59 protein-coding genes and 1 riboswitch (2 of these 60 running past the window's edge) are annotated in these 56200 nt (G+C 65.0%); of the genes, 18 read left to right on the top strand and 41 right to left on the bottom strand.

Annotated elements, in window-relative coordinates:
• Together mfd and V6N07_RS06090 are read right to left on the bottom strand one after the other, a co-directional pair.
• Window positions 1-1983, bottom strand: partial view of a transcription-repair coupling factor gene (gene mfd / locus V6N07_RS06095; RefSeq protein WP_371154822.1) — the 5' portion only. 1551 nt of this gene lie to the left of the window's left edge; 1983 of the gene's 3534 nt are visible here — the first part of the coding sequence; it begins with the start codon at window positions 1981-1983; its stop codon lies off the left edge, out of view.
• Between the two features lie 47 nt (window positions 1984-2030).
• Window positions 2031-2555, bottom strand: a complete 525-nt coding sequence (locus V6N07_RS06090; RefSeq protein WP_371154820.1) for a component of SufBCD complex — start codon at window positions 2553-2555, stop codon at window positions 2031-2033.
• A gap of 127 nt (window positions 2556-2682) precedes the next feature.
• On the opposite strand from V6N07_RS06090, the gene hemB reads away from it, so the two are divergent.
• Both hemB and V6N07_RS06080 read left to right on the top strand, forming a co-directional pair.
• Window positions 2683-3693 (top strand): porphobilinogen synthase, encoded by a 1011-nt coding sequence (gene hemB, locus V6N07_RS06085; RefSeq protein ID WP_371154818.1) that lies wholly within the window; start codon window positions 2683-2685, stop codon window positions 3691-3693.
• Entirely contained in the window at window positions 3690-4076 is a 387-nt protein-coding gene (locus tag V6N07_RS06080) for a nuclear transport factor 2 family protein (RefSeq protein WP_371154817.1), read from the top strand. Before hemB ends, V6N07_RS06080 begins: the two co-directional genes overlap by 4 nt.
• A gap of 9 nt (window positions 4077-4085) precedes the next feature.
• Here V6N07_RS06080 and purU read toward each other — a convergent pair whose 3' ends face one another.
• The 26 genes from purU to V6N07_RS05950 all read right to left on the bottom strand — a co-directional run bounded on the left by purU (window position 4086) and on the right by V6N07_RS05950 (window position 30140).
• Window positions 4086-4970: a formyltetrahydrofolate deformylase gene (gene purU / locus V6N07_RS06075; RefSeq protein ID WP_371154815.1), complete on the bottom strand. Its 885-nt coding sequence runs from the start codon at window positions 4968-4970 to the stop codon at window positions 4086-4088.
• A 166-nt stretch (window positions 4971-5136) separates the two neighbouring features.
• Window positions 5137-5787, bottom strand: a complete 651-nt coding sequence (gene msrA, locus V6N07_RS06070) for a peptide-methionine (S)-S-oxide reductase MsrA (RefSeq protein ID WP_371154814.1) — start codon at window positions 5785-5787, stop codon at window positions 5137-5139.
• 37 nt (window positions 5788-5824) lie between these two features.
• Window positions 5825-7051 (bottom strand): MFS transporter, encoded by a 1227-nt coding sequence (locus V6N07_RS06065; protein ID WP_371154812.1) that lies wholly within the window; start codon window positions 7049-7051, stop codon window positions 5825-5827.
• A gap of 106 nt (window positions 7052-7157) precedes the next feature.
• On the bottom strand, window positions 7158-7859 hold the full coding sequence (locus V6N07_RS06060; protein WP_371154811.1) for an anti-sigma factor domain-containing protein: 702 nt from the start codon (window positions 7857-7859) through the stop codon (window positions 7158-7160).
• Window positions 7856-8398 carry a sigma-70 family RNA polymerase sigma factor gene (locus tag V6N07_RS06055; protein ID WP_371154810.1) on the bottom strand — a complete coding sequence of 181 codons (543 nt, stop codon included), beginning with the start codon at window positions 8396-8398 and terminating at the stop codon, window positions 7856-7858. The genes V6N07_RS06060 and V6N07_RS06055 overlap by 4 nt, the downstream gene beginning before the upstream one ends.
• A 268-nt stretch (window positions 8399-8666) precedes the next feature.
• Window positions 8667-10085: a homospermidine synthase gene (locus V6N07_RS06050; RefSeq protein ID WP_371154809.1), complete on the bottom strand. Its 1419-nt coding sequence runs from the start codon at window positions 10083-10085 to the stop codon at window positions 8667-8669.
• A 97-nt stretch (window positions 10086-10182) separates the two neighbouring features.
• Window positions 10183-10929 carry a LuxR C-terminal-related transcriptional regulator gene (locus V6N07_RS06045; protein ID WP_371154808.1) on the bottom strand — a complete coding sequence of 249 codons (747 nt, stop codon included), beginning with the start codon at window positions 10927-10929 and terminating at the stop codon, window positions 10183-10185.
• 135 nt (window positions 10930-11064) lie between these two features.
• Window positions 11065-11685, bottom strand: coding sequence for a 30S ribosomal protein S4 (rpsD, locus tag V6N07_RS06040; RefSeq protein ID WP_371154806.1), 621 nt, complete (start codon window positions 11683-11685; stop codon window positions 11065-11067).
• A gap of 179 nt (window positions 11686-11864) precedes the next feature.
• A complete protein-coding gene (locus V6N07_RS06035) occupies window positions 11865-12767 on the bottom strand; it encodes a Hint domain-containing protein (protein ID WP_371154805.1) in 903 nt (300 codons plus the stop codon).
• Between the two features lie 285 nt (window positions 12768-13052).
• Entirely contained in the window at window positions 13053-13586 is a 534-nt protein-coding gene (locus V6N07_RS06030; RefSeq protein ID WP_371154803.1) for a lipocalin family protein, read from the bottom strand.
• Window positions 13583-14248: a ligase-associated DNA damage response endonuclease PdeM gene (gene pdeM / locus V6N07_RS06025; RefSeq protein ID WP_371154801.1), complete on the bottom strand. Its 666-nt coding sequence runs from the start codon at window positions 14246-14248 to the stop codon at window positions 13583-13585. Before pdeM ends, V6N07_RS06030 begins: the two co-directional genes overlap by 4 nt.
• A 110-nt stretch (window positions 14249-14358) precedes the next feature.
• On the bottom strand, window positions 14359-16761 hold the full coding sequence (locus tag V6N07_RS06020) for a ligase-associated DNA damage response DEXH box helicase (RefSeq protein ID WP_371154800.1): 2403 nt from the start codon (window positions 16759-16761) through the stop codon (window positions 14359-14361).
• 112 nt (window positions 16762-16873) lie between these two features.
• A complete protein-coding gene (locus tag V6N07_RS06015) occupies window positions 16874-17344 on the bottom strand; it encodes a hypothetical protein (protein ID WP_371154799.1) in 471 nt (156 codons plus the stop codon).
• Window positions 17345-17546: 202 nt separating this feature from the next.
• Window positions 17547-18020 (bottom strand): hypothetical protein, encoded by a 474-nt coding sequence (locus tag V6N07_RS06010; RefSeq protein WP_371154797.1) that lies wholly within the window; start codon window positions 18018-18020, stop codon window positions 17547-17549.
• A 98-nt stretch (window positions 18021-18118) separates the two neighbouring features.
• Entirely contained in the window at window positions 18119-19438 is a 1320-nt protein-coding gene (locus V6N07_RS06005) for an ATPase (protein ID WP_371154795.1), read from the bottom strand.
• 72 nt (window positions 19439-19510) lie between these two features.
• Complete coding sequence (locus V6N07_RS06000; protein ID WP_371154793.1) at window positions 19511-20029, bottom strand: prepilin peptidase; 519 nt, start codon at window positions 20027-20029, stop codon at window positions 19511-19513.
• A 12-nt stretch (window positions 20030-20041) separates the two neighbouring features.
• Window positions 20042-20887 carry a tetratricopeptide repeat protein gene (locus V6N07_RS05995; RefSeq protein WP_371154791.1) on the bottom strand — a complete coding sequence of 282 codons (846 nt, stop codon included), beginning with the start codon at window positions 20885-20887 and terminating at the stop codon, window positions 20042-20044.
• A 37-nt stretch (window positions 20888-20924) separates the two neighbouring features.
• Window positions 20925-21503: a tetratricopeptide repeat protein gene (locus V6N07_RS05990; RefSeq protein WP_371154790.1), complete on the bottom strand. Its 579-nt coding sequence runs from the start codon at window positions 21501-21503 to the stop codon at window positions 20925-20927.
• On the bottom strand, window positions 21503-22480 hold the full coding sequence (locus tag V6N07_RS05985; protein WP_371154789.1) for a type II secretion system F family protein: 978 nt from the start codon (window positions 22478-22480) through the stop codon (window positions 21503-21505). Before V6N07_RS05985 ends, V6N07_RS05990 begins: the two co-directional genes overlap by 1 nt.
• A gap of 9 nt (window positions 22481-22489) precedes the next feature.
• The gene (locus V6N07_RS05980; protein ID WP_371154787.1) at window positions 22490-23458 is read right to left on the bottom strand and encodes a type II secretion system F family protein; all 969 of its coding nucleotides are present in this window, start codon (window positions 23456-23458) and stop codon (window positions 22490-22492) included.
• A gap of 3 nt (window positions 23459-23461) precedes the next feature.
• Window positions 23462-24937: a CpaF family protein gene (locus V6N07_RS05975; RefSeq protein WP_371154786.1), complete on the bottom strand. Its 1476-nt coding sequence runs from the start codon at window positions 24935-24937 to the stop codon at window positions 23462-23464.
• A 20-nt stretch (window positions 24938-24957) separates the two neighbouring features.
• Window positions 24958-26331, bottom strand: coding sequence for a CpaE family protein (locus V6N07_RS05970; protein ID WP_371154784.1), 1374 nt, complete (start codon window positions 26329-26331; stop codon window positions 24958-24960).
• A gap of 282 nt (window positions 26332-26613) precedes the next feature.
• Window positions 26614-27237 (bottom strand): OmpA family protein, encoded by a 624-nt coding sequence (locus V6N07_RS05965; RefSeq protein ID WP_371154783.1) that lies wholly within the window; start codon window positions 27235-27237, stop codon window positions 26614-26616.
• A gap of 4 nt (window positions 27238-27241) precedes the next feature.
• A complete protein-coding gene (locus tag V6N07_RS05960; RefSeq protein WP_371154782.1) occupies window positions 27242-28618 on the bottom strand; it encodes a type II and III secretion system protein family protein in 1377 nt (458 codons plus the stop codon).
• A 227-nt stretch (window positions 28619-28845) separates the two neighbouring features.
• The gene (gene cpaB, locus V6N07_RS05955) at window positions 28846-29667 is read right to left on the bottom strand and encodes a Flp pilus assembly protein CpaB (RefSeq protein WP_371154781.1); all 822 of its coding nucleotides are present in this window, start codon (window positions 29665-29667) and stop codon (window positions 28846-28848) included.
• Between the two features lie 284 nt (window positions 29668-29951).
• Window positions 29952-30140: a Flp family type IVb pilin gene (locus V6N07_RS05950; RefSeq protein ID WP_371154780.1), complete on the bottom strand. Its 189-nt coding sequence runs from the start codon at window positions 30138-30140 to the stop codon at window positions 29952-29954.
• 676 nt (window positions 30141-30816) lie between these two features.
• On the opposite strand from V6N07_RS05950, the gene V6N07_RS05945 reads away from it, so the two are divergent.
• Window positions 30817-31674 (top strand): lytic transglycosylase domain-containing protein, encoded by an 858-nt coding sequence (locus V6N07_RS05945; RefSeq protein ID WP_371154779.1) that lies wholly within the window; start codon window positions 30817-30819, stop codon window positions 31672-31674.
• Window positions 31675-31752: 78 nt separating this feature from the next.
• Here V6N07_RS05945 and V6N07_RS05940 read toward each other — a convergent pair whose 3' ends face one another.
• The 5 genes from V6N07_RS05940 to glyA all read right to left on the bottom strand — a co-directional run bounded on the left by V6N07_RS05940 (window position 31753) and on the right by glyA (window position 35937).
• Window positions 31753-32034 carry a GNAT family N-acetyltransferase gene (locus V6N07_RS05940; RefSeq protein WP_371154778.1) on the bottom strand — a complete coding sequence of 94 codons (282 nt, stop codon included), beginning with the start codon at window positions 32032-32034 and terminating at the stop codon, window positions 31753-31755.
• Window positions 32031-32660 carry a 3-oxoacid CoA-transferase subunit B gene (locus tag V6N07_RS05935; protein WP_371155396.1) on the bottom strand — a complete coding sequence of 210 codons (630 nt, stop codon included), beginning with the start codon at window positions 32658-32660 and terminating at the stop codon, window positions 32031-32033. The genes V6N07_RS05940 and V6N07_RS05935 overlap by 4 nt, the downstream gene beginning before the upstream one ends.
• Window positions 32661-32682: 22 nt before the next feature.
• Complete coding sequence (locus V6N07_RS05930; protein ID WP_371154776.1) at window positions 32683-33702, bottom strand: PAS domain-containing protein; 1020 nt, start codon at window positions 33700-33702, stop codon at window positions 32683-32685.
• Window positions 33703-33796: 94 nt separating this feature from the next.
• Complete coding sequence (locus tag V6N07_RS05925; protein ID WP_371154774.1) at window positions 33797-34495, bottom strand: CoA transferase subunit A; 699 nt, start codon at window positions 34493-34495, stop codon at window positions 33797-33799.
• 134 nt (window positions 34496-34629) lie between these two features.
• Window positions 34630-35937, bottom strand: a complete 1308-nt coding sequence (gene glyA / locus V6N07_RS05920) for a serine hydroxymethyltransferase (RefSeq protein WP_371154772.1) — start codon at window positions 35935-35937, stop codon at window positions 34630-34632.
• A gap of 217 nt (window positions 35938-36154) precedes the next feature.
• Between glyA and V6N07_RS05915 the strand changes: the two genes are divergently transcribed.
• The 5 genes from V6N07_RS05915 (at window position 36155) to V6N07_RS05895 (ending at window position 40212) form a co-directional block, all read left to right on the top strand.
• Window positions 36155-36922: an NAD kinase gene (locus V6N07_RS05915; RefSeq protein ID WP_371154770.1), complete on the top strand. Its 768-nt coding sequence runs from the start codon at window positions 36155-36157 to the stop codon at window positions 36920-36922.
• Between the two features lie 92 nt (window positions 36923-37014).
• Entirely contained in the window at window positions 37015-38733 is a 1719-nt protein-coding gene (gene metG / locus V6N07_RS05910) for a methionine--tRNA ligase (protein ID WP_371154768.1), read from the top strand.
• A 10-nt stretch (window positions 38734-38743) separates the two neighbouring features.
• Window positions 38744-39112, top strand: a complete 369-nt coding sequence (locus V6N07_RS05905; RefSeq protein WP_371155395.1) for a VOC family protein — start codon at window positions 38744-38746, stop codon at window positions 39110-39112.
• A gap of 49 nt (window positions 39113-39161) precedes the next feature.
• Window positions 39162-39383 carry a DUF3072 domain-containing protein gene (locus V6N07_RS05900; RefSeq protein ID WP_371154767.1) on the top strand — a complete coding sequence of 74 codons (222 nt, stop codon included), beginning with the start codon at window positions 39162-39164 and terminating at the stop codon, window positions 39381-39383.
• Between the two features lie 361 nt (window positions 39384-39744).
• The gene (locus tag V6N07_RS05895; protein WP_371154766.1) at window positions 39745-40212 is read left to right on the top strand and encodes an Hsp20 family protein; all 468 of its coding nucleotides are present in this window, start codon (window positions 39745-39747) and stop codon (window positions 40210-40212) included.
• 69 nt (window positions 40213-40281) lie between these two features.
• Here V6N07_RS05895 and V6N07_RS05890 read toward each other — a convergent pair whose 3' ends face one another.
• Window positions 40282-41148 carry a hypothetical protein gene (locus V6N07_RS05890; protein WP_371154764.1) on the bottom strand — a complete coding sequence of 289 codons (867 nt, stop codon included), beginning with the start codon at window positions 41146-41148 and terminating at the stop codon, window positions 40282-40284.
• Window positions 41149-41273: 125 nt separating this feature from the next.
• On the opposite strand from V6N07_RS05890, the gene miaB reads away from it, so the two are divergent.
• The 10 genes from miaB to metK all read left to right on the top strand — a co-directional run bounded on the left by miaB (window position 41274) and on the right by metK (window position 50125).
• On the top strand, window positions 41274-42599 hold the full coding sequence (gene miaB / locus V6N07_RS05885) for a tRNA (N6-isopentenyl adenosine(37)-C2)-methylthiotransferase MiaB (RefSeq protein WP_371154762.1): 1326 nt from the start codon (window positions 41274-41276) through the stop codon (window positions 42597-42599).
• Between the two features lie 188 nt (window positions 42600-42787).
• Window positions 42788-43117 carry a hypothetical protein gene (locus V6N07_RS05880; RefSeq protein WP_371154761.1) on the top strand — a complete coding sequence of 110 codons (330 nt, stop codon included), beginning with the start codon at window positions 42788-42790 and terminating at the stop codon, window positions 43115-43117.
• A 289-nt stretch (window positions 43118-43406) separates the two neighbouring features.
• Window positions 43407-44075 (top strand): OmpA family protein, encoded by a 669-nt coding sequence (locus tag V6N07_RS05875; RefSeq protein ID WP_371154759.1) that lies wholly within the window; start codon window positions 43407-43409, stop codon window positions 44073-44075.
• Between the two features lie 14 nt (window positions 44076-44089).
• Complete coding sequence (locus tag V6N07_RS05870) at window positions 44090-44395, top strand: hypothetical protein (protein WP_371154757.1); 306 nt, start codon at window positions 44090-44092, stop codon at window positions 44393-44395.
• A gap of 226 nt (window positions 44396-44621) precedes the next feature.
• Window positions 44622-45578: a PhoH family protein gene (locus V6N07_RS05865; protein ID WP_371155393.1), complete on the top strand. Its 957-nt coding sequence runs from the start codon at window positions 44622-44624 to the stop codon at window positions 45576-45578.
• On the top strand, window positions 45575-45919 hold the full coding sequence (locus tag V6N07_RS05860; protein WP_371154755.1) for a ribonuclease E inhibitor RraB: 345 nt from the start codon (window positions 45575-45577) through the stop codon (window positions 45917-45919). Before V6N07_RS05865 ends, V6N07_RS05860 begins: the two co-directional genes overlap by 4 nt.
• On the top strand, window positions 45916-46425 hold the full coding sequence (gene ybeY, locus V6N07_RS05855) for an rRNA maturation RNase YbeY (protein ID WP_371154754.1): 510 nt from the start codon (window positions 45916-45918) through the stop codon (window positions 46423-46425). The genes V6N07_RS05860 and ybeY overlap by 4 nt, the downstream gene beginning before the upstream one ends.
• A gap of 54 nt (window positions 46426-46479) precedes the next feature.
• Window positions 46480-47382: a transporter associated domain-containing protein gene (locus V6N07_RS05850; RefSeq protein WP_371154753.1), complete on the top strand. Its 903-nt coding sequence runs from the start codon at window positions 46480-46482 to the stop codon at window positions 47380-47382.
• Window positions 47383-47386: 4 nt separating this feature from the next.
• Window positions 47387-48877, top strand: a complete 1491-nt coding sequence (gene lnt, locus V6N07_RS05845; protein WP_371154751.1) for an apolipoprotein N-acyltransferase — start codon at window positions 47387-47389, stop codon at window positions 48875-48877.
• Window positions 48878-48884: 7 nt separating this feature from the next.
• A riboswitch (SAM-SAH riboswitch) is annotated at window positions 48885-48933 on the top strand.
• A 7-nt stretch (window positions 48934-48940) separates the two neighbouring features.
• Entirely contained in the window at window positions 48941-50125 is a 1185-nt protein-coding gene (gene metK, locus V6N07_RS05840; protein WP_371154750.1) for a methionine adenosyltransferase, read from the top strand.
• 94 nt (window positions 50126-50219) lie between these two features.
• On the opposite strand, the gene ribD is transcribed toward metK, so the two are convergent.
• The 7 genes from ribD to dnaG form a co-directional block, all read right to left on the bottom strand.
• Window positions 50220-51293: a bifunctional diaminohydroxyphosphoribosylaminopyrimidine deaminase/5-amino-6-(5-phosphoribosylamino)uracil reductase RibD gene (gene ribD, locus V6N07_RS05835; RefSeq protein ID WP_371155392.1), complete on the bottom strand. Its 1074-nt coding sequence runs from the start codon at window positions 51291-51293 to the stop codon at window positions 50220-50222.
• A gap of 35 nt (window positions 51294-51328) precedes the next feature.
• Complete coding sequence (nrdR, locus tag V6N07_RS05830; protein WP_371154749.1) at window positions 51329-51793, bottom strand: transcriptional regulator NrdR; 465 nt, start codon at window positions 51791-51793, stop codon at window positions 51329-51331.
• 147 nt (window positions 51794-51940) lie between these two features.
• Window positions 51941-52354 (bottom strand): secondary thiamine-phosphate synthase enzyme YjbQ, encoded by a 414-nt coding sequence (locus V6N07_RS05825; protein ID WP_371154748.1) that lies wholly within the window; start codon window positions 52352-52354, stop codon window positions 51941-51943.
• 247 nt (window positions 52355-52601) lie between these two features.
• Window positions 52602-53219 (bottom strand): VPLPA-CTERM sorting domain-containing protein, encoded by a 618-nt coding sequence (locus V6N07_RS05820; protein WP_371154747.1) that lies wholly within the window; start codon window positions 53217-53219, stop codon window positions 52602-52604.
• 370 nt (window positions 53220-53589) lie between these two features.
• Complete coding sequence (locus V6N07_RS05815; protein WP_371154745.1) at window positions 53590-53853, bottom strand: HlyU family transcriptional regulator; 264 nt, start codon at window positions 53851-53853, stop codon at window positions 53590-53592.
• A gap of 1 nt (window position 53854) precedes the next feature.
• Entirely contained in the window at window positions 53855-55846 is a 1992-nt protein-coding gene (gene rpoD, locus V6N07_RS05810; RefSeq protein WP_371154743.1) for an RNA polymerase sigma factor RpoD, read from the bottom strand.
• An 86-nt stretch (window positions 55847-55932) separates the two neighbouring features.
• Window positions 55933-56200, bottom strand: the 3' end of a protein-coding gene (dnaG, locus tag V6N07_RS05805; RefSeq protein WP_371154742.1) for a DNA primase. The gene runs 1772 nt beyond the window's last position; only the last 268 of its 2040 coding nucleotides appear in the window; its start codon lies beyond the right edge, outside the window — the gene reads right to left on this strand; the stop codon is at window positions 55933-55935.

The raw sequence follows: 56200 nt of genomic DNA, 5'->3' as shown, positions 1-56200 counted from the left end.
CGCCACCTCGGTCTTGCCGAAGCCGACATCGCCCACGACCAGACGATCCATTGGACGCCCCGAGGCCATGTCGCTGGCCACGTCCTCGATGGCCTGAAGCTGGTCGTCGGTTTCCTCATAGGGGAAACGGGCCGAGAACCCCTCCCACATGTCGTGGGGCGGCTCCAGCATCGGGGCCTTTCGCAGGGCACGCTCGGCGGCGATCCGCATCAGACGCTCGGCGATCTGGCGGATACGTTCCTTCAGGCGGGCCTTGCGGGCCTGCCATGCGCCGCCGCCCAGCTTGTCCAGCAATCCTTCCTCGGAGCCGAAGCGCGACAGCAGTTCGATGTTCTCGACCGGCAGGAACAGGCGATCGCCGCCGGCATATTCCAGCGTCAGGCATTCGTGCGGCGCGCCCGCCGCGTCGACCGTCTCGAACCCGATGAACCGACCGACGCCGTGGTCGACGTGCACGACCAGATCGCCGACCGACAGGGCCTGCGCCTCGGTCAGGAAATTCTCGGCGCGGCGCTTCTTCTTCTTGCCGCGGATCAACCGCTCGCCCAGCACGTCCTGCTCGGAGATGACGGTCAGCCTGCCCTTCGTGGCCTTGCCGTCGAGGGGGCCTTCGAACCCGCGATCCAGTGGCCAGATCGCCAGGCCGACCTCGCCCTGTGCGACGTCACCTGCATGCTTGATGACGCGGGCGCCGGATACCTCGTGATCCTCCAGCATGCCTTGCAGACGTTCGCGCGCGCCGCCCGAGTAGCTGGCGATGACGACGGCCCCCTCGGTCCGCTTTGCGGCGATATGGTCGGCCAGAACGGCGAACAGGTCGACGCCCTCCAACTGCCGTTCGGGGGCAAAGCTGCGCCCCGTGCGGCCGCCTGCGTCGATCACGTTCGGGCCGGGGGCCGTGGCAAAGGGCGACAGGTGCAGAACGCGCTTGCCCGACAGGGTCGCGTCGAACGCATCCGGCGATAGGTAGAGACCATCCGGCGGCGCCGGTTTGTAGACGCTGTCGACGCGGCCCTTGGCCTGCATGGCCTCGCGCCGGTTGTCGTACATGTCCTGTATCTGAACCCAGCGGTCCGCATGGTGGGCCGGGCTGGCGTCATCCATCACCCATGAGGCATCCGGCAGGTAGTCAGGCAATGTCTCCAACGTTTCGTGGAAGAACGGCAGCCAATGCTCGATGCCCTGCGCCTTGCGGCCCGCCGTCACCGCCTCGTAGAGGGGATCATCGGTGCCGGCCGCGCCGAATTCTATGCGATAGCTCTGCCGGAACCGCGTGATGGACGGCCCGTCGAGGATCACCTCCGATACCGGGGCCAGTTCGATCAGCTTGAGCTGATCCGTCGTGCGCTGCGACACCGGGTCGAAGCGCCGCAGACCGTCCAGCGTATCCCCGAACATGTCGAGGCGCACGGGCGCCGTCTGGCCCGGCGGCCAGATGTCGATGATACCGCCGCGCGGGGACCAGTCGCCGGGTTCCATCACGGTGGGCGTCTGGGTGAATCCCATCCGCACGAGGAAATCGCGCAGCGCGGCCTCGTCGATGCGCTGATCGACGCGGGCGGCGAACCCCGCGCCCTTCAGGGTGGCGCGGCTTGGCACCCGCTGCGTGACCGCGGCCAGCGTCGTCAGCAGGATGAACTTGCCCGTGAGACCATGGGCAAGCGCGGTCAGCGTGGACATGCGGGCCGACGAGATTTCGGCGGCTGGGGACACACGATCATAGGGCAGGCAATCCCACGCGGGCAACCGGACGACCGTGGTGCCGGGGGCGTGAAAACGCAGCGCGGCGGCCATCGCCTCGGCCCGTTTGTCATCACGCGCGACATGAACCACGGGGCGGCCCCGCTCCAGCTCGCGCAGAAGGACGCGGGCGTCGAACCCTTCGGGCGCGCCTCCGACGCGGATATGCCCCGCAGGCAGGGAGGCGGCGGGCGCAGACGGCGTCGGGGACGCGGCTTCGGGGGGGGCGGATGTCTCGGGCATGACGGTCAGGTAACGGACCCCCTTGCCATGTCAACAGGTGGCGGGTGTCAGGACAGGACGCTCTGGTTCATGTTGACCCACATCCCCCACATCGAGGTGACGAAGATCGCGATGACGCCGACGAACTGCACCCGGCGGCGATGCTCGGCCAGAAGGTTGCCAAGGTCGGGCGGGTCCAGTCCCTCGACCTGCCGCGCGGTACGTAGGGAAAGCCATCCGACGATCATCATCGGCACGAACAGCAACAGGATCGCCTGGGCGAATTCGATCCGGTAGAGAAAGCCCAGAAGCGACAGGACCGTCACCGTGAAGAAGGTCAGGGCGGTCGAGATCAGGCCGGTCGCGTCGGCGATGAACAGCAGGCGCCGCGCCTGAATGTTGGCAAGGGTGTGCATGTCCTGCAACGACTGCTCGCTTCCGCGGGCCGCGCGGCGCACCATGTCGAACGGGACGCCGACAGCCCAATGCGATGCGGTCGACCACAGCGTCGCCAACGCGATCCAGAACCACAGGTTCGAAAAGGACCGGAAGTCGATGACCTCGAAGGCACTTTCGAGGAAGAAGAAATCCAATGGTCAGCCATCCGTGTCGTTGCCGTGCCGTTCCGTGTCGCGCGATGGGCCGGGGGATGCAAGGCGTGCGGCCTTGATCCCGGCCCTTGGCATGTGCGACCGAAGGCGGGTGTCACAAAGGTGCATCATGAGCAGACAATCCCCCCCGGCCTTCCCCCTGTCCCGTCCGCGCCGCATGCGCCGGACACCCGCCCTGCGGGCCCTGTCGCGCGAACAACGGTTGTCGGCAGACGACCTGATCTGGCCGGTGTTCGTCTGCGACGGGGAGGGGACGACGCAGGAGGTGGCGTCGATGCCCGGCGTGATCCGACGCTCCGTCGATCTGACGGTCGAGGCGGCGCAGGCGGCGCATGAGGCCGGGATCCGGGTGATCTGCCTGTTTCCTTACACCGATCCCACCTTGAAGACCGATCTGTGCGAGGAGGCCTGGAACCCCGACAATCTGTCGAACCGCGCCATCCGCGCGATCAAGGCCGCGGTGCCCGACATGGCGGTGATGACCGACGTGGCGCTGGACCCCTACAACACCCAGGGCCACGACGGGATCGTGCGTGACGGTGTCATCGTCAACGATGAATCCGTCGAGGCCCTGGTCAAGATGGCCGTCGCCCAGGCCGAGGCGGGGGCCGATATCCTCGGGCCGTCGGACATGATGGACGGGCGCATCGGGGCAATGCGCGCGGCGTTGGAGGAGGCAAGCCTGATTGACGTGACGATCATGTCCTATGCCGCCAAATACGCCAGCGCCTTCTACGGCCCCTTCCGCGATGCCGTCGGTGCGTCGGGTGCCCTGAAGGGCGACAAGAAAACCTATCAGCTGGACCCCCTGAACGCGGATGAGGCGATGCGCGCCGTCGCCCGCGACATTGCCGAGGGTGCGGACATGGTGATGGTCAAGCCGGGGATGCCCTATCTGGATATATGCCGCAGGGTAAAGGACACCTTCGCCGTGCCGACCTATGCCTATCAGGTCAGCGGCGAATACGCGATGATCCGGGCGGCGGCGGGCAACGGCTGGATCGACGGGGAAAAGGCCATGATGGAAAGCCTGATGAGTTTTCGGCGCGCCGGATGCGACGGTGTTCTGACCTATTTCGCGCCCGAAGCCGCACGCCTTATCCGGGCCGGGTGGGAATGACCGGCACCCCTGCCGCCAACAAGGCGCGCGCGATCGCCTTCTACGAGACGATGTTCAACGACTGCCGCCCGCGCGAGGCGATCAAGGCCCACGCGGGCGACGTCTACATTCAGCACAACCCCCACGTCGCTGACGGCAAGCAGGCGTTCATCGACTATTTCGAACGGATGGCCGCCGAGTATCCGGGCAAGCATGTGCGCATCGTCCGCGCCGTGGCCGAGGGCGATCTGGTCGTCCTGCATTGTCATCAGACATGGCCCGGCAGCGACGATTACGCCGGGATGGATATCTTTCGCTTCGATGACGATGGACGGATCGTCGAACATTGGGACGTTTTGCAGGTCATCGGTGACGCGTCCAAGAACGACAACGGATTGTTCTGAGGCCCCGCCTCAGCCCATCCGCTCCGACGCATAGGATCCGGGGGAGGCGGGGAAGACGACGGTCTTGTTGCCGTTGAGGAAGACGCGGCGGTGGATGTGGGCGTGGATGGCCCGCGCCAGTACCTGGCTTTCGACATCGCGGCCCAGCGATACGTAGTCGTTGGGCGATTGCGCGTGCGTGACGCGGACGATGTCCTGCTCGATGATCGGGCCTTCATCGAGGTCTGCGGTGACATAGTGCGAGGTCGCGCCGATCAGTTTCACGCCACGCTGATACGCCTGCTTGTAGGGGTTCGCGCCCTTGAAGCTGGGCAGGAAGGAATGGTGGATGTTGATGATGCGGCCTGACATCTTCTGGCACATGTCATCCGACAGGATCTGCATGTAGCGGGCCAGCACGATCAGGTCGGCGCCCGCCTCCTCGACCACGGCCATGATGCGCGCCTCGGCGTCCGGCTTGTTCTCGGGCGTGACCTTGATGCAGTGGAAGGGGATGTCGTTGTTCACCACGACCTTCTGATAATCCATGTGGTTGGAGATCACGGCCACGATGTCGATGGGCAGCGCGCCGATCCGCCAGCGATAGAGCAGGTCGTTCAGGCAATGGCCAAAGCGCGAGACCATGATCACGACCTTCATCTTCACGGCTTCGTCGTGAAAGTCGTAATCCATCCCGAAGGTCTGGGCGGTCTTGGCGAACCCCTCGGACAGGCTGGTCAGATCCGCCTCGCCCTCCGTCTCGAAGGAGACGCGCATGAAGAAATTGCCCGTTTCCTTGTCGTCGAACTGCGCGCTGTCGGTGATGTTGCACATCGCATCGGCGAGGTAATTCGCGATGGCGGCGACGATCCCGCGCTCGGAGCGGCACGTGACGGTAAGGGCATAGGTCTTCATGGCGGGCGTCCTGTCGGGAAAGGGTATCTGTCCCTTTTTGTGTCCGGCCAAGTGACGCACGCGTCAATAGACGCAAACGGCCCCGTGACGTGTTTGTCGCGGGGCCGTGGGGCGCGCGTGCGACCGGTCGTTTCCGATCGTAAGCACGGTGATCAGGATCGGAGGTTCAGACGCCGGTTCCGATCGGGCAGGTCACGCCCGTTCCGCCGATCCCGCAATACCCGCCGGGGTTCTTGGACAGGTACTGCTGATGGTAGTCTTCGGCGGCGAAGAACTCCGGTGCGTCCACGATCTCGGTGGTGATCGCGCCGTATCCGGCGCTGGTCAGGCGGGGCTGCATGGCGGCGCGGCTTGCCTCGGCCGCGGCCTTCTGTGCGTCGGTGTAGGTATAGATGCCCGACCGATACTGCGTGCCCGTGTCGTTGCCCTGACGCATGCCCTGGGTCGGGTCGTGGCCTTCCCAGAACACGCGCAACAGGTCGTCATAGGTGACGACGCTCGGGTCATAGATGACGCGGACGATCTCGTTGTGGCCGGTACGCCCGGTGCAGACCTCCTCGTAGGTGGCGTTCGGCGTGTAGCCGCCGGCATAGCCCACGAGGGTCATGTGAACGCCCGGCAGTTGCCAGAACATGCGTTCCACCCCCCAGAAGCAGCCCATGCCGAACATCGCCTCCTCCATCCCCTCGGGGACGTCGTTTGACAGCGGTGCGCCGAAAACATGGTGGTCGCCGGTCAGGGGGATCGGCGTCGCGCGGCCGGGCAGGGCGGCGTCGGGTGTCGTCATCTCGGGTGTCTTGCGCAGCAGGTTGAACATCGGAAGCCTCCTTCGGGGTTGAGGCATATATGGGGACTTATTCCGCCGGGGCCAGTGCCGGTGCGAGGATCGTCTCGTGCCCCTCGACCGGGTGGCGGGGCACGAGGGTCGACAGGCCCAGCGAGACGAGCGCCATCGCCGCCGCCGCGACGTAGACGGAAATCGGTGAGGTCAGCCAAAGATAGCCCAGCCCCGCCGGCAGAAAGACGGCGGCGATATGGTTGATCGTAAAGGCCACGGCCGCGGTGGGGGCGATGTCCCCCGGCGATGCGATCTTCTGGAAATAGGTCTTGATGGCCAGCGCGAGCGAGAAGAACACGTTGTTCATCATGAACAGGCCGCAGGCCACGACGACGCCCCAGTCATAGACATACAGACCGGCATAGAGGACGAAGACAATCGTCAGGCCGGTGTATTCGAATATCAGGGCCCAGCGTTCCCCGAACCGCCCCACGGCCCGACCCACAAGCGGCGCGGTCACCATGTTCACCACGAGGGTCGACATGAACAGCAGGGTCATCTGATCGACGCTCAGACCGTATCGTTCCACCATCATGAAACCGGCGAACACGATGAAGATCTGCCGCCGCGCGCCGGACATGAATTGCAGAAGGTAGTACAGCCAATACCGCCGCCGCAGGATCATCTTCTTGACCTGTGGATGCGGGCTTTCGAATTGCGGATAGGCAAAGAACGCGACGCAAGCGACCACAGCCGTGATGCCGCCCGATACCCAGTAGACAAGGTCATAGCTGAGGTCGAAGGCCCGCCATGTCAGAACGATGGCGCCATAGGCGACCAATGTGCCGCCCGCCCCGATCGACAGAAGCACGCCCAGCATTCTGGGCGCGCGGTCCTTCGGCAGCCATTGCAGCTGCAGCGACTGGTTCACCGTTTCGTAGTAGTGGTAGCCGATCGACGACAGCATGGTGATCGTCAGGATACCGGTCAGGCTCGGGAACTGCGCCGTCAGCGCGGTCGCCACACCCAGCAGGATCAGCGACACCAGAGCCAGCACCTGTTCGCGCACGAAGATGATTATCGCGATCACACCGACGGCCAGAAAGCCGGGAATCTCGCGCACCGTATGCAGCCAGCCGATGTCCTTGCCGTCGAACCCCGCCACCTCGACCGTGAAGTTGTTGAGCAGGGCGGACCAAGTGGCGAAGGCAATCGGCATCGCCACCGCCATCAGCATCAGAAGCGCCTCGGGGCGCTGCCAGATCGGCAGGTCGCGGGCGTGGGACAGGGGCAGGATGCGCATTGCGAGAGGCTAGGCCGGCAGGGGGGTGAAGTCCATCGGCATGATCGCACAGGAACCCGCAGGCCGGGGCACAGCGCAGACGCCTTTTACCCGTGGATTGCGTGGGTCATTCCGGCGCCGCAACACCCGGAATATCGACCGTTCCGAAGACGCGCCCCGAAGGGGATCCGGTGGGGGAGCCGCCCGGCGGCTCCTCGCTGACGCCGATGGTCAGCACACCCTCGACGGCCGCGATCGTGGGCGTCAGGGGCAGGCGGACGACATCGCCCTCGGGCCACAGGCCGACGGATGTCGCGGGCGCATCGGGGCCGTGGGCCCAGACCTGCAGGATGCGGCCCGGCGGGGCCGCGCCCTCGGTGCGGGTCAGCACGATGACATCCGCAACCTTGTCGACGACGGCCACGACACGGAAATCGCCCTCCGCGGCGACGATCTCGGCGCTGTAAACGGGGCCGGTCGCGGGCACCTGCGTCAGGGACGGCAGAAGGATCAGGCCGACGATCGCCACGGCGGCAGCAAGTGTCAGTCCCTGCCACAGACGGGTGCGGCGCCAAAACGGCTGTTTGGCCGCCTCCGGGAACAGCCGGTCGTGCAGCGCCCGGCGCAGATGGGCAGGGGGCGTCATCGGTGCCAGATCGTCGGCGAAGGTTGCCAGATCCCGCTCCCACCTGTGAACGGCGGCGCGGAATGACGGATCGTCCAGCATGTCGCGGTCCGCGGCGGCGCGTGCGTCCCCCTCCAGCAGGTGAAGGGCGTGTTCGGCGGCGCGCAGGTCATCGTCGACGGGTTCGGGGAAATCGGTGCTCATGTCGACAGGCACTCCCTCAATGCGTCCAGACCGCGCCGCAGCCACGTCCGCATGGTGTTGAGCGGCACGTCGAACCGGTCGGACAGGTCCTTGTAGGTGTCACCATCGAGATAGGCCCCGCGGATCGCATCCCGCCTGTCGCCGTCCAGCTGATCAAGGCACCCGATCACGCGCCGGGCCTCGGATGTGGCGATCGCGGCCTGTTCGGGTGTCGGGCCGCTTCCGGCAAGACTGTCGTGGTAGGTTTCAATGTCGGCATGGCTGCGCCGCGCGCGCAGTCGGTCGATGGCGGTGTTCCGCGCGATCGTGATCAGCCACGTCATGGGGGAATGACCGGTCACGCGGTAGCGATCGGCGTTCTTCCAGATCTTGATATAGGCGTCCTGCATGGCATCCTCGGCGACGTTGCGCTGTTTAAGGACACGAAAGCAGACGGCAAATAGTTTCCCCGACGTGGCATCATAAAGTTCGGAGAACGCCTCTCGATCACCGATGCCCATCCGGGCGATCAAGGCTTCGATATCCGACAAGGCCGTCATGACACACGAATCTCCGCTGACTTGCGATGGCTGCAAAACCCTCGATCTCGCTTATGTCGAAATTTTGTGCAGTTGGCGAGTGCGTTGATCAATCGAGATAAAATGTTCGCGGTGGTGGCATGCACCGAAACTCTGACGGACAGCCGTGCGTGCGTTCGACCGACGGCGCGCGCCCGACCCGGCGGCGCCACCGCGATGTCGGTCTCATGTGCACACCGGCCGACATGCCCGTGCCCCCGCAATGGGGCACGGGCAGCGCGCCCATGCGTCAGCTGGCAAGAACGTTGCGGAACAGCCAGGGATCGGATTCGTCGATATCCTCGGGGAAATGCTGCCAGCGGTCCTGAAGCGGGGTCCAATCCGTATAATGCGCCTCGACCGGGCCGAGGTATGGGGTCTGCACCTCGAGACAGCGAGCGTGGTCGATCTCGTCGGTTTCGACGATGCCGCGACCGGGGTTCTCCAACGCCCAGACCATCCCGGCCAGAACGGCCGATGTCACCTGCAGGCCGGTTGCGTTCTGATCGGGGGCAAGGCGGCGCGCCTCGTCGTTCGACAGGCGGGAGCCGTACCAAAGGGCGTTCTTTTCGTGCCCGAACAGCAAAACGCCCAGTTCGTCGACGCCGCTCACGATCTCGTCCTCGGACAGGATGTGGTGCACCTCCTGCTGGCGGCCGGAGCCGAACATCTCATGCAGGGAAAGGACCGCGTCGTCACAGGGATGATAGGCATAGTGACAGGTGGGGCGGTACTCCGGCCCGGGCCCGGACCCGACGGTGTAGTAATCCGCAATGCTGATGGCCTCGTTGTGCGTCACGAGAAAACCGAACTGCGGACCGGGCGTCGGGCACCACGAATGCACGCGCGTGATCGCACCGGGACGGTTCAGCCAGATCGCGGCCTGACATCCGGTGCCGTGCCGGCGGCCGTTTTCCGGGAACCAGGTCTCATGCGTGCCCCAGCCGAGTTCGGCAGGCTGAAACCCTTCGGCGATGAATCCTTCGACGGACCATGTGTTCACGAACGTATCCCGCGACCGGGGCAGGGTGCGCGCCTGCGTATCCCGTTCGGCGATATGGACGCCCTTGACGCCGAGCGATTGCATCAACCGCGCCCAGCCGTCGCGGGTTTGCGGTGCGGTCGTCGATCCGCCGGTGTCCGCGGCCAGTTGCATCAGGGCCGCCTTCACGAACCAGCTGACCATGCCGGGATTGGCCCCGCAGCAGGATACCGCCGTGCTGCCGCCCGGATTTGCCGCGGCCTCGTCGCGCACCTTCTGGCGCAGGGCATAGTTCGTACGGGCGGCGTTTTCGCGGTCGTCGAAATAGAAACCCGCCCACGGTTCCACCACCGTGTCGATGTAGGGAACACCCAGTTCCCGGCAGTATTTCATCAGGTCCAGCGAGGAGGTATCGACCGACAGGTTGACGCAGAACCCCTTGCCGGGCGTCAGAACCTTGGCAAGAACGTCGCGGTAGTTGTCCGGCGTCAACGCGATCTGCTGGTGCGCGATGCCGCGCGCCGCGAGGTCGGCGCAGGCGGTGTCGGACGGGTCGATGACGACGAACTGATCTCGGTCGTAGTCGAAATGACGCTCGATCAGGGGCAGGGTGCCGCGCCCGATGGAGCCAAAGCCGATCATGACGACGGCGCCGTCGATGCGGGCGTGAATGGGATGGTCGGTCATGGGCACCTCCGATCTGGTGGCCCCGTCCCTTCCATATGGAACGCCCCAAGACAAGCCGGAGGTCGGGTCAACACATTGGTGTGATTGGCCCAGTCAATCAGATCAGGCCCATCGAGACGGCGCGGACAACGGCCTGTTCCCGCGACAGGACATTCAGGCGTTGCCGCGCCGACCGCAGGTGTTTCTGCACGGTCGCCTCGGACACGCCGAGGCGGTCCGCGATGCCGTCGTTCCCGTGTCCGTCCGCCAGTAGGGCCAGGACCTCCCGCTCCCGCCGGGTCAGGCGGCCGGTCGGGATGTCCACGACGCCGGGGGCGGTGACATCTTCGGGCGGGCCGACGTTGGCCGCGATCACGGCGGCGACCAGACGCATCTGCGATGCCCGCTCCTCGGTGAAGCTGCGCGCGGCTTCGCGGTCGAACCCGAAGACGACCATGCCGCCGGCACCCCGTATGGTACCGGTGAAGGGCACGCCATAACACAGCGGATATCCGGCCTCGCTCAGCTGATGATCCATCTCGAACGCCTTGTTCGAGGCAGCCTCGGATCGCCGCAGACGGCCTGCGTTCAGCAAGACAGGATCGGTGTTGCGAACGGCCCCCGCAACGAAGGGGTCCAGTGTCATGAAGGCCTGATCGACATAATCGCTCAGCCATGTGCGTGACATGTTGCTGCGCATCCACAGAAGATCACCCGTCCGGCGGGATCCTGCGCCGATATTGACCGCCACGGCCCCGAAGTCCCTGGCAACGGTCTGCGCCATGTCCCACTTCTGCTCGGGCGTCGACAGGGAGGCGAACCGGTCGGACGCATCGAGCAACATACGCAGGCTGTGGTCGGACATGCAGGTTCCAGCAGCGCGGAAGGCGCGGCTTAAGGGTACCGTATGCGTCGTGATCCCGCAAAGAAAAAGGGCCATCCCGATCCGGAATGGCCCCTGATGTTCGATGCCCGGCGGACAGACGTCCGCCAGCCGCCCTTAGTTCTGGGCGTAGTATTCGATGACGAGGTTCGGTTCCATCATCACGGCGTAGGGCACGTCGCCCAGGCCGGGGGTGCGCACGAAGGTCGCCGTCAGCTTGGAGTGGTCGGCCTCGATGTAGTCGGGGACGTCACGCTCGGCCAGTTGGGTTGCCTCGAGGACAACGGCCAGCTGCTTGGACTTGTCACGAACGGCGACGACATCGCCTTCCTTGACGCGGTAGGACGCGATGTTGACGCGCTGGCCGTTCACCGTGACGTGGCCGTGGTTCACGAACTGACGGGCGGCAAAGATCGTCGGGACGAACTTGGCGCGGTAGACGACGGCGTCGAGACGACGCTCCAGCAGGCCGATCAGGTTCTCACCGGTGTCGCCCTTGACGCGGGCGGCTTCGACGAAGATGCGCTTGAACTGCTTCTCGGTCAGGTCGCCGTAGTAACCCTTCAGCTTCTGCTTGGCGCGCAGCTGCAGACCGAAGTCCGACATCTTGCCCTTGCGGCGCTGACCGTGCTGGCCGGGGCCGTATTCGCGGCGGTTCACCGGGGACTTGGCGCGGCCCCAGATGTTTTCGCCCATACGGCGGTCGAGCTTGTACTTGGCAGAGGTGCGTTTGGTCACCGTCTGATCTCCTTCGTTGTGCGTCCCGTCAAATGGGACCGTGAAGGGCGTTGTCCTCCCGACCGAAGCCGTGACAGGCATCCCCTTGCGGGGGCCACCAACACCAATGGAAGCGCCCCATTAGAAGGGGGCGTGCGGGGTGTCAAGCGGGGTGGTTCACCTTCCGCCGGACCGGGACATCAGGCAAGATAGGCGGGCGCCCCCTGATGGCGCAGGATCGCCAGTTCCGCGCCCGAAATGCACCGGCGCGCGTGACCGCCATAGGCGGATCCGCTGCGGTCGACGCCCGGCGCGGCCGTCAGCAGGTCGCGCAGGTCATCCGGGCTCATGTGCCCAAGATCGGCGTCGCCGGGATGAAAGCTCTCGACCTCGACGCGGTTGGCCCAGATCACCTGGTGGCGGGCGAACAGGAGGTGGATGTAGGTCACATCCCGCGCTGCCCTGTCGACGATCACCCGGCGATCATCCAGCAGGTCGCGCGCGCGGACCAGAACCTCGGGCGTGCCCCACAGGGCATGCGCCTTCGGACCCGACAGCATCACGTGATGCCCGGGCGACACGACGAGGTCGGGCTGAGGTTCATCAAGGCCGAGCGCACCGGCCTTGAGGCGGATCGGTCGCAGTTGCGGCATTGCCAGAAGGCGGGGACCCGAGATATGGCGCCGGCCCGTCCACAGGATCGGCTGGGGCCCGTCGTCCCGCGTCAGGACAAGGTCGCCGGGGGTCAGATCCTCGACCGCGCGGGGGCCGTCTTCGGTCAGGATCCGGGTGCCGGGTGTGAAGCAGATCGTGTTGCGGCCCGCGGTGGGTGCGCTGGCACGACCGGGCTGCACGATGTGCAGCAACGCATTGGACGGTGGCAGGCCGGAGGTAAACAGGATCAGCAGGTCGCCACGAAGGGTCGGCACCAACTGCGCCGTCCATTCCCGTCGGCCGTCGGTCACAATCAGGTCGTCGATATCTTCTTCGGGGGCCTGTTCAGCGGGCAGATCGGCCTCGCCGCGCGACCGGGTCAGTTTCGCGACCGTGGCCCGCAGGTGCCGGCGCAACCGCGCATGACCGTCCGCATCATCCAGAAGCAACGCAGATCGCGCGCCGTCCAGCCTAAGCGGGTCGCCGAACCATCGAAACGTCGTACCACTGGAAAACGGGTCGCGAGTGGACGGAATCCGTCCGTCCACTCGTACCTGTTCTGACGAGATGACTTGCGCCTGCGCACATGTCCCCAACATACCTGCCCCGATTCAAACCGGTTCTTTTTATGGTTGTTCCGGCCTCTGCTCGACCGTTGAACCCGAGATAGCAGCTTAGCGATTCGCAGGTCAAACCCTGATTCGCGAATCAGGGGCAATTATCGAAAAGCTTACCTAACGGGATGCAGAATAGGTCAGCTGCCCGGTATCATAGCCATTGAAGTCCAGCACCGTCAGCGCCGCGCGCAATCGATCGGCCGGAATGACCGGATCACGGTTCAGGATCCAGCCTGCGCGCCCATCGGGTTGACCCAGGACCGCCGTGCGATACCCGGCATCCGTCCACAGCACCCACAGCGGCGCCGTCAGGGGCACGCCGTTCAGGTTCACGGCAAGGCGACCCGGTCCCGTGACCTCGGCCGTGCCGGTGATCGACCGAACGGGCGCACCGTCCGCATCGAGGCACGTGTTGCGGACGCCGATCACGCCACCTGTTGGTGCGGTGTATTCCGCGGTCGCCCCCGCGCAGCCGTTCTGAAACGGGACGGGAAAGCGTGCCACCTCATGCCACAGGCCGGCATAGCGCGCCGGATCGAAATCGGCCTTGGAGGCGATCGCCACGTCGGCATCGCGATAACTGGGCAAAAGCGGCGCGACGACCGCGGTCGTGCACCCGGCCAGCAGAAGGGGCAGCAGAAGGTGTTTCATCGGGGCATCGGTATCTCGACCATCGGGCTGCCTGCAAGGATTGCGCGCGCCCCGGCCCCCATGAGCGAGGCCAGCGCCGGATCGCCGGACCGCAGGCCGCCGGTATACGTGCCATAGGCCGGCATGATCAGCCGTCGCGCATCCCGCAGGAAACAGGGCCGCGAAACGGGCCGTCCGCGCAAGGACAGCGACGCCTTGGGGTGGTAGTGGCCCGACACCTCGAACCGGTCTATGTCGGTCGCGATATGGCACCAGGTCAGCGGACCGACGGTCAGGCAATCTGTGGATTGTCCCGCCATTCCGGCAGGCGCGGGGTCATGGTTGCCCGTGATCCAGGTCCAGCGCCGCCCGACCGTCAGGCGGTCGATCCAGTCGCGATCGGTCCGGGTCAATTCGGTGGCGGCGATCATGTCGTCGAAACTGTCGCCCAGCGAGATCACATGCGCCGCGCCGGTCTCGAGGATGTCATTTTGCAGGCGATGCAACGTGTCCGTCACCTCATAGGGGGGGAGGAGGGGGCCATTGCGGCGGGCCATGCGGCTTGATTTGCCCAGATGCAGATCGCTGACCACCAGGATGTCCTGCGCAGGCCAGTGCAGCGCGCCGGAGGCACGAGCGACGAGGGTCTGACCGCCGAAGGTGAATGGATAAGCGTTCCGCATGTGTTCTTATTGATACGGTTGCGTCATCCAGCGCAAGGGGCGGCGCGCCGGGGGTTTCACACCCCCGGACCCCCGTGGAGTATTTCCGCCAGGAAGAAGGGGCGGTTGGGTCAGTCGAGGGTCAGGCCGGCCTCGGCCATCAGTTTCTCTGCCTCTTCCTGCATCAGCTTGCCTTCCGCCTTGCCCCTGATCGGAACGATGCCGCGTTCGAGGAACATCGGCGCCGCAAGCGGTGTCACCCGGTCCAGCTTGACCTGGTCGATACGGTCGCCGACGGTCTGCATAAGCAGTTCAAGCCTGCCGAAATCGATATGGCCGCGCATCGCCTCCTCCTCCGTGATCTTGAGCATCAGGTGATCGGGGTCGTAGCGGTGCAGCGTGTCGTAGAGGATATCGCTGCTGAACGCGGCTTGCCTGCCGGTGCTGCGCTTGCCGGGATAGTTGCGATCGATCAGTCCGGCGATGACGGCGGCATTGCGGAACGTGCGCTTCATCACGGCGTTGCCGGCCAACCACCGGTCCAACGCGGTGCGAATATCGTGCTGATGCAGGAAAGGACGGATGTCGCCCACGGGTTTCAGGCCCCAGATCATCGTGGCGTAGTCGTTGGAAACGAAGCCCAGCGGGTCGAGGCCTGCCTCCTCCATCCCCTTGGTGACGAGAAGCGCGAGGGTCTGATGCGCGTTGATCCCGGCAAAGCCGTAGACGACGCAGTGATGGCGCCCGTCGCGCGGAAACTGTTCGACCAAAAGGCGACCGGGTTCCGGCAGGGTCGAATACCGTGCCTGAAGTTGCAGCCAGTCGCGCGTGTGATCGGGCAGGGCATCGAATCTCTGTTCGTGCAGCATGTCCTGAATGCGGGTCGCCAGCCTGACCGAGGTCGTCCACTTGTAGCCGACATAGGTGGCGATCTTGGGTTCCTTGTCGGGGCGGGGGGAGACCTCGACGATCAGCTCCTTCATGTTCTCGTAGCGGACGATCTGACCGCCCATCAGGAAGGTGTCGCCGGGTGACAGGGTGGCGGCGAAGCCCTCCTCGATCTCGCCTAGGGGCGCGCCGCCACGGCCCTTGAACCGCACCTTCAGCTTGTCGGTGTCGATGATCGTGCCAAGGTTCATGCGGATCTGTCGCGCCGCCCGCGGGTCGCGCAGGCCCCAGACGCCCGCCTCGCGTTCCTTCAGCCGCTGATACCGGTCGTAGGCGCGCAGGGCATAGCCGCCGGTGGCCACGAAATCGAGGCATTCGTCAAAGGCCGCGCGGGTCAGCGTGGAATAGGGACCGACGGTCTTTACCTCGGCGAACAGCTCGTCCTCGTGGAAATCGCCCGCGCAGGCGAGGCAGGCAATATGCTGGCATAACACGTCGCGCGGCCCGTCGAGGCGCAGATCACCATCCAGATCGCCCGCGCGGACCGCTTCCAACGCCGCGTGGCATTCGATAACCTCGAAGCGGTTGGCCGGCACGATCAGCGCCTTGGACGGCGCGTTGTAACGGTGATTCGCGCGACCGATCCGCTGCACGAGGTTCTTGACCTTCTTCGGTGCGCCGATCTGGATCACCAGGTCCACATCGCCCCAGTCGATCCCGAGGTCGAGCGACCCGGTGGCGACGATCGCCTTGAGCGATCCGGCGACCATCGCCTGTTCGACGCGCAACCGCGCCTCCTTGGACAACGCCCCGTGGTGAATGCCGATGGGCAGGGCGTCGTCGTTCGCGAGCCACAGATTGTGAAAGAAGATCTCGGCCTGCGCGCGGGTGTTGTGGAAGATCAGCGTGGTGTTGTGCTTGCGGACCTGTTCCAGAACCGCCGGAATCGCATAGCGCCCGCCCGCACCGGCCCATGGTGGGGCCTCCTCCGTCTCCAGCACCGCGATATCGGGCGGCGGGCCGGGGTCTGCGTGCAGGATGGGGCAGGGGTCGGGATGCCGCGCGAGGTAGTGGGCGATGACGGCAGGGTCGTCGACCGTGGCCGACAGGCCGACGCGGCGCAGGCCGGGGGCGAGGGTCTGCAGGCGCGACAGGCACAGCATCAGCTGATCGCCACGCTTGCTGTCGGCAAGGGCGTGGATCTCGTCCACGATGACACGCTTGAGCCCGGCGAAGGTGCGGGCCGCGTCCGGGTAGCTGCACAGCAGGGCGAGCGATTCCGGCGTCGTCAGCAGGATCTGAGGGGGATCGGCCCTCTGACGCTGTCGCTTGGTATAGGAGGTGTCGCCCGTCCTGTCCTCGACCCGGATGGGCAGGCCCGCTTCCTCTATCGGGGTGCTCAGGTTGCGACGGATGTCGTTGGCCAGCGCCTTGAGCGGACTGATGTAGAGGGTGTGCAGCCCCTCGTGCCCGTCAGCGCATTCCACCAGCGTGGGCAGGAACCCGGCCAGCGTCTTGCCGCCCCCCGTTGGCGCGATCAGCAAAAGGGAGGGCAGGTCCTTCTGCGCGAGCATGTCCGTCTGATGCGGGTGCAGGGACCAGCCGCGGGCGGTGAAGAAGGTGGAGAGGGAGAGGGGCAGGTTCATGGAGGGCGACGTAGGGCGTCTGGGGCCAAAGCAAAACCGGCCGGACTATCCTGAACAGGAAAAAGGCGGACCCGAAGGCCCGCCTTTCCAACGCACGAGAGAGATCGTGGTATCAGTTGGCGCGAGCGGCCTTTTCGGCGTCGATCAGAGCGTTCTGAGCGGTCGTCGCGGCAACGGCAGCGTCGTAATCGGTCGCGTTGCCCGAGCCATAGCTGGTGACCGCGCCATCGCCGTCGAATGTCATGCCGTTGTTGCTGGCATAGTCGGACCCGTAGGTGACGGCCGAGACGTTGCCCAGATCGGCCGTCGTCAGGGCCTGCAGGGCCGAGCTGCTCAGCGAGGTGTCGCAGGAGCCGTAGGTCGTACAAGCAGTGTCACGGGCAGCTGCGGGCGAACCGGTAAACGCGGTCCGGATGATCGTGCCAGAGGTCAGCTGATTGTCGATGTTGTCGGACTGCTGCTCGATGCCGGTGGAGATGACCCCCATGACCGCAAGGCCCAAACCGACGAGAGCGGCTGTCAGGACGACCCAGTCGACCGTAACGGCGCCGGATTCATTCGAAAGGAAATTCTGCTGGGTCATGGTGTTCACTCGTCAGTTGCTTGGACATGGGTTGTTTCACTGACGGCAGTGATGATGGGCAAACGTGGCGCCTATGTGGCTTGCGATTGACAACATTCGTGCCTTTTCGGGGGCTGCCCGTTGTCTCGCACCCCCGTACCACGCAGGGGGGACATGCTCCACGGATCCGTGGTGCATGCCATCCGGGTCATCGCGTCTCGGATCAGTTCAGCGCGGCGCGCCGGTCCAGTTCGGCGCGGTACAGATCCGCAATCTGTGCCTCGGCGGTCCATTGCAGGCGCAGTGGACTCGCGGCGTCCGAACCTGCAACGCCTTCGATCTCCGCCTGCAGGCGTTCAAGCTGGACCACCTGTGCGCGAAGGGCGCTGCGCAAATCCGTTTCCGTCATGCCGATCGCCGCCGACAGGACGAGCGATCCGATCAGGGGCGCATCGCAGCCGGTGGCGGCGCAGGCCGCTTCCAGAGCATCGCGCAGATCGGGCTGTTGCGGGGCGGCGACGAATTCGACGTTCACCAGCGGGGCGGTCGCGCTGCTGGCCTTGCGAAAGGAGTCGGCCGCATTCCGCGCTGTTCCCAGGGTCAGGACGGCGGCGGCACAGGCGATGGCGATGGCAACCGCGGGCAACACGACGGCACGCGATGTCAGGACCGCGGGCGGTGTGAATGTCAGATTCATGATGGTTCCTGCCTCTTGCTCGATTGGTATCGGCCGGAATGTCTTCGCATTCTCTTGGCCGTTCTTGGCCGGGCCCGCGTACGCGCCCGACAAGATCGTCAGTGGACGATATCGATTTCCTCCACGAACAGGTTGGCCCAGGCGCGATCGACCAGTTCCGGTGTCATGCGATAGGGCAGGCCTTCGAAGTTGCAGGCCGCGATCATCTGATCGATCAGGAACTGTCCGTGGAAATTGGCATAGACGTTGTCGATCTCGGGGTACTTGCGCTTGAGCAGGTGTACGAGCGAGGCTTCGTCCAGCTCGAACTTCTTCTTCTTGGCGACCATCGCGAAGATCTTGAGGAACTGGCCCTGTGTCGGCCCGTCGATCAGCACCTTGAAGAAGATCCGGCGCAGCGCCGCCTGATCGAAGATCTTGTTGGGGTGATAGTTGGTCGAGAACACGACCAGCGTGTCGAACGGAACCTCGAACTTCTCGCCCGATTGCAGCGACAGGATGTCGTATCCCATCTCCATCGGAACGATCCAGCGGTTGATGATCTTCTGTGGTGGTTCCGCCTGACGGCCAAGGTCGTCGACGATGAACACCCCGCCCGAGGATTTGAGTTGCAGGCTGGCCTGATAGGTGCGCGCCGTCGGGTTGTAGTTGAGGTCGAGCATGTCGAGCGTCAGCTCACCGCCCGTCATCACCGTCGGCCGCTGACACAGGATATAGCGGGTGTCGACGCGGTGGTTCGTCTTGCGCAAGGCATCCCCGTCCGACCCCATGTCCACGGCCGTGTGCACGATCGGATCGTAGAGGGTGATCACCTGCCCCGCGTATTCGATGGCCTGCGGGATCCAGATGTTGTCGCCCAAGGCCGCGCGGATGCCTTCGGCGATCGACGACTTGCCGTTGCCCGGCGGACCATAGAGCAGGACCGACCGGCCCGATCCGACCGCCGGGCCAAGCTGATCCAGCAGGCCGTCGGGCAGAATCAGGTGGCCCATGGAGCGGAGCAGCTTTTGACGCGTCAGACGGACATTCTTGACCGATTGCGCGGCGACCTGCCTTTTGTAGATCTCCAACGGCACGGGCATGGCACCGTAGTATTCCGATTGTGCCAAGGCGTCCGCTGCCCGCGCCTTGCCCGCGTCGGTCAATTGGAATCCCATTTCGGCCGAGGCGCCCGCGTGCATCGTGCCCGTGGCCTGCATCATGCCTGCATCGCGCGCCTGATCGATCAGCTGCTGCGTCAGCCCGGTGGTCAGACGGATGGTGGCCGCGATTTCCCGCGTGGTTTCGATGGATTTGCGGAACACCGTCTTGAGCAGGATATCCCGCATCATGACATGGGTCAGACCGGTATCTTCAAGCGTCTTTGGCTGCGCCGGGGCGGGGACGCTCATGGCGGCGGTGGGGGCCTGCATGTTCATATCTCTCGTCCTCCGGGCGATGCCTGCGGTTCTAGCCGCCGGCCTTTAACAAACCTTGTACCTGTGGTGCGCCTAGCCGCCGATCGCCCCCAGCAGAAAATAGCTGCTCGCGGCGGGGGCGAGGGCCAGACCAAGCGGGATCTTGGATTTGCGGCCCTTGCCTGCTTCGCCGAACCAGACCCAATCGGGATAGGCACGGCGCAACGCCGGGATCCGCCAGGCGATCAGGATGCCGACGATGAGGATCACCGACCACCCGATATACAGGACGCCGACCGCCTGCAGATCGGGCAGCGCCACGAACGGCGCGACCGAAGCCGCGTATTTGACGTCGCCCGCGCCGATGCCGACCATCGACAGGACGAAGCCGATCGCCAGCGCGATCGCGAAATGTGCATAGCGCCAGGCGTAATCCTCAAGCGGCATCAGGAAGATGCCTGCCACCACGAAGACGGCCAACATGGCAAGGACGGCCTTGTTCTTGATCTTCTGTTCGGTGAGGTCCGTATAGATGACCCACAAGGTGATCGGCAGCGTCAGAAGGCCGAAGATGAGGCCTTGGGTCTGCGTGATGGCGAGATCTGTGAACATGCCCGGCGCTCCTTAAGCGTCCAGCGCCTGAAGCGCGCGAACGGCGGGTTCGAAATGCCGTGGGTGGGTGTCGATGGCGTCCTGCAACAGGCTGCGCCCGATATCGACATCGCCCTGTTTCACCGCAGCAAGACCCGCGGTGTGCAACAGCTGCGCACGCTCCTCCTGGGTCATCGGAATGATCGGAAGGGCATAGGTCCGGCGCGATGCGCGGGCCAGGACAAGGTTGTTCTTGGCCGTGAACAGGCCCTGATCATAGGTGATCGCCTCGGTGAACAACCGCTCCGCCGCGGCACCGTCGCCGCGCGTCAGCTTGGAGTATCCCCAGTTGTTGAGCACACCCGCAGGCGTCGTCGTCAGGTCGACGGCGGTTTCATAGAAGCTGTCTGCGCGGGTCCATTGGCGGTTGCTGTCCGCAACCATCGCCTCCAACCGGTAGCGTTTGAACGTCTCATGTGTCGGTGGCACGCTGTCGAGGACGGCCTTGGCGCCGTTCCAGTCCGAGGTGCGGATCAGGGCATCGGCCAGTTCCACGGTGTCGGCGTCTTCGGCGTCCGGGTGGTCCATCACCTTGCGCCACGCCAGAACCGCCTCGGATTGGCGACCGGCGCGGACAAGGCTGCGCGCAAGGCCGCGCTTGGGTTCGATATCGGACGGCGACTCGGAGATCTGGCGGTTGAAATAGGTCACGGCTTCGCGCGGGTCGGCAACGGTCAGCATGATGTCGCGAATGCTGTCGGCCTCTGCCGCTTCGGCGTTGGCGACCGCGCGCGACACATCGGCATTGCCCAAGGCATTGCATCCCGACAGGATCAGACTCCCCCCGATGAGGAGGGCTGTTGCGAACCGTTGGCGCATATCTGCGTCCTTTTCTGCTCGATGCCTTCGGTTTTTGTTATTGCCGTCCGGGCGCGTTCAGGGTGTAGACCCCGCCGGCGCGCGCCGTCAGCGTGAAGGCTTCGCTGTCATGTTCATCATCATACGTGCGGCTGTCCAGCTTTGCGCCCGTCACCCGCAGGTTTTCCCGTATTTCCGGCGTCGGTTGTAGCGCAAAGGCCGCACGGAACACGCGATGCGCCTCGCCCAGCTCGCCCTTTTCCAACAGAACGACGCCCAGGTTATTCATCGCGCCAGCATTCTCGGGCTCCAGTTCCAGCACATCGCGCAGCAGACGTTCCGCCTGATGCAACCGGCCCAGTTTGATGTTCGCGCTGGCCATCGCCATCTGCACGTCACCGGTCAGACCATCGGCGGCGGCCGCACGGATATAGCTGTCGAGTGCGAGCTCCGCCTCGCCGGCGGCAAGCAGGCGATCCCCCACGATAAGCGGATCGATCCCGTCGCCTGCGCGGCGGGCGTGCCCCGGTGGGGCAAGGGGGTCGTTCGCATGGGCACCCCGTTGCACGAGGGCCGTGGGGTTGCACCCGGCAACCGCAACCGCGACCGCGGCGAGGATCAGGGGAAGCCCACGCATCAGAACGCGGAGGCCGTGCCGGACAGGGTCGCGGCGATCCCGTGCAGCGATGGCCCGATCAGGATGATCAGCAACGGCGGCACGCAGAACATCATCGTCCCCACGGTCAGCTTGGTTGGCAGGACGTTGGCCTTTTCCTCGGCCCGCATCACGCGCTTGTCCCGCATCTCGTTGGCATAGACGCGCAGGGCGTCTGCGATCGAGGTGCCGAAGCTGGCGGATTGGATCAACACGGTGACGAAGCTGGTGATATCGTTCAGGTCGCAACGTTCCGCCATCGACCGCAGGACATCGGGCTTGTCCTTGCCGGCCTTCATCTCCTGCGCGACCATCAGGAACTCGCTGGCCAGCGCAGGGTAGGAGGGTTCGATTTCCGTCGCCATGCGGATGATCGACTGGTCCAGCGACTGGCCCGCCTCGACGCAGACCAACAGCAGGTCCAGCGCATCCGGGAACCCGTCCTGGATTTCTTCCTGCCGCTTGGCGACCCGCTTGGTCAGCCAGTATTTCGGGGCGTAGTACCCCGCGACCCCCGGTCCCATCACATAGAGGACCGTGTTCGTCATCGACATCCCGCCCGACAGGACGAAGACATAGATTGCGGCAAGCGCCATCAGGCCGAGACCCAGCAGCAGTTGCGCCGCCGTCAGGGTGCGCACCGCGTCCTTGTGGGCGTAACCCGCGCGCGTCAGCATCAGGCGGGTCTTGGACAGTTCTTCCTTGTCCTCCGTCTCCAGATACTTGGCGTATTTGGCCAGATGCTCGTTGCGCTTACCGTGCCGCGAAAGCCGCTCCGTCTCAAGATCATCGAGGACGGCGGCCTTGCGCTGTTCGGCGATGCGGTCCAGCGGCTCGACCTTCTTGGTCATCACCATCGGCGCAGCCAGCAGGATCAGGATGAGGCCCGCGGCGCCGGCGAAATAGATCATGCCGTCAGGGCCAAGCAGCGCCTCGATCACGGGGGTGAGCAGTTCCATGGGTGACCCTCAGACCTTGATGTTGACCATCATCCGCATGAAGATGACGTTCACGATGAGGAACACGCAGACGACAGCGGCTGCGGGGATGAAATAGGCGGTGTCCTTGACGTCGGCGTAGTAGTCCGGCTTCATCACGTTGATCCCGACAAGGGCGAGGATCGGGAAGGCCGACAGGAACATTCCGGACCAGCGGGCCTCGGCGGTGATGGCCTTGACCTTGCGGAACAATTTGAACCGCGCGCGCACCACCTTGGACAGACCTTCCAGGATCTCGGCGAGGTTGCCGCCGGATTTCTGCTGAATGGCGACGGCCACGGCGAGGAAACGCAGATCCTGCAATTCCACCCGTTCGGCAAGTCCGCGCAGGGCGTCGGGGATGTCGCGGCCATAGGCGGCCTCGTCCGCGATGAACCCCATCTCGGTGCCCAAGGGGTCTGCAACCTCCTTGGCGACGATCCCGATGGCCGAGTTCAGCGGATGCCCGACACGCAGGCTGCGCACGATCAGTTCGACGGCATCGGGCAACTGTTCTTCCAGCATCGCCAGACGTTTCTTGGCCTGACCGTTGACCCAAGTGTAGACGCCGCCGACGCCGAAGGCGACCGACAACAGGATGCGGATCGGCAGGGCGGTCGCGGTCAGGACGGACAGCAGGCCGAAGCTGACCCCGACCAGCAGGATCATGATCCCGATCAACATGCCGGGCGTGAAGGCGAGGTTCGCCTTCTGCGCCTTTTCCGCCAGCAGGGAATAGAGCGGGATGTTCTTGGCGCTGTCGTGCTGCGACATTTCCTTGCGCAGAACGGCCATCACCTCGTCGCGGGTGGCGCCCTTTTCCATTAGCTCCAGCCGCCGGTTCACCCGGTTGTTCAGCTTGATCGACTTGCCGAACACCAGCATGTAGATGCCGCCGATGATCAGGTAGACGCTGCCGAAAATCGCTAGGTAGATAAGGGGTTCGATACTCAGTTCCATGGCTCAGCGTCCCCCGGCGGGTTCGTAGATCGACGAAGGCAGATCATAGCCCCAGGCCTTGAAGCGATCGGAATAATGGCTGCGGATGCCGGTCGCGGTGAAGCGGCCGATGATGGTGCCGTCCGGCTCCAACCCGAGGCGCTCGTAGCGGAAGATTTCCTGCATGGTGATCACCTCACCCTCCATCCCCGTCACTTCGGAGATCGAGGTCATGCGCCGGGAGCCGTCCTGAAGGCGGCTGGCCTGCACGATCAGGTTCACGGCCGACGAGATCTGTGCGCGTACGGCCTTGATCGGCATCTCGATCCCCGCCATCGCGATCATGTTTTCCAACCGGCTGACCGCATCGCGCGAGGAGTTGGCGTGGATCGTCGTCATCGAGCCGTCGTGGCCGGTGTTCATGGCCTGCAACATGTCGATGACTTCCTCGCCACGCGTCTCGCCCACGATGATGCGGTCGGGGCGCATCCGCAGGGCGTTGCGCAGGCAGTCGCGCTGCGTCACCGCGCCCTTGCCCTCGACGTTGGGCGGGCGGCTTTCCATTCGGCCGACGTGATCCTGTTGCAGCTGAAGTTCGGCCGTATCCTCGATCGTCAGGACGCGTTCGGTGTTGCCGATGAAGGACGACAGGGCGTTCAGCGTCGTCGTCTTGCCCGAGCCCGTGCCGCCCGAAACGATGACGTTCAGCCGGCAGGCGCAGGCCGCCTGAAGGTACGTGGCCATCTCCTCGGTAAAGGCGCCGAATTCGACCAGCTTGTCGATACCCAGCTTTTCCTTCTTGAACTTGCGGATCGACACCAGCGAGCCGTCGACCGCAACCGGGGGAACCATCGCGTTGAAACGCGACCCGTCCTTCAGGCGCGCATCGACATAGGGGTTCGATTCGTCGACGCGGCGCCCAACGGCCGAGACGATCTTGTCGATGATCCGCAGCAGGTGCTTTTCATCCTTGAAGCGGATGTCCGACTTGGACAGCTTGCCGGCCCGCTCCACGTAGATGTTGTGCGGTCCGTTCACGAGGATGTCGTTGACGTCCGGGTCCTTCAGGAGTGGCTCCAGCGGGCCGAGACCCGTCACCTCGTCGAAAAGCTCCGTATTCAGGATGTCGCGGTCCTCGCGTCCCAGAACCACCCCCATTTCGGACAGCTCTTCGGTCGTGATCGCGATGATCTCGGCGCGCAGGGCCGACGGATCGGCCTTTTCGACCGCGCCGAGGTTCAGGTTGTCCAGCAACCTGTGGTGCATCTCGGTCTTGAGTTCCTCGATACGGATGCGCCGCTTGAGATCCTTGTCCGCCGGGGCGGGCGCCGCGTCCTTCGTCTGTGGCTTCATCTTGGCCTTGACGGCATCCGGCACGCCGACCGGCTTGCCCGTCGTTTCGACGGCCTGCTTCTGAACCTTCTCGACCGTCGCTTCCAATTCGGCCGCGCCGATGGGACGCGCGCCTTGGATCTGCGGCTTCTTGTAGCGTGAGAACATCTCGACCTCCTCGTGGGCGTTCAGCCGAACTGCAGCCCGAATATCGCTTTCTTCTTGGCCGCCGGCTTCGCGGGGGCCATGCCCTCGACCTGTTCGCGTGCGTTGTGCAAGTCCTGCGCCAACTTCGCGATGTCCTTCGTCAATGCATTGCGCGCGGCCAGTTCGCGCAGCGGCGCGGCCTGATCGTTGACTTCGGTCACCTGCTTGCCACCATCGGCCAGAACGGCGTGGAACTTGATGTCGAGGCTGCTGGCGAACTTGTCGATGCGCGCGCGACCGGACATGTCCAGTTTTCCGGGCGCCTTGTTCAGCAGATAGGCAAGGTGATCGATCGCGATCCCCTCCGATTGCAGAAGCCGCTGAAACCGCAGGGCATTCTGAGCCGACCGCACCTCCAGCTCGCAGGCGAGGAAATAGATGTCCGCCGTCTGCAGGATGGTTTCGGTCCAACTGGTCACCGTACCGGGCATGTCCACGATCACGACATCGAAGGCCGCGCGTGCAAGCTTTACCAAGGCAGCCACCTCGTCCGGGCCGACCACGTCGAGCGGCAGCATCTCGGACGGTGCGGTAAAGACCGACAACCGATCCTTGTAGGGTGTCAGGACCTGAAGAAAGGCCTGTTGATCCATCGACGCGATATCGGTCAGAACATCGTAGATCGTCGTCTTTCGGGGCAGATCCAGATAGGTCGCGACGGACCCGAATTGCAGACCAAGATCGATCAGGCAGACCCGCGGCGGGTTCAGCTTGTCGGCATGTGCCAGTTCCCACGCAAGGTTCACGGCAATCGTCGTGGCACCATCGCCACCGGCGGCGGACTGGATTGCGAACAAGGCACCGGTGCCGGAGGATCCCCCACCGGTCGTCACGGCCGGAACCGACGGCGCGGGGGCGGTTGCGGCCGGCTGCTGCGGGGTTACGGCGGTCGCCTCGACCATATCCGCGCCCGCACGTTTCATCACGTCGGTATCGCTGCTCTGACCCGGTGCGCGGATGCGCGTCACAGCCTCGGACAGCGCACTTTCCGGCAGGGGGTAGGGCGCGAAATCATCGGCGCCGGCCCGCAACAGTTCGTGCATGGACATCGGGTCCAGGCCTTCGGCCACCAGGATGACCTTCAGGCCCGCACGCTTGGCCGTCCGGATGACATCCTGCAATTGCGGCAGGCGGACCTCATCGGCCTTGTCCGCAGCAATGACAATGAATTCAAGGCTTCGCGCTTCGTCCTGACGCAGGAAGGTCAGCGCCTCGACGAAGGTCAGATCACCCCATCCTTCGCCAAGCTCCGCTTCCATATCCTCGATCAGCAGATCGAATTCCTGCACGTCGCGCGACACGGTGACCGCGCGAAGCGGTTCCGGTTCGGGAAGGGTCGCGAGATTGCTGGCCATACGGGTCACCACGTTTCTTCTGTGTCCGTCGAAAGGGACGTTACCGACCGAAGCACCCCGTTGCGGGGCGGAATGCGATCAGATGCATCCTCGGCCCCCATGAAGTGCCTGCTAATTCAGGCAACAATTGGACGTGATTGATGAAATTAGTGGAAATCCCGCGAACAAAATGCGTCGGCTTGATTCCTTTGCCCGGGCGCTGGGCGGGTGCCCGGGGCGGGCCGAAAAAAAGCCCCCGCACCGACCGGGGCAGGGGCCTTTTCTGAGGTTCCGACTGCCGCGTCAGGATGGCGCTGCGGAGCCTGCGACGTAGTTGCGATAGACGATCTGCGCGTATTTTCCGTCCAGCACGAGGGGGTTGCCCTCGACGAAGCCCGCGACTTCGGTCACCGTGCGACGGTTCGCGCGTTCACGCGACTGCGTCGGGACAAGGGGACGCGTTTCACCAAAGCTCACCAAGGCGGCAAGGCGGGATCGGCTGACCCCCTTTTGCCCAAGATACCTGACTGCGGCTTCGGCCCGGCGACGGCCAAGGGCCTCGTTCGACCGGTTGGACCCGACGGCATCGGTGTGTCCGTAGACCGAAAAGCGGACCTCCGGGAACTGACGCATGAAATCCGCCTGCTGGTCCAGAACGGCACGTGCCGTGGCGTCCAGATGCGATGAGGCAAAGGCGAAATTGATCGTCGCGGGAACCGACGCGGCAAAGCGGCCGCCAAGGTGGCTGACGGCGCTGGCGGACCCGTTGTGCACAAGCATGTTCTGCATCGTGGGGTTGCCGAAGGCGCCTTCGTCCACCGAATGACCGGCGGGCCGGTTGAAGCTGTTGACCCCGGTACAAGCCCCGAGCGCGGTCAGCCCAAGTCCGGAGATCAGGAAGCGGCGGGTGTATGTGTTCTGTGCCATGCCCTTACTCCAACACGTAGCCGTAGTTGCCGGAGAAATCCTGGTTGACCGCATCGCCGCCCCGGGTCGATGCCCGCGTGCCGTTCGGTGCCCCGCCCGAGACGCGCCCGTACAGGAACAGTTCGTTTTCGGTGGGCGGTCGGATCCGGTCGGTCGGCAGGGCCAACGCCTCACCACGTGTCGGGGTGACCAGATGGGCCGTCACGATGATGACCAGCTCCGTCTGCTGTCGATTGAACCGCGCGGATCGAAACAGCGCCCCCAGAACCGGCAGATCACCAAGGAACGGCACGGCGCTGGTCCCGTCGGTGAAATCGTCCTGAAGGATGCCGGCGATCGCAAAGCTCTGGCCGTCGCGCAATTCGACCGTGGTCTGCGCGCGCCGATTGGACAGGGTCGGCACCGCTGCACCGTTGATGATGGTATTTGTATCAGTGACGGAGGAAACTTCGCTGACCATCGAAAGGTTGATGATGTCGTCATCCACCACCGTCGGCAGGAATTCCAGCGAGACGCCGAAGGGTTTGAAGGTCACGCCGACGTTCCCCTCGGCATCGACCTGCGGCACGGGCAGTTCGCCACCGGCAAGGAAGCTGGCGGATTCGCCGGACAGGGCGGTCAGGTTCGGCTCGGACAGGGTGCGCACAACGCCCTTTTCCTCCAACGCCTGCAACAGGACGTTGAAGTTGAGCGACGCGGTGCCGAAGTTCAGCTGCAACGCACCGGCATTCGATGTGACGGCGGTCGCGGCCCCCGCGGCGTAGGAGCCACCGTTCAGATCCGTGCCACCAATGCCTAGCGAGACGCCGATTTCCTTGGACAGGTTGCGCGACATCTCGGCAAAGCGCACCTTCAGCTGCACCTGCTGGGTGCCGCCGACGTTCATCAGGTTCAGCACGGCCTCGGGGGCATAGCGGCTTGCGATCTCCAGCGCCTGGTCCAGCTTCTGGGCGGACGAAACCGTGCCGGACAGGACGAGACCGTCGTTGGCGGTGCGCACTTCGATGGGTTCGCCGGGCAACAGTTCGCGCAACCGCTCCTTGAATTCTGCCACGTCGGGGGTGACCTGCACCTCGACGTTCGTGATCAGCCGGCCGTCCGGTCCCAGAAGGGTCAGTGTCGTGCGGCCGGGTGCCTTGCCCAGAACATAGACGGTGCGTTCGGACAGGGTGGCGATATCGGCGATCAGCGGGTTGGCGACCGAAAGCTCCGCGAACGGGACGTCGGATTCCAGCACGATGGCGCGGTTCAGGGATACGCGAAGGGATGACTGGGCGCGGCCCTCTGCGATGCGAAGGGTTTCGGCATAGGCCTCGGAGATGGGCGTGCCTGAAACAAGCAAGCCGAGCAATGCTGCCCGGGCAATTCTTCCAATGGTCATGTGACCTGCCTCTCTGATCACTCTGCTCAAATTTGCGGATCTTTTGCCCGCATCATGTGTCAGCATTGCACAGCCCGGAATTATTGCAACAACGTTGCGTATTCCGCACAGGCCACAGTGCATGCGGGACACAGACTGCCGCAATCCGGACACATTCCCGAACGTCATGCGCCGCCCGGCCCCGAAGGGCAGAGCGGCGCATATACGAGGTTTGGCAGGTCTGGTCCCTAGCCGTCGGCCGGGCAGGGGACCGGGATCAGCACGACGTCGGATCCCTTGCGCGTCCGAACGGTGCAGACATCGCGGCGGGCGGCCGTTTCCTCTGCGCCCATGACTTCGCGCAGCGTGGCCTCGACGCTTTCGGATTCCGTCTCATCCTGCACACCCACCAGCGCGAGGGACAGGCGGCCCGTCGCTTGGGCCTGGGCCAGCTTGGCAACGACGGCGGGCGGCGCCTCGACGGTAACATTGCGCGCGATCGTCGGGTTGTTGCGCTGTTCGTCGGTCTGCTGGTCGATGGCGATCAGCGGCATGTTCGGTTCGATCAGGCGGGTGACACCACCGTCCCCCCCACCACCGGTCCAGTAGACGTCGACCCGGTCGCCCGGTCGCAGAAAGCCGGACACACCCGAATTGACATCGACCTGAAGGGTGAAGGCCCGCATGCCCGGCGTCAGGGTTGCGGCGATCCCAGCCTCCTGTCCCGGTTTCGTCACCTTTGCCTGCAACAACGGCTCGTCACGCTCCATCACGCGCAGGACGGTGCGAATGCCTGTTTCCCCTTGCGGAAAGATTTCATCCATCGATCCGAAGGCGCCCGCCGGGATGCTGTTCGCGGGCCAGGAAATGCTGCGCACGTCGCTGGGGCGCAGGGGGTCGCCATAGCGAAGTTGCCGGCGGACGACGTAGACATCCTTGACCGGAACAACAGCTTGTTGAGAGGAGGCGAGCGCGGATTTGTATTGAGAGAAGCGGTTCTGCGCCGTGTGGATGGCGAAACCTGCAAGTGCCAGCCCTGCGAGCAGGACGAGTCCGAAAATCATACGCATCTTGTAACCTTCACAAAGTCAAAAACCAGCCGAACACCTGACTGGCCGAGTACTACCCACCAAATGCGGCAGAATGGGGGAGCCGGCGTGACGGCCATATGATCGTCACGAGCCGGCCGAAAACAAGCGCGGCATTTACCGCAGAAAGCCCCCATTTGACACAGGGTCGGGCATCATGTCGTTGATGCCATCGGTCGGGTTAAGAAAGGGCAAAGCGCCCCGAGACGGGATCCCGGGGCGCAATGATAGCCGAGGGGCGCGCGTGTGGCGCCGACACCTCGTCCTTAGAAAGAGGTGGAGGTGTGGTCGGTCAGCAGAACGCCGTTGATGTCGTTCGAAAGGCTCTCGATGCCACCGGAGATGACACCCATCACTGCGAGGCCAAGGCCGACGAGGGCTGCGGTCAGAACGACCCAGTCAACGGTCACGGCGCCGGATTCGTCTGCGGAGAAAGTCTTGATCGCGTTCAGCATGAGTTCATTCCTTCTGGTACACTCGTTATGCTCGTTGGGCACCTGCCCGATCGATTGGGCTTTTCTGATCGCGAAACGGGACAGGAATGAGGCATGGATGCGGACATTCCGGGACCAATGCCATCCGACGCTACGTCACGAAACTCCTGTGTTCGGTGGGCGCTGGGACCCCGTCCGAACCGACAGGTCGGGGCGTGCCCGGTGGCATCCACACCGCCACGCAAAAAGGGCCGCGCCTGCCAGCACGGCCCTCCATCCCTCGATCCGTGGACCGGTGGAAATATTGTGACTTCCCTCTTTTCGGTCACGTCTGCCAACGCGCCCGTGGGGCTGCTCGATCGTCACGTTCCTTGCCCGGGTGTTCCGGTGCTTGTTTTTGACCGGCGGGGCGGTCTGCCAAGGTGCCCTTCCGATGGTTCTGGTTTGCCGGGCAAATGGGGCGAAATAGTGGCTCATTTCGTTCAAATTGCCGACAATGCCGAATTTACGCGGAATTAACGTGGCTTCGGCAACAACAGCAGGGCGGGCGAGGGGCGTTGTCGGGTCTTCGATTGGACGGGAATGGCGCAATCGGGGCGAATGTCACACACCGGCATCGGAATCGCGGGGGGCGGAATAGGCTGGGTGGCGCTTTCGTGTCATCGTGGCGGAAAACAAGGGGACCGAGCAGTCTGACATGACCTACCTACATGCCGCCGCCGTCGTTGCGTCGCTTTGCATCCTGTCCGTATCCGCGCCCGCCCTTGCCGGCGACTTCACCTTCAAGCGGGTCAAGCCACCCTCGTCGAACGCAACCCGGCGCATCGACGTCCAGATCACGGCGGCCGATCGCCCCGACCGTCCGGCGGCGCCCGTCGGCGCGCCGCGCCCGGGCCGCCCACAGGCCCCGGATGTGGCCATCGCGCGCACCGCCCCCGCGCAAAGCAACGATGCCGGCAATCAGCAGGATTGGTTCTGGACCGCCGTTTCCCCCGATATCGGACAACAGGCGGGCCGCTTTCAACAGGCCGCAAGGGTCGCCGCGCGCCCCCCGACGGGCAGTGGGATTCGCGCGCCGTCGCTTCAACACATGCAGAGCATCGCAAAGGCGCACGGCGACACAATCCTGCGCTATTCGGTCGGGACCCGCGTGTCCCCGGCGCTTATCCTTGCCCTCATATCCGTCGAATCCGCCGGACGGACGGATGCGATCAGCCACGCGGGCGCCCAGGGCCTGATGCAGCTGATCCCCGCCACGGCCGAGCGGTTCGGCGTCGGCGATTCGAACGATCCGGGTCAGAACATCCGGGGGGGCGTCGCCTACCTCGATTGGTTGATGCAGGAATTCGGCAACGATCCGGTCCTCGCGCTCGCCGGGTACAACGCGGGCGAGGGGGCGGTGCGGCGGTACGACGGTGTTCCGCCCTTCGCGGAAACCCGCGCCTATGTCCCCAAGGTCATGGCAGCGTGGAACGTGGCCCGGACGATGTGCAACACGCCACCGGTCATGCCGGGCGATGGCTGCGTCTTTCAGTCCGCCTTCAGCGATTCATAGCGCCACGTCTTGGGGCATGACCGTTGCAAGGGGGCTGGCCGCGTCGCGATCAGGTCGCGCGGCGGCCGTTTCGCCCGATCACTCCACGACGTCCGACCAATCGGGGTGCTTGCGCGCCTGCGCCTTCACGAACGGGCACAGGGCAACGACGCGCAGACTTTCGGCACGGGCATCGGCGATCATCCGTTCGGCCAGACGCAGACCGACGCCCTGACCGCGCAGGGCATCGGGAACGCCCGTATGATCCACGATCAACTTGGAGGCGCCGAGGCGGGAATAGGTCATCTCCGCCTCGTGCCCGTCCACGATCGTCACCCACCGACCGCCATTTTCGCCGTCCTCGCGGGTGATCGCGCTCATGCGACCAGCGTGGCCTCGGTCACGGCACGCAACTCGTCCTCGGTCACGCCTTCGGCAAGTTCGACGATCTTCAGACCGCCTTCGACCACGTCGAGAACGCCGAGATTGGTGATGATCCGGTCGACGACGCCCTTGCCGGTCAGCGGCAGGGTGCATTCGCGCAGGACCTTGGATTGCCCATGCTTGTTGGCGTGATCCATGACGACGACCACACGGCCCACGCCCGCGACCAGATCCATCGCACCACCCATGCCCTTGACCAGCTTGCCGGGGATCATCCAGTTCGCAAGATCGCCGTTCTCGGCCACTTCCATCGCACCAAGGATCGCCATCGCGATCTTGCCACCCCGGATCATGCCGAAGGATTGCGCGCTGTCGAAATAGGCCGACTGGGGCAGTTCGGTGATGGTCTGCTTGCCGGCATTGATCAGGTCCGCATCCTCGGTCCCCTCGACCGGGAAGGGGCCCATGCCCAGCATCCCGTTCTCGGATTGCAGGGTCACCTCGACGCCCTCGGGGATGTAGTTGGACACGAGCGTCGGGATCCCGATGCCCAGGTTCACATACCACCCATCCTGCAGTTCCTGCGCGGCGCGTGCCGCCATCTGATTGCGATCCCAGGGCATCATGACCCTCCGTTTGTCAGGGTTATACGTCTGCGACACCGACGGGGACGTCGATCATGACGACCGTTCCCGCAGCACCGCGCACCGGTGTGATGGTCCCATCAAGACCATCGGTCAATGTCTGGATCAACCGACCACCCACCGTGGCCGGGTTTGGAAACGGCACGTTCTGCGGCAGGCCGACACCGTCGTCCGTGATCGTCATGCGCAGGCCACCAGCAGCCAGCTTGACCATGCGCAATTCGACGACGCCTTCATCGATGCGGTCGAAGGCATGGGCAAACGCATTGGACAGAACCTCGGACAACAGGATCGACACGCGAACCGCGCTGTCCGGGTTGACGATCATCGGCTCCACGGATTGCAGATACCTTATCCCCGAGCGTCCCTCTTCATGCGCAACCCCCGAGGCGACGCGACTGACGAGGGCACCGAGGTCGATACCGTTTCCGAACCTTTCCTGCGCCTCGGACAGGCGCATCGATTCATAGACCAGCTGCAGGCATTCCAGCCGCCGGGTCATGGCGTCGAAGTCGAGGGGGTCCGAGATGTCGGCGTTCTGGATGCTGTCGATGACGAGGCCCAGATCCTCCTGCACACGTCCGCGCACGTTGCTCAGCAGGGTGTTGGCGGCCTTCTCCTCGATCTCGCCGTCCGAGATTTCCTTCTGGATACCGAGGAAATAGATCACGTCCCCGTCGGAATCGCTGATCGGTGCGATGATCAGCCGGTTCATGAAGGGGCGGCCATCCGCGCGATAGTTCTGGATGTCGACGGTAATGTCGTCCCCGGCCGCAATCGCGTTCCGGATCCGGTCGACCGACGCCTTGTCGGTGCGTTCCCCCTGCAGAAACCGGCAATTCCGGCCGATCACGGCGGACCGGGAATAGCCGGTGGTCCGCTCGAACGCGGAATTGACATAGACGATGGGGTTATCTTCCGCGCGGGCATCGGTCAGGATCATGGCCACGCGCACGCGGCTGAACCCGGCCAGCGCGGCCTGATCGTCGATCACGGATGCCAATTTACGCCGAGGCTGCACGGTCGTTCTCCGGTCCTTTCAAGGGCTTCGACGGGCTGACGTCAAAGCGGTGTCGAGCGGTCTGACCGACAGCGGACTGCCGGTCCGTCCCGGATCACGCGGCGGGACGCGTTGTCCGTTGCTCGATCCGTTTTTCATGCTCTCCCTGGATCAGGCGATGCACGTAGATTCCGGGCAAATGGATGGAATCGGGGTCCAGCTGGCCCGGTTCCACGATCTCCTCCACCTCCACGACGCAGACCTTACCACACATCGCAGCCGGCGGGTTGAAGTTTCGTGCGGTCTTTCGGAACACGAGGTTGCCCGTCGTGTCGGCCTTCCATGCCTTGACGATGGCCAGATCGGCAAAGATCCCCCGTTCGAGGATGTAGGTCTCGCCGTCGAAGTCCTTGTGTTCCTTGCCTTCCGCGATGACGGTGCCGACGCCCGTCTTGGTATAGAAGCCGGGGATGCCACAGCCACCTGCGCGCATGCGCTCGGCCAGTGTGCCCTGAGGGTTGAATTCAAGCTCCAGCTCGCCGGACAGATACTGCCGCATGAACTCGGCATTCTCCCCCACGTAGGAGGAGATCATCTTCTTCACCTGACGGGTCTGAAGCAGGATGCCGATGCCGAAATCATCGACACCCGCATTGTTCGACGCAAACGTCAGGTCCTTCGTGCCGGCGTCCTTGATCCCACCCAGCAAAAGCTCTGGAATGCCGCACAGGCCGAACCCGCCCGCGGCGATAAACATGCCGTCGAACAAGAGCCCGTCCAGCGCCTCGGCGGCGGAGCCGTACACCTTTTTCATCGCAAATCCCCCAGAACGCGTCGCGTGTGGAACCTCTAGCCGAGGGGGGAACGGCATTCAATCGTATGCGGTCGCCCTGCGACATAACTGCAGGGGCCGAAGGCGGGGGCCGGCGGTCCGGCCCCCGTCGGGGATCACAGGTCGGGATAGATCGGGAACCGATCGCACAGCGCCTGAACCTTGTCGCGCACGGCGGCTTCGACGGCTTCGTTCCCGTCGGCGCCGTTTGCGGCAAGTCCATCGACGACTTCGACGATCAGGTCGCCGATCTGGCGGAACTCGGCCTCGCCGAACCCGCGCGTCGTGCCCGCGGGCGATCCGAGGCGCACGCCGCTGGTCACCATCGGCTTCTCATCGTCGAAGGGGATGCCGTTCTTGTTGCAGGTGATGTGTGCACGACCCAGCGCGGCCTCCGTCGCGTTGCCCTTGACGCCCTTGGGCCGCAGATCGACCAGCATCAGGTGCGTGTCGGTGCCGCCCGTCACGATATCCAGACCACCTTTCATCAGCTGATCGGCCAGCGCCTGCGCGTTCAGGATCACCTGTGCCTGGTAATCCTTGAAGCCGGGGCGCAATGCCTCGCCGAAGGCGACGGCCTTGCCCGCGATCACATGCATCAGCGGACCACCCTGGATGCCGGGGAAGATCGCCGAATTGCACTTCTTCGCAATTGCCTCGTCGTTGGTCAGGATCATGCCGCCGCGCGGTCCGCGCAGGGTCTTGTGCGTCGTGGTCGTCGCGACATGCGCGTGCGGGAACGGGCTGGGGTAGTGCCCGGCCGCCACGAGGCCCGCGAAATGCGCCATGTCGACCAGAAGGTATGCGCCGACCGAATCTGCGATCTCGCGCATGCGGGCGAAGTCGATGATCCTCGGGATGGCTGATCCACCGGCGATGATCATCTTGGGCTGATGTTCGGTCGCCAGCGCCTGAACCTGATCATAGTCCAGCAACAGATCGCTTTCGCGGACACCGTACTGAATGGCGTTGAACCACTTGCCCGACTGGTTCGGCCGCGCACCGTGGGTCAGGTGACCGCCGGCGTCCAGCGACATGCCGAGGATGGTATCGCCCGGTTGCAGAAGCGCGGTGAACACGCCTTGGTTGGCCTGGCTGCCGGAGTTCGGCTGAACGTTAACGAAATCGCATCCGAACAACTGCTTGGCGCGATCGATGGCCAGATCCTCGGCGATGTCGACATACTGGCACCCGCCGTAATAGCGACGGCCCGGATAGCCTTCGGCGTATTTGTTCGTCATCACGCCGCCCTGCGCCTCCATCACGGCGCGGCTGACGATGTTCTCGGAGGCGATCAGCTCGATTTCGTCACGCTGCCGGCCCAGCTCCTTGGCGGTCGCGGCGGCGATTTCCGGATCCGTCTCGGCGAGGGAGCGGGTGAAGAAGCCGGCGTCTTGACCGGTGGGGCGATGGGGGGCGTTCATGGGCGGGCACTCCGATCAGGGCTGAATTCGCCTGTCTCTTAGAATAAGGCACCGGATCAGGGAAGGTGCGTATCGCCGCATTGCACGGCCAAACCGACATGCGGGGCCGCGCCTATCCCCGACTTTCTTTCCGATCCGCGCCGCGTTGTCCCCGCCTGTGCGCTTGCCTTTCGTCCCTGCCACCGCCACCGTGCCGGTCCGAATGACAGGAGCCTTCATGACGACCGCCCCCCGCATCGCCTTTCTTGCATCCGAGGCGCCCGTCGCCCAGGAGGCGCTGGCCCGGCTCACCACCCGCTACGGACAGGAGGCGCCGACCTCGGCGGACGTGATCGTGGCGCTGGGCGGCGACGGTTTCATGCTTCAGACGCTGCATAGTACCATGCAGATCGACGCGCCGACCTACGGGATGAACCGTGGCACCGTCGGGTTTCTGATGAACGAATATTGCGAAGACGATCTGCCCGACCGTCTGACCGCCGCCGAGGAGGCGGTCACGAACCCTCTGCGGATGCGCGCCACCCGCGTCGATGGCACCGTGGTAGAGGAGTTGGCAATCAACGAGGTGTCGATGCTGCGCGCCGGGCCGCAGGCCGCGCGACTGCGGATCAGCGTTGATGGCAAGGTCCGGATGGAGGAGCTGGTGTGCGACGGTGCGCTGGTCTCCACGCCTGCCGGATCGACCGCCTACAACTACTCCGCCCATGGACCGATCCTGCCGATCGGCTCGGACGTTCTGGCCCTGACGGCGATGTCCGCCTTCCGCCCCCGGCGCTGGCGCGGGGCCCTTCTGCCGAAACCGGCACGGGTGCGGTTCGACGTGCTCGACCCCGGCAAGCGCCCGATGATGGCCGAAGCCGACAGCAGGTCCGTCCGCGATGTCGTGTCGGTCGAGGTGGCGACCGATGCCTCGATCTGTCACCGCCTGCTGTTCGACCCCGGCCACGGGCTGGAGGAACGTCTGCTGCAGGAACAGTTCACCTGACCGCTCCTCCGGGCAGGGCCTTCGGTGACAGGATGCTTGCGAGGGGCAGGGGGGCTGTCTAGAAGCGCCCGGACCTACCCCGGAGACAGCCAATGACCCGCACGCTCATCACCTCCGCCATTCCCTACATCAATGGCATCAAGCATCTGGGCAACCTGATCGGCAGCCAGCTTCCGGCCGATCTCTATGCCCGCTACGCCCGCGCGCGGGGACACGAGGTCATGTTCATCTGCGCCACCGACGAACACGGCACGCCCGCCGAACTGGCCGCCGCCAAGGCGGGCAAACCGGTCGACGAATACTGCGCCGAGATGTGGCAGGTGCAAAAGGATCTGGCCGACGGGTTCCGCCTGTCCTTCGATCACTTCGGCCGGTCGAGCAGTGCGCAGAACCGCCGCCTGACACAGCATTTCGCCATGAAACTGGACGAGGCCGGCCTGATAGAGGAGCGGTCGTCCCGGCAGGTCTACTCCGTCGCCGACGCGCGCTTTCTGCCCGACCGCTATATCGAGGGCACCTGCCCGAACTGCGGGTTCGAGGATGCGCGCGGCGACCAATGCGACAATTGCACCAAGCAGTTGGACCCGACCGACCTGATCAGCCCGCGCTCCACCATCTCCGGCTCCACCGAGTTGGAGGAGCGCGAGACGAAGCACCTGTATCTGCGCCAGTCGCTGCTCAAGGATCGCCTCGACCAATGGATCGACGCGCAGGATGGCTGGCCCGTCCTGACCACCTCCATCGCCAAGAAGTGGCTGCACGACGGCGACGGGTTGCAGGACCGGGGCATCACCCGCGACCTCGACTGGGGTGTGCCCGTCGCGCGCGGCGACGACCCTTGGCCGGGGATGGAGGGCAAGGTCTTCTACGTCTGGTTCGACGCGCCCATCGAATACATCGCGGGCACCGCCGAATGGGCGGACGCCAATGGCAAGGCCGAGGCCGACTGGGAACGCTGGTGGCGCACCGACAAGGGTGCCGACGACGTCCGCTACGTGCAGTTCATGGGCAAGGACAACGTTCCCTTCCACACCCTGTCCTTCCCCGCGACCCTGCTTGGCTCGGGCGAGCCGTGGAAGACGGTCGACTACCTCAAGTCGTTCAATTACCTCAACTACGACGGCGGACAGTTCAGCACCTCGCGCGGGCGCGGCGTCTTCATGGATCAGGCGCTGGACATTCTGCCTGCCGACTACTGGCGCTGGTGGCTGCTGTCCCATGTGCCCGAATCCTCGGACACCGAATTCACGTGGGACAATTTCCAGGCCGGCGTGAACAAGGATCTGGCCGACGTGCTTGGCAATTTCGTCAGCCGCGTGACCAAGTTCTGCCGCGCCAAGTTCGGCGAGGTCGTGCCCGAAGGCGGCACCTACGGCGCGCAGGAACAGGCGTTGATCGAGACGCTGTCGACGCGTCTTGCCGCCTATCAGCGCCACATGGATGCGATCGAGATCCGCAAGGCCGCGTCCGAGCTGCGCGCCATCTGGGTGGCCGGGAACGAATACCTGCAGGAGGCCGCGCCGTGGTCGACCTTCAAGACCGATCCCGAACAGGCCGCGGCGCAGGTGCGCCTCGCGCTGAACCTGATCCGCTTCTATGCGGTCCTCTCGGCGCCTTTCATTCCCGATGCCGCCGCCGCGATGCTTGCGGGGATGCAGACGGATGACGACCGCTGGCCGGACGATGTGCCTGCCGCGCTGGCCACCCTTGCACCGGGCCATGCCTTCACCGTGCCCGAGGTGCTGTTCGCCAAGATCACCGACGATCAGCGCGCCGAATGGGAGGCGCAGTTCGCGGGCACCCGTGACTGACGGGGCGCGGATGCGCCTCGGGGGGACGGCCTATATCGTGCCCGACTACGATGCGGGCATCTCCTTCTTCACCGCACTCGGCTGGCAGGTTACGGCGGACGTGGATCAGGGGCGCAAACGCTGGGTCACCGTGTCCGACGGGGCGATGACGCTGGTGCTGGCGCGGGCCGAGGGGGCGGTGCAGTCCGCCGCCATCGGCAATCAGTTCGCCGGACGCGTGGGCCTGTTCCTGCATACCGATGACTTCGCCGGGGCCGCCGCGCGCATCACGGCGGCGGGCGGCACCTTCGAGGAGACGCCGCGCCGCGAACCCTATGGCACCGTCGCCGTCTGGTCCGACCCATGGGGCACCCGTTGGGACCTGATCGAACCGGCCTGAAGGGAACCGCCGTGCCGGCGGAACGTTGAGCGAACAAAGGAGACGCTCAATGGACAAGATCACCGACACCCCCAAGCAGGATGCCCCCGGAAACGCCGTCAAGGATCCCGATGACTGGACGACGGGCGACGAAGCGATGACCGGCGCGCAGGCCAGCTATCTCAAGACGCTCTGCGAAGAGGCGGGCGAGGATTTCGACCCCGAGATGACCAAGGCCGACGCCTCCAAGCGGATCGACGCCCTGCAGGACAAGACCGGTCGCGGCGATTGACGCCTTGTTAACCGCTCTCGGCGACAACATCCGCGCTGCAGCACACAACAGGACGACCACAGGGCCCTGCGTCGGTGACGCGGCGCAGGCACCGGGTGGTCGGGCCCGATCCCCCATCAGACCCCTTGCCCCTCGTGTCGGGCAGGGGGCCTCCCGCATCCGGTCGTCCGCCCCGCCTGGCGGCGCCGCCTCGATCCCTGTCACGAGTATCCGTCGAAAACGTCGCAAGTCCCCCTTGAACGGCGATATGGACGTGCCCAGATTTCTGTCATCGGACGCCGAATGCGGGTTCGATGACGATTGCCACCGGCCCGAACGGGCGGCGGCGCACATTTGTATCGCTTTGAAAAGGATGCACGAAATGCGTACTTACGACTTCACTCCCCTGTATCGTGGCACTGTCGGTTTCGACCGTATGGCCAACCTGATGGACCGTGCGATGTCCGCCGATACCGGCACGACCTATCCCCCCTACAACATCGAGAAGCTGGGCGACGATGCCTACCGCATCTCCGTCGCCGTGGCCGGTTTCTCGGCCGATGAACTGGCGATCGAGGTCAAGGAAAACCAGCTGACGCTGACGGCGCGCAAGGCCGCCTCGGACGTGCGCCCGACCTACCTGCACCGCGGTATCGCGCAGCGTGCCTTCGAGAAGACCTTCCAGCTTGCCGACCACGTTCATGTGACCGGCGCCCATCACATCGACGGGATGTTGCATATCGAGCTGGAGCGTCAGGTCCCCGAAGCGCTCAAGCCCCGGCAGATCGCGATTACCGCGGCCAGCGGAGCGACGACGCCCGCCCTCGAAAGCGACGCGACCGAGGCCTGATCCGGCCACAGGTCGACGTCACCGACGCGCGCCCGGACGGGCGCGCGTCTTACGTTGGGCCACGGGGCCTCAGAACCATTGGCCCGGCTCCATCAGCCCCAGATCCATCAACTGCTGCGCGCGCCATTCGAAGGGAACGGATCCGTCCCATTTGAACGTCGTCACTGCCGCGCGCGATCCCGGGTTCGTCGACAATGCCTTTGCCGCCCGGAACGACGTGATGCAGGCCGTCATCGAATGGTGCCACGGCGCCGAATAGGTGCACATCTCGGGGTCGGTGACCGTGTGGTCGGCCAACAGGCGCAGACCCTTGCGCGCCCGGAACATGGCCACCCGGTCGATGCGCCGCCGTTCCCAGGGGATATGCTCCTCGAACCGCCAGCGCAGGCCGCCGTGAAAATCCAGCTGCCTGTCGAACGCCTCGTCGTTTTCCTTGTCCCAGCGGGCAAGCGCGAAATACCCGACCTCGTCCATGCAGGCGGCATCCCGGTCCACGGCATTCGGCGCGGTCGCAAGGGTTTCGGCATAAAGGTCCACGACGAAGGTCAGGATCGCGTCGCGCCGCTCCTCCGTGCAGAAGGTCATCGCCTCGCCGACGGTGCGCGTTTCGGCGAAGGGGGTGAACAGGTATTCCGCGTTGTAAAGCCACGCCGTCCACGCACCCTCCGGTCGTCCGTCGATCAGGGCGTTGACGCAGGTGGTCGCCATGTCGTCCGGCCGCTCGGGCAGGTGCAGGGGGTGCACCTGCGGCGGCAGGCCAGCGGGGGCCGCCACGCCGGGGGGCAGGGCAAGGACGATATGGCCGAACCCCGCCGACAGGTGATGGGTAATCGTGCTGTCGATCTCGACCGCGTCTTCGCACAGGATCATCAGCAAGGGCGCCGCGCCCAAGCCGCGAATACGGGCGGTCATGTCCGAGGGCGAGGTGAATTCCATGACAGGTCTCCGCATGGCCAGATCCATGAAGTCCTTTCCCACTTTTGCCTGCCCTTTCGCAAGCGCGCGTCCTGCGCTATGCCCCGCCAATCCCGAAAGCTCGTTCCAAGACCGACAGGTGCGCGATGACCGATCTGCCCAAGAAGCTGCACATCAAGACCTATGGCTGCCAGATGAACGTCTACGACAGCGAACGCATGACCGAGGCGATGGTCGCGCAGGGCTATGTCGCGACGGACACGCCCGAAGATGCGGACCTGATCCTGCTGAACACCTGCCACATTCGCGAAAAGGCGGCGGAGAAGGTGTATTCCGACCTCGGGCGGCTCAAACCGCTGAAGGCAGCGAACCCGGATCTGCGCATCGGCGTCGCGGGCTGCGTCGCACAGGCCGAAGGCGCCGAGATCATGGCACGGCAACCCGCCGTGGATCTCGTCGTCGGACCGCAGGCCTACCACCGCCTGCCGGGTCTGGTCGCGCGCGCGAATGCCGGTGAACAGGCGCTGGACACGGACATGCCGGAGGAGGACAAGTTCGAGCATCTGCCCCAGTCGCGCGGCCCCGCGCCCCGGCCGACGGCCTTCCTGACGGTGCAGGAAGGATGCGACAAGTTCTGCGCGTTCTGCGTCGTCCCCTATACCCGCGGGGCCGAGGTCAGCCGCCCCGCCGCGCGCCTGCTGTCCGAGGCGCGGGCGCTGGTCGCGCGCGGCGTGCGCGAGATCACCCTGCTGGGTCAGAACGTGAACGCCTACCACGGCGACGGGCCCGATGGGCGCACATGGGGTCTGGCCGACCTGATCTGGGCGCTGGACGGGATCGACGGGTTGGAACGCATCCGCTTTACCACCAGCCACCCCAACGACATGGATGACGCCCTGATCGACGCCCATGGGACATGCTCCAAACTGATGCCCTATCTGCATCTGCCGGTTCAGTCCGGCAGTGACCGCATCCTGAAGGCGATGAACCGCAAGCATACGGCGGCGCAATACATCGAGGTCATCGACCGGCTGCGCTCGGCGCGGCCCGATCTTCTGTTGTCGGGCGACTTCATCGTCGGCTTCCCCGGCGAGACGGAGGAGGATTTCCAGGATACCCTGCGGCTGGTGGAAAGGGTCGGCTATGGTCAGGCCTACAGCTTCAAGTATTCCGCCCGCCCCGGCACACCGGCGGCGGAAAAGGCGCATGTTTCGTCCGAGGTGGCGACCGATCGCCTGCACCGCCTTCAGGCGCTGCTGAGCGAACAGCAATACGCCGTGCAGGCGTCGATGGTCGGGCGCGAGGTTTCGGTTCTGTTCGAAAAGGCCGGGCGTCAGCCGGGGCAGTTGATCGGAAAATCCGAATACCTGCACGCCGTCCACGCCGTCGCACCTGATTCGCTTTTGGGACAGGTCGCGCGGGTCCGCGTGACCGAGGCCAAGACCAATTCGCTGGCGGCTGACCTGATCTGATCGGCGGCCGGGGATCCCATTGTCGTCGATTACGAAACGATTCCCGGGCACAGCTCCGATTGTTTCGGATTAACCGAACACAGACTTTGTGACTTCCCCGACGTCCCCTGCGGGGCGCATACTGCGCGATGTTGCCCTTGGCTTCGGCCCGCCACCCCGGCGGCCCGAGGGGTGACGGGGGATCTACGATGGCAAGGAAGACAACCGGCCTGCTGTCCGTGGCTGCGGCACTTATCCTGTCGCTGCCGCCGACCGCCAAAGCCCATCACCACCACGCCCGCGTTCAGGCCGAGGGGGTTCAGATCACCGTCAGCTGCGCGCGTTTTTCCTTGCGTGGCGTGATTTGGGACAAGCCGCAGGCGGTGTTCATCGATGATCTGGTCCGCGTCGGATACACCTTCGAACGGGCTACGGCCATCGGCATGCGCATCTGCCGGGATGAGGCGCTGGTGGGCAATACGGCTGCGATGGGGGCCACGATGCGCAACATCCTGCGCACGTCGCCGCCCGGCCGCTGACAGGACATCCGATCGTTTCACGGATGCCGCGAAACCTCGCGTCGGGGTACGCGGATCGTGGATAATCGGGCGGTGTGCGTCGGATATGCCCCTACAGATGCCTCAGTAAGTCAGAAAACGCCCTAGATGTGGTTATTTGGGCTTTGCAGGGCGGGATTGTTTGGTAATCATCGACTTACAAGGAGCGGCTGCCACCGGTCTCCTGCCCCCATGGCCGCAAGCGGCCCGATGGAAGGCTCCCGCGTGGTTCACGTTTCGTCAGGAACTGGCAGAACTAAGGGGGGCAAAAGTGTCTCGATTTGCAGTGAACACGCTCAGGACGGCGGCGGCGGCCCTGGTCGCCACGGCGCTGGGCCTCGTGGCGCCGGCGATGGCGCAGAACGCCGGCGATGTCGGGCAGGACAGCGCCGGCAACGTCTATACCTATTTCCTCGACACCGATGGCAACGGCCGCTGGGTCAAGGGACGCGCCGCGCCCGGACGTGAGCGGACGATCCTGGCGGAACGGTATACACCGACCATCTGGACGGACCCCGACGGGTGCGAACACTGGGTGATGGATGACGGTGCCGAAGGGTTCATGACGCCCCACGTCACCCGCGACGGTCGCCCGGTCTGCAACCGCGCGCAGGCCTGCGGCATCATGCAGACGGACCAGTTCTTCCATACCGACAGCGCGCGCATCCACGCGGCCGGTCGCGCCGAACTGACCCGCTTCTTCCAGGCGTCCACCGCATCCGCGTTCGGCATTCAGGGCCATACGGACAGCCGCGCCAGCGACGAATACAACATGCGCCTGTCCAAGGCCCGCGCCGACGCCGTTGCCAATGTCGCACGCGCCGCCGGTGCACGGGTCGTCGACGTCCGCGGGCTTGGCGAACGCCAGCCGCGCGCAACCAATGGCACGGCTTCGGGCATGGCGCAGAACCGCCGCGTCGAAGTCGTCTGCTACCGCTGAGAGGGGATGGAACAATGACCATCGCAAAGACCATCGCCCTGATCGCCTGTGCCGGCACGCTTGCCGCCTGCGATACGGATAATTCCGGCGACAAGACCGTCGACCGCCAGTTGATCGGCCGCTCCTCCCTGCAGGAGCTTTCGCCGGGCATCTGGGTCGATCCGCAAGGCTGCGACCACTGGCTGATCGACGACGGCGTCGAAGGTTACCTCAGCCAGCGGCTGTCCCCGGATGGCAAGCCCGTCTGCTCGGGCACGGCACCGCCCGAATACGTCACCGGCCCGTTCCGGGGCGGCCAGGACATCAACGACCCGATTTGATCGTGATTCCATGCTTTTCGTTGACGGGGCCGTGGCGGGAACGCCGCGGCCCCGTTCGCGTTGGTAACGGTGGTACGACGTTTCGACGCTTTCGCGCGGCTATGTCTTGTGCCCGCCCTGCCGAAACGCCACCTTGCTCTTGATCCCTCAATAGGAGCCATCCTTGGTCCTGACCACAGCCCCCGACAGCATCGCGATCCAACTGGATTTTCCCGACAACCGTCTGATGATCGATATGGTCGGCCCCGGCGGCGCCCATCTGTCACAGGTCGAACAACTGATGGGCGTGCAGATCGTCCATCGCGGCAATGCCCTGATCGTTCATGGCGAAGCGGCCGCCGAGGCAGAGCGCGTGCTCAACGCCCTCTATGCCCGGCTGGAGGCCGGCAAGGATGTCACCATGGGCGTCATCGACGGCCTGATCCGGCTGGGCAACAGCGAAGCCGAGGCCCGCGATGGCGATCAGACCGAGATGTTCGCCGGTCCCCCGCTGGAAATCCGCACGCGCAAGAAGACGATGGAGCCGCGCACGGATGCGCAGAAGGCCTATACCCGCGCACTGCTTGAAAACGAGCTGACCTTCGGGATCGGCCCGGCAGGCACGGGCAAGACCTATATCGCGGTCGCCGTCGCCGTGTCGAAGTTCATTCAGGGCGAGGTCGATCGCATCATCCTGACGCGGCCCGCCGTCGAAGCGGGCGAAAAGCTGGGCTTTCTGCCGGGCACGCAGGACGACAAGATCGATCCCTACATGCAGCCGCTGTATGACGCGCTGAACGATTTCCTGCCGGGCAAGCAACTTGCCAAGCTGCGCGAGGAAAAGCGGGTCGAGATCGCGCCGCTGGCCTTCATGCGGGGGCGGACCCTGTCCAACGCCTTCGTGATTCTGGACGAGGCGCAGAACGCGACGACGATGCAGATGAAGATGTTCCTGACCCGACTGGGGCGCGGGTCGCGGATGGCGATCACCGGGGACCGGTCGCAGGTCGACCTGCCGCGCGGGGTGCAATCGGGCCTGCGCGCCGCCGAGGATATCCTGCGCGGGGTCGAGGGGATCAGCTTCAACTACTTCAGCGCGACAGACGTCGTGCGCCACCCGCTGGTGGCGAAGATCATCACCGCCTACGAGGCCGACGACGCCCGCAGAGAGGCCGCGCAGGCGGCCCGGATGGCCCGCGAATGACCTTTGATCGTGCCGCGCAGGAGGCCGCGACCCGCGCGCAATGGGCCGAGATCGTCGCCACCGCAAAGGTGCCCGCGCAGGCGATGATCGATCTGCATTTCACCGCGACCGACGGGGCCGACGCGGTGGAGTTCATGGGCTGGCTGGAAGACAACGGCTACGATGTCGAGCACTACCCGGCCGGCGCCTTCGAAGAGGGCGACGAGGAGGAAGTGATCGAGGCGCAGACCGATGCGATGGCCCTGACGCTGGATGCGATTCTGGCAGAAGAGAAGCGCACGACCGATGCCGCTCTTACCCACGGGTTCCGCCCGACAGGCTGGGGGTTCATGGGCCTGTGAGTGACGCAGCCGAAGCCATCGCAACCATCGACGTGATCGCCGAGGATCCGCGTTGGTCGGATCTGCAGCGTCTGTCCGCCGTGGCCGTGCCCGCCGCCCTTGACGGTGCGGGCGTCGGGCAGGGGTGGGAGGTCGCGATCCTGGGTTGCGACGACGCCCGCATCGCGACGCTGAACGCCGATTTTCGCGGCAAGCCCAAGCCGACGAACGTCCTGTCATGGCCGTCCGACGAACGCGGGGCCGAAACCCCCGGCGGTGCGCCCCTTGCCCCGGATCCGGAGGATCCCGAACTGGGCGATATCGCGATCGCCTATGACACCTGCGCGCGCGAAGCAGGCGAACAGGGCAAGACCTTCGATGCCCATGTCACCCATCTGCTGGTCCATGCCGTGCTGCACCTGCTTGGTTACGATCATGAAACCGATGATGATGCGATGCGCATGGAATCGCTCGAAGTTCGAATCGTCACGGCATTGGGACTTCCCGATCCCTATGACGACGCGTAAACAGGACATGCCGGTGGTTTTGCCGGTGTAAGACAACGGAGACCTGCGGGTCCGATGGACAACGACGGATCGTCTAGCGCCGCGCAAAGCGCGCAGACCACAGACCAGACACCCGAGCCCGACCCGGCAAGTGGCGTAGACGCTGCGCCAAGCGCGCGTCCGGGGTTCATGGCACGCATCTTCGGGGGCTTCACGCCGCCCGAAACCCAATCACGCCCCGCCGAGGAGGAGGTCCAGACCAGGCAGATGCCCGGCCTGCTGAACCTGCGCGTCAAACGCCTCGACGATGTGCTGATCCCGCGGGCCGAAGTGGTCGCCGTGCCCTCCGACATCACTTTGCCCGACCTCGTGGCGCGTTTCCGCGAAAGCGGGCTGACCCGCCTGCCTGTGTTCGAAGGCACGCTGGATGTGCCCATCGGGATGATCCACCTGAAGGACGTTGCCTTGAACCACGGGTTCAATGGCGACCGGGACAAACCCTTCGACATGGCACCGCTGCTGCGACAGCTGATCTATGCGCCGCCGTCGATGCCGATCGGCGTGCTGCTTGCCAAGATGCAGACTCAGCGGACGCACATGGCCCTGGTGATCGACGAATACGGTGGTGTCGACGGCCTCGTGACGCTGGAGGATCTGATCGAGCAGGTCATCGGCGAGATCGAGGACGAACACGATCAGGAAGAAGGCAAGCTCTGGCGGCAGGAAAAGACCGGCTGCTACCTCGCTCTGGCGCGCACCCCGATCGAGGACTTTCAGGAAGAGATCGGTTTCCCCCTGATCGAGGAGGGGGACGAGGAAGAGATCGACACATTGGGCGGTCTGGTCTTCATGCTGGCCGGGCGTGTGCCCGCGCGGGGTGAAGTCATCCCGCACCCGTCGGGCGCCGAGATCGAGGTCGTCGATGCCGACCCGCGGCGTATCAAGCGCCTGCGCCTGCGCATGCCTCAGGCTGCCTGACGGAATGCTGCCACGCTGGCTGACCACGCCGGCCCTGCTGGTGGTGGCGGGGATTGGCGGGGCATTGGGGCAGGCACCCTGGTCGCTCTGGTATCTGGCCATACCGGGCTATGCGCTGGGCCTTGCGCTGATCGCCGGGGCCCGTCGCCCGGCGATGGCCGGGTGGCTGTTCGGAACCGCGCATTTCGCCGTCGCCCTGCACTGGATCGTCGAACCCTTTCTTGTCGATGCCGCGCTGACCGGCTGGATGGCGCCCATCGCCCTTGCCGCGATGGCGGGGGGCATGGCGCTGTTCTGGGCAATCGCGGGCGGGATGGGCGTGCGTCTTGGCGGGGGTGCGTTCGGCGTGGCGGTGGCCTTGGCGGCGGCCGAACTGGCCCGTGCCTATGTCCTGACCGGGTTTCCATGGGCCTTGCCCGGCCATGTCCTGATCGGATCGCCCGCCCTGGCGGCGGCTGCGGTGCTTGGCGGTCATGGGCTTGGCCTGTGTCTTCTGCTGGGGCTTGGCCTGATCCTGACGTGGCGGCCCATCGTGGCGGCGGGGGGTGTCGCGGTGCTGGCCGTGCCCTTCGTTATCGCGGCGCTGTTGCCGCCGGCGCCGCTGGCCGCGCCCGATGCCCCTGTCGTGCGCCTGGTCCAGCCAAACGCGCCGCAACACCTCAAGTGGGATCCCGACTGGACGGGCATCTTCTTTCGACGCGGCCTTGCGGCAACCGCGGCCGAGGCGGATCCGGGGCGCGCGCCTTCGGTCACCGTCTGGCCGGAGACGTCCCTGCCGGAATTGTTGCGATACTCCGACGACCTGCGGCGGATGATCGCGACGGCCAACGGCGGCGCGCCCGTGGTGATCGGCGTGCAGCGCTATGACGAGGACCGTGCGCCGCGCAATGCGCTGACGCTGCTGACCGGCGATGACGGGACGGTCGCGGACCTGATCGACAAGCATCGGCTCGTGCCCTTCGGCGAATACCTGCCCTTGCCGCGTATCGCGGAGGCGCTGGGCCTTGGCCCGATGGCGCAGCAACTCGCCGGTCGCTATGCGCCCGGACCGGGGCCGCGGCTGTTGCAGGTTCCGGGCATCGGGGCCGTCCTGCCGATGATCTGCTACGAGGCGATCTTTGCACAGGATATCAGGCGCGTGGACCGGCCGGTTGCGATCCTGCATCTGACCAATGACGCGTGGTTCGGCGGGTTCGCAGGCCCCGCGCAGCATCTCGCGCTGGCGCGCCTGCGCGCGGCGGAAAGTGGCCTGCCATTGATGCGGGCGGCGAACACCGGGATCAGCGCGGCCATCGACGCACGGGGCAACGTGACGGGGGCCCTTGGCCTTGGCCGTGATGGCCACCTTGATGCGGCGCTGCCACCGGCATTGCCGCCGACGGTCTATACAATGACCGGCGACTGGGCCGCATTGATCGCGATTGTCCTGCTGCTGACGGCCCTGCCGCTGTGGCGCAGGCGGAAAACGGTGGACGGCGCGGGTGATCGGCCTTAGCGAACCATGACTGCCCCAACGGCTTCCTGACGGGGCGCAGATACAACATCGGAGCATCCCGCCATGAGCAGCCGCCAGTCCTATTCCTTTACCTCGGAATCCGTGTCCGAGGGGCACCCGGACAAGGTGTGCGACCGTATTTCCGACGCCGTCCTCGATGCCTTTCTGGCAGAGGAGCCGGAGGCCCGCGTCGCCTGTGAAACCTTCGCGACCACCAACCAGGTCGTCATCGGCGGCGAGGTGGGCCTGTCCGACCCCGACACGCTCAAGGATTACATGGGCAAGATCGATCAGATCGCCCGCGCCTGCATCAAGGACATCGGCTATGAGCAGGACAAGTTCCACCATGCCACCTGCGATGTCCTGAACCTTCTGCACGAGCAGTCGGCCCATATCGCGCAGGGCGTCGATGCGGCGGCCGACAAGGAAGAGGGCGCCGGCGATCAGGGCATCATGTTCGGCTATGCCTGCAACGAGACCGACGCCCTGATGCCCGCGCCGATCCATTATGCCCACGCGATCCTCAAGCGGCTGGCCGAGGTGCGCAAGAACGGGACGGAGCCGACGCTGGGCCCCGATGCCAAGTCGCAGCTGACCGTGCGCTACGAGGGCGGACGCCCGGTGGGTGTGGATTCGATCGTCCTGTCGACCCAGCATCTGGACGAGGACATGAGCAGCGCGGACGTCCGCGCGGTGGTGGAGCCCTATATCCGCGACGTCCTGCCGGATGGCTGGATCGGCGACGCTACCGAATGGTGGGTGAACCCGACCGGCAAGTTCGTGATCGGCGGTCCGGACGGGGATGCGGGCCTGACGGGGCGCAAGATCATCGTCGATACCTATGGCGGGGCCGCGCCCCACGGCGGTGGCGCGTTCTCGGGCAAGGATCCGACCAAGGTCGACCGCTCCGCTGCCTATGCCGCGCGCTATCTTGCGAAGAACATCGTCGCCTCCGGCATGGCAACGCGGGCCACGCTGCAACTGTCCTATGCCATCGGGGTCGCGAAGCCGCTATCGATCTATGTCGACACGCATGGCACGGGCGAAGTGCCCGAGGCGCAGATCGAGCGTGCCGTCGCCTCGATCATGGACCTGACGCCCCGTGGCATCCGTCAGCATCTGGGCCTGAACCGCCCCATCTATCAGCGCACGGCCGCCTATGGTCACTTCGGGCGGCAACCCGAGACCGACGGCGGTTTCTCGTGGGAGCGGACGGATCTGGTCGAAGCGCTGAAAGGCGCCGTCTGATCCCGACGCGGTGGGGGCGGGGGGCTCTGCCCTCCATCCCTGCGGTGCCCCCCCCCCCGAGGTATTTCCCGCCGGGGGAAGGAAGGGGCGGCCGTCAGGCCGTCCAGCGGTGCAGGATGTCGTTCCCCAGCCGCGTGATGTCCGACAGGGTCAGACGCGGCGCGCTGGCCAAGCTGTCCAGCCCCATCGCGCCGAGGGCCGGCGTGCCTTCGGCCCCGATGGCCGCACCGGCGGTGTAGCAGTCCAACCTGTCGACAAGGCCGGCAGACAGCAACGAGGCGGCAAGCGCGCCGCCGCCTTCGCAATAGATGCGGGTCAGGCCAAGCTCCGCCAGCTTTTTCAGCGCGTCGCCGACATCGACGCCGCCCCCGGCGCCCGTCGTGACAGCATGAAGCCTGACCCCCGCCGCCATCAGGGCATCGCGGCGATCCTGCGGGGCCTTCGGCCCATGCAGCATCCAGACGGGGATCTGCCCCGCGGACCGTGTCAGCGCCGAGTCGAGCGGCACGTCGAGGCGGCGTGACAGGACCACCCGCACCGGTTGCGGCCGGTCCTCGCCAAGGCCGCGCACGGTCAGGCGGGGATCATCCTGTCGGGCGGTGCCTGCCCCGACCATCACCGCATCGTGGCAGGCCCGCTGGGCATGCACATGCGCGCGCGCTTCGGGCCCGGTGATCCATTGGCTTTCGCCGCTTGCCGTGGCGATCCGCCCGTCGAGCGTGGTGGCCAGTTTCAGGGTCACCAGCGGGCGGCCACGCTGAATACGGCTGAGGAACCCGGCCTGCAGGGCGCGGGCCGATGCCTCGGCCACGCCGGTCACCACGTCGATGCCCGCCGCACGCAGGCGGGCGATGCCGCCGCCGTCCACCCGCGGGTCCGGGTCGGTTTGCGCGATGACGACACGCGCGATGCCCGCCGCGATCAGGGCATCGGCGCAGGGGCCCGTCTGCCCGTGATGCGCGCAGGGTTCCAGCGTGACATAGGCCGTCGCCCCCCGCGCCATGGCACCCGCTTGTGTCAGAGCCTGTGTTTCCGCGTGGGGCCGCCCGCCATCGGCGGTGCGCGCACGGCCGACGACCCGCCCGCCTGCGACGATCAGGCAGCCGACCGCCGGGTTAGGCCAGACACGGCCGAGGCCACGCGCGGCCAGCGCAAGGGCCGCGGCCATCCAGCGTGCATCATGGTCGTCGGGGCGGTCGGGGGTCACAGGTCGGTTTCGGGGGGACGCAGCTGTCCGACGAAATCCTCGAAATCATCGGCGGCCTGGAAGTTCTTGTACACGCTGGCAAAGCGCACGTAGGCCACGGTGTCGATCCGGGCCAGGGCCTCCATCACGATGGCGCCGATCCCCTTGGAGGGAATATCGGTCTCGCCCATGCTTTCGAGCCGGCGCACGATGCCGGAAATCATCTGGTCGATCCGTTCCGGCTCCACCGGGCGTTTCTGCATGGATATGCGGATGGACCGCTCCAGCTTGTCGCGGTCGAACTCCTCCCGCTTGCCGGAGGACTTGATCACGACCAGATCGCGAAGCTGGACGCGCTCGTAGGTGGTGAACCGGCCGCCACAGGCAGGGCAGGAGCGTCGCCGACGAATGGCCACGTGATCTTCGGCCGGGCGGGAATCCTTGACCTGTGTGTCGACGTTTCCGCAAAAGGGGCAGCGCATATCCGGTCTCCGACGTTCGGTCGTCCCGCCAGATATGGCCGGTGGACCCAAGGGTAGTGTCCGCCCACTTTGCCGCCCTACGGCTGGTGTTTGCAAGGGCGGTCATCCCGCCTGGGTGCGATTCGGACGTCGGTTTCGCGGCGGGTGTCAGGCGCGGATGAGCTGAGCCACGACCTCGCGCCGATGGGGGCGGTCGCGGTGTTCGACGACATAGATGCCCTGCCATGTCCCGAGGGCCATCCGCCCATTGATCACCGGGATCTGCAGGCTGGTCGGCAGCAGCATCGCCTTGATGTGACCGGGCATGTCGTCCGGCCCTTCGTATGTATGCGTCAGGTACGACATGCTTGGATCGTTCGACGGAGGCACGAGGCGGTGCAGCCATGCGCGCAGGTCCGTCTGAACCTCCGGATCGGCGTTCTCCTGGATCAGCAGGCTGGCCGAGGTGTGACGGATGAACAGGGTCAGAAGCCCGTCATCCCCCGGCAGCCACCGTGCGATATGCCGTGTGATTTCGGTCAGGCCGGGGCCGTGCGTGTCGATGGTGAAGGTGGTGTGCATGACACCCTGATACAACGCGATGGCGCCGGGTTCAAAGGCGCCCAACTGGCCTGCGCGAACCCGCAACAGGGCCCGGCGCGGACGGGGCAGGCGGATTGGACGGGGAGGGTTGTTCAAGAAGTCCGTGTGCGCGCCCGGACCATGGGCGCGAGGCGGGATGCGTGCAGGCATGGGGTAGGCCGGCGCAAGAAGGCCCCCGGATCCCTCCGGGGGCCCTGTTGTTTTAAGGATCGTGTCCTGCGCCGCGTCAGGCCGTCTTGCGGCGGCGGCGTCCCATCACGCCCAGACCACCGATACCCGCAAGCAGCAGAAGAGCCGAGGCAGGCAGGGGGACGGGCGCCATCGTGCCCAGCACCTCGAGCCGCACGCTGGCGACGGTGATGGACGGGTTCAAGGTTCCGACGAACGGAACGAAGTCGGCATTGAAGTTCGACAGCCACGTCTCGAATTCATTGGTGGCGACCGAGTGGGCGAAGACATCGGTTGTCCCGGTGTCGCTTGCCGCGGTGATGCTGAACGTGTTCAGGCCATCGTTCAGGCGCGCAAATCCAGACGGTTGAAACAGATCGTCCGCCGAACCGCTTGCCGACCCCTGAAGGCGTGCTTTCCACGCCTCTGTACCCAAAAGTTCATTCGTGGAGCCAGAGATATCGAACGTCAGCCGGAATTCGTCGACGGTTGCGGCGCCGATGCTGCTGAAGTCCCAGGATACCGCGAAGTTGTTGTCGAAATCGCGGAACGTCGACGTGCCGGTGGTCGAGCTGATCGGGTTCTGCGTCACGTCGTAGAGGGTTGCAGCCGAAGCAGCCCCCGCCAACGCGGCGGATGCCAGGGCGGCCGCCAGGGTGAATGATTTGAAGTTCATGTGTTTCTCCCGAAACGGGGAAGATGCCTTCCCCGATATCTAAATAAGGGCAGGGCAGATCGGACCTACCGACAACGCTTGCTTGGTCTGCGAAATATCAGGACCGCAAGAGACGTACGAAACTCGCAAACACCGTGACCTGCCCCGTCAGGATACGCTCTTTCGCCACAAAGTCGACAAATCGAGACCACGATCCGGCGCTTGCGAAGGCAACTTTGAGCAATACAGGAGGATAACCGGAAACAATCCGGAACAAAGCCGATTGCTGTTTCCGTGCCGGAAAACGGTCGGCGCAGGGCCGCCGCACAGGACGACCATGGATCGTGTGAGCAGGGCGTTCAGCGAATCATCGCCAGCGTCGCGGCAGGGGTCAGCCGAACAGGCGGTCGCCCTGTTGGTCGATGACCTGCTTGGCCTTGAGGACGGAAGCCTCGGCGCAGGCATCCTGATCGCGCAGCGTGTCGGCGCGGATCATTTCGTGCAGGCGGCCATCCTTTTCAATGGTTGCGCCAACACGGTATTCGCCCCCTGCCTGGATCGGCCGGGGCGTGATGGTGAAACCCTTGTATTCCTCGGCCACAGGTGCCGGGGGCGGGGTCTTGCCGCCGAACAGGCGTGACAGGAAACCGGCCATCCTACTGATCCAGGAACGACCGCAGCTTGCGCGACCGGCTGGGGTGTTTCAGCTTGCGCAGGGCCTTGGCCTCGATCTGGCGGATGCGTTCGCGCGTCACGCTGAACTGCTGGCCGACTTCTTCGAGGGTGTGGTCGGTGTTCATGCCGATACCGAAACGCATCCGCAGCACACGTTCTTCGCGCGGGGTCAGGGAGGCGAGCACGCGGGTCGTGGTTTCCTTCAGGTTCTCCTGAATGGCGGAGTCCAGCGGCAGGACGGCGTTCTTGTCCTCGATGAAGTCGCCGAGCTGGCTGTCTTCCTCGTCGCCGATGGGAGTTTCGAGGGAGATCGGCTCCTTGGCGATCTTCATCACCTTGCGGACCTTCTCCAGCGGCATCTGCAGCTTGGCGGCCAGTTCCTCGGGTGTGGGTTCGCGGCCGATCTCGTGCAGCATCTGGCGACCGGTGCGCACCAGCTTGTTGATCGTCTCGATCATGTGGACAGGAATACGGATCGTGCGGGCCTGATCGGCGATCGACCGGGTGATCGCCTGACGGATCCACCATGTCGCGTAGGTCGAGAACTTGTAGCCGCGCCGATACTCGAACTTGTCGACGGCCTTCATCAGGCCGATGTTGCCTTCCTGGATCAGGTCGAGGAACTGCAAACCACGGTTCGTGTATTTCTTGGCGATGGAGATCACGAGGCGCAGGTTCGCCTCGACCATTTCCTTCTTGGCCTGACGGGCTTCCTTCTCGCCCTTCTGGACCTGGTTCACGATCCGGCGGAATTCGGTGATGTCGACGCCGACGTATTGGCCGACCTGGGCCATGTCGCCGCGCAACTCCTCGACCTTGTCGCGGTTGCGCTCGAACAGGGCCTGCCAGCCGCGACCGGGCTGTTCCATCATCTGGTCGACCCACGTCGGATCCAGCTCGTGCCCGCGGTAGGCTTCGACGAATTCGCGGCGGTTGATGCGCGCTTGGTCGGCCAGCTTCACCATGCCGCTGTCGATGGACATGATGCGCCGGTTGATGCCGTAAAGCTGATCGATCAGCGCCTCGATCCGGTTGTTGTGCAAGTGAAGCGCGTTCACCATCTCGACGATCTCGGCGCGCAACGTCTGATACGCGTCCTCCGACTTGGTCGAGAAGGTGTCATCCTCGTTCAGGGTCGCACTGATGCGCAGATCCTGCATTTCGGCAAGGCGGGCGTAGTGGTCGGCGATCACGTCCAGCGTTTCGAGGACGCGGGGCTTGAGCGCAGCCTCCATCGCGGCCAGCGACATGTTGGCGCCCTCGTCCTCCTCGTCGTCGTCCTCCTCGACGGAAATCGGGTTGCCGTCGGCATCCAGTTCCTGCTTGGCCTTGTTGTCGTTCGCGGGGGCGGCGGCGGCACCCGGGGTGGCCGGCACGACGGGGGCCTCGTCGTCTTCGCCCATCTGGTCGCCGAACGTCGTCTCAAGGTCGATGACATCGCGCAGCAGGATGTCCTCGGACAGAAGTTCGTCACGCCAGATCGTGATCGCCTGGAACGTCAGGGGGCTTTCGCACAGCCCGAGGATCATGGTGTTGCGACCCGCCTCGATCCGCTTGGCGATGGCGATCTCACCCTCGCGCGACAGCAGTTCGACCGAACCCATCTCGCGCAGGTACATGCGGACGGGGTCGTCGGTGCGGTCCAGCTTCTGCTCGGCCGCGCTGGTGGTGGCGACGTCGCCGCCCTTGTTGGAGGCATCGACGATGGCCGTGGACTTGGTGTCCTTGTCGTCCTCTTCCTCGGCTTCTTCCGCCTCGACGATGTTGATGCCCATTTCGGACAGCATCGACATCACGTCCTCGATCTGCTCGGAGGATACCTGCTCGGGGGGCAGAACCTGATTGAGCTGATCATAGGTGATGTAGCCGCGCGCGCGGGCATCGGCGATCATGCGCTTGACAGCAGCCTGGCTCATATCCAGCGAAATATCGCCTTCGTTGTCCTGCTTTTGATCGTCAGTATCTTTGGCCATCTTCGACGCTCCTCCGGCGGAGTGATTCCCGTAAATCCAGGCGTGTACGAATCACTAGCGCGAATCGTAGGGGACCGCACCCCGAATCACTTGTTGCGACTTTTCTCCCAGACACGTGTGTCCAGAAGACCTTGTAAATAGTCCTTGTCGGCCGCATCCCCATCTTCGGATGTGCCCTCGTTCTGTTGCGCCGTCTTGCGCGCCGCTTCCTTTCGCTGCGTGGCCTGCGCCAGCCGCCATGTCATCGCCTCGTCCGCGCCGTCCGCAAAATCCTCCATGGCCTCGACCCGTTCCCGATCCGCGCCGCGGCGGGCCGCAAGTCGGGTAAATGCATCGTGGATGCACGGTCTGGCA

It is taken from the genome of Jannaschia sp. 2305UL9-9 (assembly GCF_041403465.1).
Classification (GTDB): domain Bacteria; phylum Pseudomonadota; class Alphaproteobacteria; order Rhodobacterales; family Rhodobacteraceae; genus Jannaschia.
This window is presented reverse-complemented; position numbering and strand designations above follow the sequence as displayed.

Bases quoted from the DNA above. Each gene is read 5' to 3' on its own strand.
- purU (WP_371154815.1), bottom strand. From the start codon at position 4,970: ATGAAGACCTATGCCCTTACCGTCACGTGCCGCTCCGAGCGCGGGATC.
- V6N07_RS06010 (WP_371154797.1), bottom strand. From the start codon at position 18,020: ATGAATCTGACATTCACACCGCCCGCGGTCCTGACATCGCGTGCCGTC.
- V6N07_RS05980 (WP_371154787.1), bottom strand. From the start codon at position 23,458: ATGGAACTGAGTATCGAACCCCTTATCTACCTAGCGATTTTCGGCAGC.
- V6N07_RS06030 (WP_371154803.1), bottom strand. From the start codon at position 13,586: ATGAAACACCTTCTGCTGCCCCTTCTGCTGGCCGGGTGCACGACCGCG.
- V6N07_RS05815 (WP_371154745.1), bottom strand. From the start codon at position 53,853: ATGGCCGGTTTCCTGTCACGCCTGTTCGGCGGCAAGACCCCGCCCCCG.
- hemB (WP_371154818.1), top strand. From the start codon at position 2,683: ATGAGCAGACAATCCCCCCCGGCCTTCCCCCTGTCCCGTCCGCGCCGC.
- V6N07_RS05895 (WP_371154766.1), top strand. From the start codon at position 39,745: ATGCGTACTTACGACTTCACTCCCCTGTATCGTGGCACTGTCGGTTTC.
- V6N07_RS06050 (WP_371154809.1), bottom strand. From the start codon at position 10,085: ATGACCGACCATCCCATTCACGCCCGCATCGACGGCGCCGTCGTCATG.
- V6N07_RS06080 (WP_371154817.1), top strand. From the start codon at position 3,690: ATGACCGGCACCCCTGCCGCCAACAAGGCGCGCGCGATCGCCTTCTAC.
- V6N07_RS05940 (WP_371154778.1), bottom strand. From the start codon at position 32,034: ATGAGCGCGATCACCCGCGAGGACGGCGAAAATGGCGGTCGGTGGGTG.
- lnt (WP_371154751.1), top strand. From the start codon at position 47,387: ATGCTGCCACGCTGGCTGACCACGCCGGCCCTGCTGGTGGTGGCGGGG.
- V6N07_RS05865 (WP_371155393.1), top strand. From the start codon at position 44,622: ATGATCGATATGGTCGGCCCCGGCGGCGCCCATCTGTCACAGGTCGAA.
- V6N07_RS05945 (WP_371154779.1), top strand. From the start codon at position 30,817: ATGACCTACCTACATGCCGCCGCCGTCGTTGCGTCGCTTTGCATCCTG.
- V6N07_RS06005 (WP_371154795.1), bottom strand. From the start codon at position 19,438: ATGAACATGCAGGCCCCCACCGCCGCCATGAGCGTCCCCGCCCCGGCG.
- V6N07_RS06055 (WP_371154810.1), bottom strand. From the start codon at position 8,398: ATGACGGCCTTGTCGGATATCGAAGCCTTGATCGCCCGGATGGGCATC.
- V6N07_RS05860 (WP_371154755.1), top strand. From the start codon at position 45,575: ATGACCTTTGATCGTGCCGCGCAGGAGGCCGCGACCCGCGCGCAATGG.
- V6N07_RS06000 (WP_371154793.1), bottom strand. From the start codon at position 20,029: ATGTTCACAGATCTCGCCATCACGCAGACCCAAGGCCTCATCTTCGGC.
- V6N07_RS05975 (WP_371154786.1), bottom strand. From the start codon at position 24,937: ATGTTCTCACGCTACAAGAAGCCGCAGATCCAAGGCGCGCGTCCCATC.
- metG (WP_371154768.1), top strand. From the start codon at position 37,015: ATGACCCGCACGCTCATCACCTCCGCCATTCCCTACATCAATGGCATC.
- miaB (WP_371154762.1), top strand. From the start codon at position 41,274: ATGACCGATCTGCCCAAGAAGCTGCACATCAAGACCTATGGCTGCCAG.
- V6N07_RS05985 (WP_371154789.1), bottom strand. From the start codon at position 22,480: ATGGAACTGCTCACCCCCGTGATCGAGGCGCTGCTTGGCCCTGACGGC.
- V6N07_RS05950 (WP_371154780.1), bottom strand. From the start codon at position 30,140: ATGCTGAACGCGATCAAGACTTTCTCCGCAGACGAATCCGGCGCCGTG.
- V6N07_RS05825 (WP_371154748.1), bottom strand. From the start codon at position 52,354: ATGCACACCACCTTCACCATCGACACGCACGGCCCCGGCCTGACCGAA.
- V6N07_RS05820 (WP_371154747.1), bottom strand. From the start codon at position 53,219: ATGAACTTCAAATCATTCACCCTGGCGGCCGCCCTGGCATCCGCCGCG.
- msrA (WP_371154814.1), bottom strand. From the start codon at position 5,787: ATGTTCAACCTGCTGCGCAAGACACCCGAGATGACGACACCCGACGCC.
- V6N07_RS06015 (WP_371154799.1), bottom strand. From the start codon at position 17,344: ATGACCCAGCAGAATTTCCTTTCGAATGAATCCGGCGCCGTTACGGTC.
- V6N07_RS05970 (WP_371154784.1), bottom strand. From the start codon at position 26,331: ATGGCCAGCAATCTCGCGACCCTTCCCGAACCGGAACCGCTTCGCGCG.
- V6N07_RS05870 (WP_371154757.1), top strand. From the start codon at position 44,090: ATGACCATCGCAAAGACCATCGCCCTGATCGCCTGTGCCGGCACGCTT.
- cpaB (WP_371154781.1), bottom strand. From the start codon at position 29,667: ATGCGTATGATTTTCGGACTCGTCCTGCTCGCAGGGCTGGCACTTGCA.
- V6N07_RS05880 (WP_371154761.1), top strand. From the start codon at position 42,788: ATGGCAAGGAAGACAACCGGCCTGCTGTCCGTGGCTGCGGCACTTATC.
- V6N07_RS05900 (WP_371154767.1), top strand. From the start codon at position 39,162: ATGGACAAGATCACCGACACCCCCAAGCAGGATGCCCCCGGAAACGCC.
- ribD (WP_371155392.1), bottom strand. From the start codon at position 51,293: ATGGCCGCGGCCCTTGCGCTGGCCGCGCGTGGCCTCGGCCGTGTCTGG.
- V6N07_RS05925 (WP_371154774.1), bottom strand. From the start codon at position 34,495: ATGAAAAAGGTGTACGGCTCCGCCGCCGAGGCGCTGGACGGGCTCTTG.
- V6N07_RS06020 (WP_371154800.1), bottom strand. From the start codon at position 16,761: ATGAACCTGCCCCTCTCCCTCTCCACCTTCTTCACCGCCCGCGGCTGG.
- V6N07_RS05905 (WP_371155395.1), top strand. From the start codon at position 38,744: ATGCGCCTCGGGGGGACGGCCTATATCGTGCCCGACTACGATGCGGGC.
- V6N07_RS05850 (WP_371154753.1), top strand. From the start codon at position 46,480: ATGGACAACGACGGATCGTCTAGCGCCGCGCAAAGCGCGCAGACCACA.
- V6N07_RS05995 (WP_371154791.1), bottom strand. From the start codon at position 20,887: ATGCGCCAACGGTTCGCAACAGCCCTCCTCATCGGGGGGAGTCTGATC.
- V6N07_RS05890 (WP_371154764.1), bottom strand. From the start codon at position 41,148: ATGGAATTCACCTCGCCCTCGGACATGACCGCCCGTATTCGCGGCTTG.
- V6N07_RS06065 (WP_371154812.1), bottom strand. From the start codon at position 7,051: ATGCGCATCCTGCCCCTGTCCCACGCCCGCGACCTGCCGATCTGGCAG.
- V6N07_RS05990 (WP_371154790.1), bottom strand. From the start codon at position 21,503: ATGCGTGGGCTTCCCCTGATCCTCGCCGCGGTCGCGGTTGCGGTTGCC.
- V6N07_RS06045 (WP_371154808.1), bottom strand. From the start codon at position 10,929: ATGTCCGACCACAGCCTGCGTATGTTGCTCGATGCGTCCGACCGGTTC.
- nrdR (WP_371154749.1), bottom strand. From the start codon at position 51,793: ATGCGCTGCCCCTTTTGCGGAAACGTCGACACACAGGTCAAGGATTCC.
- pdeM (WP_371154801.1), bottom strand. From the start codon at position 14,248: ATGCGGAACGCTTATCCATTCACCTTCGGCGGTCAGACCCTCGTCGCT.
- rpoD (WP_371154743.1), bottom strand. From the start codon at position 55,846: ATGGCCAAAGATACTGACGATCAAAAGCAGGACAACGAAGGCGATATT.
- V6N07_RS06060 (WP_371154811.1), bottom strand. From the start codon at position 7,859: ATGAGCACCGATTTCCCCGAACCCGTCGACGATGACCTGCGCGCCGCC.
- V6N07_RS05965 (WP_371154783.1), bottom strand. From the start codon at position 27,237: ATGGCACAGAACACATACACCCGCCGCTTCCTGATCTCCGGACTTGGG.
- V6N07_RS05935 (WP_371155396.1), bottom strand. From the start codon at position 32,660: ATGCCCTGGGATCGCAATCAGATGGCGGCACGCGCCGCGCAGGAACTG.
- glyA (WP_371154772.1), bottom strand. From the start codon at position 35,937: ATGAACGCCCCCCATCGCCCCACCGGTCAAGACGCCGGCTTCTTCACC.
- metK (WP_371154750.1), top strand. From the start codon at position 48,941: ATGAGCAGCCGCCAGTCCTATTCCTTTACCTCGGAATCCGTGTCCGAG.
- V6N07_RS05915 (WP_371154770.1), top strand. From the start codon at position 36,155: ATGACGACCGCCCCCCGCATCGCCTTTCTTGCATCCGAGGCGCCCGTC.
- V6N07_RS05960 (WP_371154782.1), bottom strand. From the start codon at position 28,618: ATGACCATTGGAAGAATTGCCCGGGCAGCATTGCTCGGCTTGCTTGTT.